At 55.4% G+C, this 57,671-nt stretch carries 38 protein-coding genes and 1 pseudogene (2 of these 39 cut by a window edge); 16 read left to right on the forward strand and 23 right to left on the reverse strand.

What is annotated here, in order from left to right; all coding sequences use genetic code 11:
- The 6 genes from N0B28_RS12535 to N0B28_RS12560 all read right to left on the reverse strand — a co-directional run.
- On the reverse strand, positions 1-1,105 hold the start of the coding sequence (locus tag N0B28_RS12535; protein WP_275731972.1) for a hypothetical protein. 2,423 nt of this gene lie to the left of the window's left edge; only the first 1,105 of its 3,528 coding nucleotides appear in the window; it begins with the start codon at positions 1,103-1,105; its stop codon lies off the left edge, out of view.
- A 72-nt stretch (positions 1,106-1,177) separates the two neighbouring features.
- Positions 1,178-1,501, reverse strand: coding sequence for a hypothetical protein (locus tag N0B28_RS12540; RefSeq protein ID WP_116053973.1), 324 nt, complete (start codon positions 1,499-1,501; stop codon positions 1,178-1,180).
- A gap of 237 nt (positions 1,502-1,738) precedes the next feature.
- Complete coding sequence (locus tag N0B28_RS12545) at positions 1,739-3,922, reverse strand: DEAD/DEAH box helicase (protein WP_275732053.1); 2,184 nt, start codon at positions 3,920-3,922, stop codon at positions 1,739-1,741.
- 43 nt (positions 3,923-3,965) lie between these two features.
- The gene (locus tag N0B28_RS12550) at positions 3,966-5,261 is read right to left on the reverse strand and encodes an ATP-binding protein (RefSeq protein WP_153338026.1); all 1,296 of its coding nucleotides are present in this window, start codon (positions 5,259-5,261) and stop codon (positions 3,966-3,968) included.
- On the reverse strand, positions 5,258-7,678 hold the full coding sequence (locus N0B28_RS12555; RefSeq protein WP_275731975.1) for a TerB N-terminal domain-containing protein: 2,421 nt from the start codon (positions 7,676-7,678) through the stop codon (positions 5,258-5,260). Before N0B28_RS12555 ends, N0B28_RS12550 begins: the two co-directional genes overlap by 4 nt.
- 332 nt (positions 7,679-8,010) lie before the next feature.
- Positions 8,011-8,163 (reverse strand): hypothetical protein, encoded by a 153-nt coding sequence (locus tag N0B28_RS12560; protein ID WP_178118195.1) that lies wholly within the window; start codon positions 8,161-8,163, stop codon positions 8,011-8,013.
- A 102-nt stretch (positions 8,164-8,265) separates the two neighbouring features.
- On the opposite strand from N0B28_RS12560, the gene N0B28_RS12565 reads away from it, so the two are divergent.
- The gene (locus N0B28_RS12565; protein WP_153338028.1) at positions 8,266-8,607 is read left to right on the forward strand and encodes a hypothetical protein; all 342 of its coding nucleotides are present in this window, start codon (positions 8,266-8,268) and stop codon (positions 8,605-8,607) included.
- 22 nt (positions 8,608-8,629) lie between these two features.
- Here the strand turns inward: N0B28_RS12565 and N0B28_RS12570 are convergent, their stop codons facing one another.
- The 4 genes from N0B28_RS12570 to N0B28_RS12585 all read right to left on the reverse strand — a co-directional run bounded on the left by N0B28_RS12570 (position 8,630) and on the right by N0B28_RS12585 (position 16,267).
- Positions 8,630-9,031, reverse strand: a complete 402-nt coding sequence (locus N0B28_RS12570) for a helix-turn-helix transcriptional regulator (RefSeq protein WP_275731977.1) — start codon at positions 9,029-9,031, stop codon at positions 8,630-8,632.
- A gap of 729 nt (positions 9,032-9,760) precedes the next feature.
- Positions 9,761-12,127, reverse strand: coding sequence for an RNaseH domain-containing protein (locus N0B28_RS12575; RefSeq protein ID WP_275731979.1), 2,367 nt, complete (start codon positions 12,125-12,127; stop codon positions 9,761-9,763).
- Complete coding sequence (locus N0B28_RS12580; RefSeq protein ID WP_275731980.1) at positions 12,105-15,245, reverse strand: hypothetical protein; 3,141 nt, start codon at positions 15,243-15,245, stop codon at positions 12,105-12,107. Before N0B28_RS12580 ends, N0B28_RS12575 begins: the two co-directional genes overlap by 23 nt.
- A complete protein-coding gene (locus N0B28_RS12585) occupies positions 15,233-16,267 on the reverse strand; it encodes a hypothetical protein (protein WP_152897795.1) in 1,035 nt (344 codons plus the stop codon). The genes N0B28_RS12580 and N0B28_RS12585 overlap by 13 nt, the downstream gene beginning before the upstream one ends.
- A 352-nt stretch (positions 16,268-16,619) precedes the next feature.
- Between N0B28_RS12585 and N0B28_RS12590 the strand changes: the two genes are divergently transcribed.
- Positions 16,620-18,353 carry an RNA-directed DNA polymerase gene (locus N0B28_RS12590; protein ID WP_275731983.1) on the forward strand — a complete coding sequence of 578 codons (1,734 nt, stop codon included), beginning with the start codon at positions 16,620-16,622 and terminating at the stop codon, positions 18,351-18,353.
- A 407-nt stretch (positions 18,354-18,760) separates the two neighbouring features.
- Here the strand turns inward: N0B28_RS12590 and N0B28_RS12595 are convergent, their stop codons facing one another.
- Complete coding sequence (locus N0B28_RS12595) at positions 18,761-19,129, reverse strand: histone-like nucleoid-structuring protein, MvaT/MvaU family (protein WP_152897793.1); 369 nt, start codon at positions 19,127-19,129, stop codon at positions 18,761-18,763.
- A gap of 594 nt (positions 19,130-19,723) precedes the next feature.
- On the opposite strand from N0B28_RS12595, the gene N0B28_RS12600 reads away from it, so the two are divergent.
- Genes N0B28_RS12600 through N0B28_RS12615 form a run of 4 tightly spaced genes read left to right on the forward strand, consistent with a single transcriptional unit; the run spans position 19,724 to position 23,259 of the window.
- Complete coding sequence (locus N0B28_RS12600) at positions 19,724-20,974, forward strand: hypothetical protein (RefSeq protein WP_275731984.1); 1,251 nt, start codon at positions 19,724-19,726, stop codon at positions 20,972-20,974.
- A 59-nt stretch (positions 20,975-21,033) separates the two neighbouring features.
- Positions 21,034-21,351, forward strand: coding sequence for a transposase (locus N0B28_RS12605; protein ID WP_123449890.1), 318 nt, complete (start codon positions 21,034-21,036; stop codon positions 21,349-21,351).
- Positions 21,348-21,683: an IS66 family insertion sequence element accessory protein TnpB gene (gene tnpB / locus N0B28_RS12610; protein WP_169840082.1), complete on the forward strand. Its 336-nt coding sequence runs from the start codon at positions 21,348-21,350 to the stop codon at positions 21,681-21,683. Before N0B28_RS12605 ends, tnpB begins: the two co-directional genes overlap by 4 nt.
- Positions 21,684-21,732: 49 nt before the next feature.
- Positions 21,733-23,259, forward strand: a complete 1,527-nt coding sequence (locus N0B28_RS12615) for an IS66 family transposase (protein WP_275732055.1) — start codon at positions 21,733-21,735, stop codon at positions 23,257-23,259.
- Between the two features lie 314 nt (positions 23,260-23,573).
- Here the strand turns inward: N0B28_RS12615 and N0B28_RS12620 are convergent, their stop codons facing one another.
- From N0B28_RS12620 to N0B28_RS12630, 3 genes are read right to left on the reverse strand one after another with little or no spacing between them, the layout of a single operon-like run.
- Positions 23,574-26,588 carry an AAA family ATPase gene (locus tag N0B28_RS12620; protein ID WP_275731989.1) on the reverse strand — a complete coding sequence of 1,005 codons (3,015 nt, stop codon included), beginning with the start codon at positions 26,586-26,588 and terminating at the stop codon, positions 23,574-23,576.
- The gene (locus N0B28_RS12625; RefSeq protein WP_152897790.1) at positions 26,585-27,172 is read right to left on the reverse strand and encodes an ABC-three component system middle component 1; all 588 of its coding nucleotides are present in this window, start codon (positions 27,170-27,172) and stop codon (positions 26,585-26,587) included. Before N0B28_RS12625 ends, N0B28_RS12620 begins: the two co-directional genes overlap by 4 nt.
- Positions 27,173-27,174: 2 nt before the next feature.
- Positions 27,175-29,181, reverse strand: coding sequence for an ABC-three component system protein (locus tag N0B28_RS12630; protein WP_152897789.1), 2,007 nt, complete (start codon positions 29,179-29,181; stop codon positions 27,175-27,177).
- Between the two features lie 251 nt (positions 29,182-29,432).
- Here N0B28_RS12630 and N0B28_RS12635 point away from each other — a divergent pair, with 251 nt between their 5' ends.
- Positions 29,433-29,651, forward strand: a complete 219-nt coding sequence (locus N0B28_RS12635; protein ID WP_152897788.1) for an MbcA/ParS/Xre antitoxin family protein — start codon at positions 29,433-29,435, stop codon at positions 29,649-29,651.
- Positions 29,652-29,846: 195 nt separating this feature from the next.
- The gene (locus N0B28_RS12640; RefSeq protein ID WP_153338032.1) at positions 29,847-30,788 is read left to right on the forward strand and encodes a hypothetical protein; all 942 of its coding nucleotides are present in this window, start codon (positions 29,847-29,849) and stop codon (positions 30,786-30,788) included.
- 170 nt (positions 30,789-30,958) lie between these two features.
- On the opposite strand, the pseudogene N0B28_RS12645 reads toward N0B28_RS12640, so the two are convergent.
- Positions 30,959-31,193, reverse strand: a pseudogene (locus tag N0B28_RS12645) (transposase); the annotation flags it as partial.
- Positions 31,194-31,355: 162 nt separating this feature from the next.
- Here N0B28_RS12645 and N0B28_RS12650 point away from each other — a divergent pair.
- Together N0B28_RS12650 and N0B28_RS12655 are read left to right on the forward strand one after the other, a co-directional pair.
- Entirely contained in the window at positions 31,356-34,163 is a 2,808-nt protein-coding gene (locus tag N0B28_RS12650) for a UvrD-helicase domain-containing protein (RefSeq protein ID WP_218584371.1), read from the forward strand.
- A 442-nt stretch (positions 34,164-34,605) separates the two neighbouring features.
- Complete coding sequence (locus N0B28_RS12655; RefSeq protein WP_275731993.1) at positions 34,606-38,553, forward strand: hypothetical protein; 3,948 nt, start codon at positions 34,606-34,608, stop codon at positions 38,551-38,553.
- 578 nt (positions 38,554-39,131) lie between these two features.
- Here the strand turns inward: N0B28_RS12655 and N0B28_RS12660 are convergent.
- The gene (locus tag N0B28_RS12660) at positions 39,132-39,407 is read right to left on the reverse strand and encodes a hypothetical protein (protein ID WP_153338034.1); all 276 of its coding nucleotides are present in this window, start codon (positions 39,405-39,407) and stop codon (positions 39,132-39,134) included.
- 178 nt (positions 39,408-39,585) lie between these two features.
- Between N0B28_RS12660 and N0B28_RS12665 the strand changes: the two genes are divergently transcribed.
- The gene (locus tag N0B28_RS12665) at positions 39,586-40,728 is read left to right on the forward strand and encodes a hypothetical protein (RefSeq protein ID WP_153338035.1); all 1,143 of its coding nucleotides are present in this window, start codon (positions 39,586-39,588) and stop codon (positions 40,726-40,728) included.
- 331 nt (positions 40,729-41,059) lie between these two features.
- Positions 41,060-41,278, forward strand: coding sequence for an antitoxin Xre/MbcA/ParS toxin-binding domain-containing protein (locus N0B28_RS12670; RefSeq protein WP_153338036.1), 219 nt, complete (start codon positions 41,060-41,062; stop codon positions 41,276-41,278).
- A 167-nt stretch (positions 41,279-41,445) separates the two neighbouring features.
- On the opposite strand, the gene N0B28_RS12675 is transcribed toward N0B28_RS12670, so the two are convergent.
- Together N0B28_RS12675 and N0B28_RS12680 are read right to left on the reverse strand one after the other, a co-directional pair.
- On the reverse strand, positions 41,446-41,847 hold the full coding sequence (locus tag N0B28_RS12675) for a helix-turn-helix transcriptional regulator (protein ID WP_153338037.1): 402 nt from the start codon (positions 41,845-41,847) through the stop codon (positions 41,446-41,448).
- A 222-nt stretch (positions 41,848-42,069) separates the two neighbouring features.
- Positions 42,070-46,548 (reverse strand): DUF3883 domain-containing protein, encoded by a 4,479-nt coding sequence (locus N0B28_RS12680; protein WP_153338038.1) that lies wholly within the window; start codon positions 46,546-46,548, stop codon positions 42,070-42,072.
- 538 nt (positions 46,549-47,086) lie between these two features.
- Between N0B28_RS12680 and N0B28_RS12685 the strand changes: the two genes are divergently transcribed.
- Complete coding sequence (locus N0B28_RS12685; RefSeq protein ID WP_275731994.1) at positions 47,087-47,434, forward strand: hypothetical protein; 348 nt, start codon at positions 47,087-47,089, stop codon at positions 47,432-47,434.
- Between the two features lie 658 nt (positions 47,435-48,092).
- On the forward strand, positions 48,093-48,590 hold the full coding sequence (locus N0B28_RS12690) for a hypothetical protein (RefSeq protein ID WP_275731995.1): 498 nt from the start codon (positions 48,093-48,095) through the stop codon (positions 48,588-48,590).
- Between the two features lie 110 nt (positions 48,591-48,700).
- Here the strand turns inward: N0B28_RS12690 and N0B28_RS12695 are convergent, their stop codons facing one another.
- Both N0B28_RS12695 and N0B28_RS12700 read right to left on the reverse strand, forming a co-directional pair.
- Positions 48,701-49,129 carry a hypothetical protein gene (locus tag N0B28_RS12695; protein WP_275731996.1) on the reverse strand — a complete coding sequence of 143 codons (429 nt, stop codon included), beginning with the start codon at positions 49,127-49,129 and terminating at the stop codon, positions 48,701-48,703.
- 1,941 nt (positions 49,130-51,070) lie between these two features.
- Positions 51,071-52,747, reverse strand: a complete 1,677-nt coding sequence (locus N0B28_RS12700; RefSeq protein ID WP_153338043.1) for a hypothetical protein — start codon at positions 52,745-52,747, stop codon at positions 51,071-51,073.
- A 440-nt stretch (positions 52,748-53,187) separates the two neighbouring features.
- On the opposite strand from N0B28_RS12700, the gene N0B28_RS12705 reads away from it, so the two are divergent.
- Together N0B28_RS12705 and N0B28_RS12710 are read left to right on the forward strand one after the other, a co-directional pair.
- Positions 53,188-53,619, forward strand: coding sequence for an N-acetyltransferase (locus tag N0B28_RS12705; protein WP_213607526.1), 432 nt, complete (start codon positions 53,188-53,190; stop codon positions 53,617-53,619).
- A 53-nt stretch (positions 53,620-53,672) separates the two neighbouring features.
- Positions 53,673-54,173, forward strand: a complete 501-nt coding sequence (locus N0B28_RS12710) for a DUF4019 domain-containing protein (RefSeq protein WP_275731997.1) — start codon at positions 53,673-53,675, stop codon at positions 54,171-54,173.
- Between the two features lie 174 nt (positions 54,174-54,347).
- Here N0B28_RS12710 and N0B28_RS12715 read toward each other — a convergent pair whose 3' ends face one another.
- From N0B28_RS12715 to N0B28_RS12725, 3 genes are all read right to left on the reverse strand, one after another.
- The gene (locus tag N0B28_RS12715) at positions 54,348-54,752 is read right to left on the reverse strand and encodes a DUF2251 domain-containing protein (protein WP_123752687.1); all 405 of its coding nucleotides are present in this window, start codon (positions 54,750-54,752) and stop codon (positions 54,348-54,350) included.
- 78 nt (positions 54,753-54,830) lie between these two features.
- Positions 54,831-55,550 (reverse strand): TraX family protein, encoded by a 720-nt coding sequence (locus N0B28_RS12720; protein ID WP_275731998.1) that lies wholly within the window; start codon positions 55,548-55,550, stop codon positions 54,831-54,833.
- Between the two features lie 37 nt (positions 55,551-55,587).
- A protein-coding gene (locus tag N0B28_RS12725) for an FAD-binding and (Fe-S)-binding domain-containing protein (RefSeq protein WP_275732000.1) crosses the window boundary here: on the reverse strand, positions 55,588-57,671 show its 3' portion. The gene runs 955 nt beyond the window's last position; the window shows 2,084 of its 3,039 coding nt (coding positions 956-3,039); its start codon lies off the right edge, out of view; it ends in the stop codon at positions 55,588-55,590.

Raw genomic sequence — 57,671 nt, forward strand, 5'->3', positions numbered from 1 at the left:
GTTGACGATCGGGCAGGTCCCCCTCGGCAGGGCATGAGAATGTCTCCAGTCTTGCGAGTTGGCTTCCAGCGGCCGAGCGGTAATACAGCTCGCTGCCTGCCTTGAAGGTGATGTCGATGAGCGAGGTCGGCCACGGGGCCCCCGGGATGCATTGGTTGAACACATCACCGATCGACAGTGCCTTGTCGACTTTTATGCTGGCCACCTGGGGTTTGCCGTTGTGCAGGTAGATGTACCCGGTCAGCTGGGCTGAGCCGACTCTGACCGTACCCTGGACCTGGAATGTTCGTTGATCATCGTTGTCGCCATAGCGAGCGAATATCCCGAACACCAGGCGCTGGAAGGTAATGCCACGCATCTGGTCGCCGAAGAGCCTGGTAACGCTTTGATCGGGTTCGGCACTTTTCAAGCAGGCTGAGAAGGTTCTGTTGACCTCGTCCGAGTTCAGTACCCCTTCGAACAGATACTGCTTCTCATCAAAAAGGGACACACGCAGCTTGCCTTTGACATTGAGCTGTCTGGCTTCCTTGAAGCGATATCGAACCTCGACCTCTTCAAAGCCGAACAGCTTGAACAAGCGGATGTTCGGCAAGCTGGCCAAGTAGATCGCGTCACTCACCGCCTTGCCGGCGACAGTCCCTCTAGCCAGCACCGCGGAGAGTGAAAGTTTGTCACCGTCGCCAGAGGGCGAGGCGTACCCTATTTCAATCAGGCTGCCGAACAGCTTGATATCGTCGAGGCTTACCGTCAGCCAAAACCCCGCTGTATTGGTCATCGGCTCGGTGGCCCTGGAGACACTGAGTGGAACCGGCGATTGCGGGAAAATCTTGTCCAAAGAGGTGTTCGGGGGGACCGCCCCGTTGCCGAAATGACTGAATGTGAAGAACCCGGCATCCATCACCCTCAGATATTCGGCCGGAAGCTCGATATCGAAGGCTTTGTTGAGTTCAGCGAGAACATTCCACCCCTGTGCATCCTCTGTTCCCAGGTCTGCATAGATCAGGCTGTACTGGCGTGACAGGTCCAGCTGGCACTTGCTTCGGGCGGCGATCTTGCGACCAAAAATCTCCGACCAGGCAAAGTGCGCCGTAACGCGGATATCCATGGGCGAGGGGCCCTCCCGCAGGCAGGTACATCAATGCGGTGGGGCATAGTGACATGCCCCACCGTGGAGGAGTCAGGCCTTGACTTCGAATTTCCCGTCTTTGTATTTGCCTTCGGAGACTTCAACGTTGAGCGCCTGGACGACCTTGGCGTCACCACCAATGGCGTCGGAGATCAGGTCCATGGGGGGTGCAACTGCAACGTATACCTGGTCGGTGGCGCCGACGGCGACTTCGAGAAGTGTCTGCGGTACCGCGTCTGCGGCTTCGCCTTTGGAGGTGACAGTGAAGATGAACGGCTTATCGGCAGTCGGTGCGGAGTTGGGGATGTTGAGCGAAGCTTTGTAGGTCTTGTTGTCGATCAAAAACTCAGCATTTACTTTGGCACTGATACCCATTCTGAGAGCTCCTTGCTGCATGGACTGGGGGGGGGGAGGTGGCCACCTTCCTGGTGACGCGACGGTGGCGCTTGGAAAAGTAGTAGGCACTCGACGATATAGCAAATGGCCACGATCTTTTTTTGCCTCGCTGCAGGTGCGTTGCGGGCGCGGCATTCCTTCGCTCGTGGGCTACCGGGGGCGGCCACGAAGCAAAGAAGGTGTCTATAAAATCCGGGGCGATTCATGGTGCAATCGCTATTCCTCTCTCGGCGACTCCAGTGTAAGGAGTCGAGCTGTGGTGACCGCGGCTTGGAGATCAAGATGGCTTGAGGCGAACGACTTCATGAGGAGCGGGCGGGGAAGGGCCCAATCCCATTTCTCTCGGATCATGTTTTCGACATTTTCCAAGATCGGCTCTACGTTCGAGATGTCCATTTGAGCGACCATCCGCAACGCTCGCAATGTGTCCTCCGCGCCGAATGCAACTTCCAGGAAAAGCCCGGTGTTTTCACACTGAATGCCCACATGCCTGAGCAACAAGGCCAGCGCATCGTTGGTGTAATCCCCTCGCCAGGTTGCCACATGGCTTACGCTGGCAGAGCCAATAATCGCCGCGCCACCCAACCCGAGAGCGCGGAAGTTACTCCGAGCCTCGTCTAGGAGCGCTTGAGCGTGTTTGTCCAGGAAGGGGCAGGATGTGGTTTCCATCAACACGTTTCGCATTTCAAGCCTGACACGATCATCGACCTGGGCACCAAGCCCATCAAACTGAGGGGGCTCGCCGCCCCGCGCCGGTGTGACCACGATCACCTTTGCTTCGAGGTCGACATCCTGAACCTGCCAACGCCTTCCGCCGAAGATGATGCGCTGTCCCTTGGTCAGGGGTTTGCTGACGGGCAGCGAGCCAAGTGGCTTCCCATCCCGGAGCAAACGAAACTCTTCATCGCTTGTGAAGGCGGTGTAGAACTCATAGTGGTTGATCAACCGCTCCCCGAGTTCGCCTGGTAGCAGAAGTCCTGAGCTGTCCTGGACGATCAATTCCTTCTCACCCATACCCTTGAGCAAAGCCAGGAAATCAGGCTGGGTGACGCTCGCAAAACTGCCGCTTGCGATGAGATTTCCCCATAATTGCGCCGCAGAAGCACCGCCGAGCTGAGCAATTGAGGATAGACACTGTTGCACCAGCGTCGAGGCGTGTAGGCCTCCCGATCGAGGCGGCTCAAACCATCCACTGATTAGCAATCTGATCATGGCGACCGTTTGGACAAGGCCCTCACGTAACTGATCGGAGAGATCCGACTTATCTGTTATAGGGCGCTCCCGGCAGTACGTCCTGAGCATCGCAGGCTCACCGGCGCGGCGACCCGAGCGGCCAAGCCTTTGCCTTAGACTTGCCACAGAGGGTGGACAGCCGATCTGTGCGACCGTCCTGATGCTACCGATGTCTATACCCAGTTCCAGGGTGGTAGTGCATACGGCAGAAGCTGGAGGATCTCCCGCTTTCAACGCCCGCTCGGCATCCTGGCGTAGCTCCTTGGACAAGCTACCGTGATGCGGCCAGAACTCGTTCGGAACACCATCGTTCTCGCACAGTGAGCGCAGACGGTCGGCAAACCATTCAACCTCTTGGCGCCTGTTGGGGAAGATCAGGTTGTTATGCCCCCTCAGCACCTTGTACAGGTGACCTGCGATAGCCACTTTGGTACCTGAGGTGTCTTCCTTCTCTGCGCCTTCATCTGTTGACGCATTCCCCGGGTGTTCCACCACCAGCTGTTGCATGGGCTGCTCAATGTAGCCCCGCACCTGTACCTGGAGCTCTTGGCCAGAGGACTTTGACTCAATAACCGTGATGCCATCCGGGCACGCTGGCCTCAGGAACTTGCGGGCCAGCGACATCTCCCCAAGTGTCGCCGAAAGCCCTACACGGGGCAGCGTTCTACCCACGACGATTTCAACCCGTTGCATGAGCGATTGCAGCTGCTTTCCACGCTCACTTCCGATGAAGGCATGAAGCTCATCGACGACGATGTAGCGAAGGTTCTGAAAAGCCCCAGGTAAGCCTGAGCCTCTGTTTACGAACAGGGCTTCTAGGGACTCCGGAGTGATCAGCAAGATGCCCTCAGGCGTTTTCAAAAACCGTTGTTTCTTGCTTGCTGCCACATCGCCATGCCAAGCAACGACGGGCAGTTCGAGCCTCTCACATAGCCGGCTAAGCCTGTCCCACTGATCGTTGATCAACGCCTTGAGCGGGCTGATATACAGCACCGCGCCGGCTGGCTCACTGTTGTTGAGCAGGTTGGTCAGGATCGGCAGGAATGCGGCCTCTGTTTTACCTGCGGCAGTGGACGCTGCAATGATCACATCGCGATCGGCGCCCACCAATGCCGGTACCGCCCACTCCTGCGCATCACGCAGAGACGTCCACCCCTGTGACCAGATCCATTGCTGAACCTCCGGGTGTAAACGCTCGAACGAAGAAGAGTCAGAGCTTGAAGCTGGCGAGCTCATCGTCGGCCTCAACTTCAAGATCTTGCTGCCCGGCCTCATCTTTGGTCAGCTCCACGGCGCCCAGCAAAGTTCGCCAATCGGCGGTAGGGTTCTGCTCGATCACCGCGAGCAAGTTGATGAAAGCCGTAATGGTCGTGCGCGGCGTCCGGAAATATGCCTCGCCCAAGCGCTGGTTGCAGTGCGCCATGAAAGCGGGGACGGCTTCATCTGGCAGCAAAAACTTCTCAGGCTCACCGTAGGCGTAGACACTACGCAGCTTCTGCAGAAGCACGTAGAAGTCTTCAGGTGTCAGGCTGCTGAGTCGAATGACAGGCCCAGAAAGGTCGACCAGGCCAGACTTAGCAAAGCTGTTTTCAGCGAGGCGGGATTGCAGGGCAGGGTAGCTGTAGAGCCCCCGACGAGTGTCCATCAGAAACTCTGGTGTGCCGCCCAATACAAAACCCAGGCCTTCAGCGGAACCCTGCAACGAATCGTTGAGGATGCGCAGAATCTGTTCGTAATTGGCGTTACGGGCCTGGGTGTTTGCCAGTTTGTACAGGTTGACCAGTTCATCCAGGCAGACCATCAAGCCGCCGAAACCAGCCAGGCGTACGAATCGTGACAACAATTTCAGCTGGTCGTAGACAGAAACATCATCGACGATCGTCCGCACGCCCAGCGCAGCGCGGGCGTCAGTCTTGGTGGAGAATTCCCCCCGTAGCCAACGAATGGCGTCAGCCTTGAGCTGCTCGTTACCTTCCTCGAAGCCGCGGCAGTAGGCGGCAATGACGTCGGCAAAATCATACCCATTGACCATCTCGGTGAGCTCTGCCAGGTACTCACGAATGACCGCCTCACTCTCGACACCTTTGGTCTTGGCTTCCGTCTTAGCCTGGGAGATGAACTTCTCAACGATACCCTGCAGAGCGCCGCCTTCTGGCTTGGTGCGGGTGGCCATGTTTTTAGCCAGCTCCGAGTAAAGCGAGCGCGCTTGGCCACCTGAAGCGTGAAGGCGGCGGTCTGGATTCAAATCGGCGTGCATGGTGACAAGCTTGCGCTCCATGGCGATGCCGCGCACCAGGTTTAGGAAGAAGGTTTTGCCCGCGCCGTACTCGCCAACGACGACGCGAAAAGCCGAGCCGCCATCCGCAAGACGATCCACATCTTTGAGCAGCGAATCGAGTTCACCCGCTCGACCTACCTGGATGAGATGCTGCCCAACACGGGGCACTACGCCCGCACGCAGCGATTGAATGACCGCGTCGCGATCCTTGGCTCGTATCTTACTCATAGGGCTAGCTCATCCAGAATGTCGGGGTTGATTTCGATGGGATCATCACCTTCGGTCACGGACATGTCGAACAGCTCAAACGCTGTGTCGTTGATCCGCTCCAAGGCGCCATCCAGCATCAGTTCCATATCACTGGCTGCGTCTTCCAGCTCGGCACGGCTCCACTCAGACCGTGACACCAGAAGTCGAAGGAACGCTGAATGCTCGACGTCCAAGCCATGTACGGTAGCAAGCTGTTCGGCGCTACTTTCTTCCTGCCGTTGGGGCGCCTCGGGCTCCAGGGCGCTAGGCGTCTCAGTCAGCGATTCTTCATTGAAGACGCTGGCCAGGAGCGCCGACACTTCCGCCGTTTCTTGTTGCAAGCGAGCGACCTTGTCCATGTCCAGTGCAAAGCCAGAGCCAGTGCTTTCTGATGTCTGTGTCGCAGTGGCCAGCGCGGCATTCGCAGTCAGTGCCTCCACTCCATGGGAGGGCCGAACAGCTGCACTGTGGAGGTCGCTGTAGACGAACTGCGGATCGAGGGCGAGCGACTTGTATACGCGCTCAAGGAGCTTAACTTCCTGTGGCGTCACCTCGCCATCCGCTTGTGCCAGGTGGGCCAGGAAGCTTGCAATTTTCCGCTTGGCCTCGATCGTCAGCGGCTCAAGCTTCTTCTTGAGGCTTGCCAATGTCGGCGGTTGCTTCAGTTGAATCTGGAGGTGCGCCTTCAAGCGTTTTCGATGCGCGACGCAGAGGTGATCCCATGAGTCAATGTGGCCGGACAGCAGACTCACCTCTTCTAGCGAGGTGTCACCGTCTGCCGCAGCCACTGCACTGGCCAGGTCTAAAGTCACTGCTGCAGCGCTGTAAGCATCGGTCGAACGAAGAGTGCCTTCATCAGAGTCCGCTGCGAACAACGCGATAGTGTCTTCTGCCTTGGGCGTACGGCTGCCAGAAAGCACATCGGGCTCTAATCCGATCCGCTTGCTTTCCAAAGCCCGGGCGAGTGCCACGACTTTGTCGCGGGAAAGCGCGCCGGCGGATTTGAAACGACCTGCCAGCTCAGCGAAACTCATGCAGATGGTTTCGCCGCCGACGCGTTGTTCCAACTGTTCGAGCTCTGCTTTCGCTTCAGCAGGCCAGAGCTCTGTTGGCAACTGCAGGATGGCTTCCAGGCTATCTCCAGCGTCTGGGTTACGCCCCAGATACCGACTGTAAGCGTCTAGAACGGTGGTGCAATCCTCCACTATAACCTGCAGCTTGTTACGCGTTCCTGAGGTTGCGGCGACATCCGGGAGGTCGCCCACGGCTGCTGCCGGGATGTTCAATCCGGAAGAAGCAGGGCGATAGGCAATCTTCAGCTTGGTCTTGTTCTGAGGCAGCACAATGCCGTTGGGATAACGTTTTGCGAATTCGTTTTTGAAGAGTGCTGCGAATTGCTCAGGACAACGGGTCACAGGTGTACGCCTGGAAATGTTGGGCTCTGCGAGCGCCCAGGCCAATGCCCAGCTCGGATTGAGAGGGTATTTATCCACGGCCATCTGACCGAGCGCGACTCTCAGTGACATGGGCAGCTCGTACCCATCTGCGGCACTGGCGGTGGGTTCACTCATATAGCTTTGAGGTTGAACAGAACCCGCGTCGATATGGGCGAGAAAGCGGGTAGCGTAGCCGCGGAAAGAATGGTTGTCCCCGTAGAGACCAAGCAAGCGTTCGACCTCGGCCTTGATGGCAGGGATCTCTGCCTTCGCCTGAGGATCGCTCGGTGCATCGATCAGCGCGCGGCGTTCAAGCCCGTAAAAAAACAGGAATACGTATCCCGCATCCGCAGGCTGGCGGCGACCTCTTGCCAACCATTGCAGATACGCTCGCCGCGCCTCAGGCGTGATGCTTCGGTAACTTGGCCAATAAGGCATCTGCCGCTCTGTAAGGCTCATGGGTGAGCGTGCGACTCGAAGCGTTGCATCAATCAGGGACGGTTCAGTCTGACCGAACTGGGTTGCCCGCTCGGTGATGTAGAGCATTCCACCCGGGATAGCCAATCCGGCCACGGTGATGGACTCACCTTCTGCAAGCCAGCGAACGCCCATGGGCTTTGCACTTGGCTTTGGGATGGCGTAGTTCTGACTATCGCTGGACGAACCGACTTGGACAGTATGGAAGTCTCGCTCGCGGGTACTGGTGCCAAACTGGACGGTGAGACTGGGGGAGGTTGCCTGTCGAGATTCAGCGGCGATCTCCGCAACAATGTCATCTTCAGGCGCGTAACGCTTTGCCTGGGTGGCGCGTCTGACGGCCCATACCAACGCACTTACGCCCAAGATAACTCCAAGGGTGATCCACGCTTGCTTTGGAACTTGCGCCACAAGGGCAACAACGAATAACAAGGCGTACAGAGCGATCGGCCCGCCGCCGCTCCCTTTGCGCTTCCGTGGCATATGAGTATTCCGTACAGTTGGTAATGGCCAGATGACATTCTTACGGATTTCACGAGGCGGGCCAAGCGGAACAGACGAAGGGAGCGCTGGGGCGAGATTACTTAAACGGATCCCCAACAAAGCCATCTGCTTACAAGGCTATGTCAGGGCTGTGTTGCGGAGGTGAATGGATCGTGGCGCTGCTCTTCATACGCCTGATTCTCAGTGAGACCATAATCTTGGTAGCGTCTCGCGATGGGTGAGAAAACCCAAGAGTACACATGTACTCCTTTGCACCTTAGGCGCCTCAACTGGTCTATTGAGGCAGCTTTCGACAACATCTCTCCTGCACTTCAAATAGCCTCTTCCAACGCAGCGATTAGCGCCTCCAAAGCTTCAGCCAGGCGGGCGTCTTCACGGGCATCTCCGCTTTCAGGAACAAACTCTTGGCAGTGTCGTAGCAGTGCGTCGCGGTCGTTACGGTTCAGATCAAGTTGAATGTGCATGTTCGAAAATCCCTAGATGGTTGAACTGCAGCCCGCCCCCTGGCGCTCAAGCACGCTTTGGTCGAATATTGCGCGCCGATTGGAAGCGAGGAGGACAGGGCATTGAAGGTTGAGCAGGAAGCGCAGGTGTGGTTGTACGCCGCTGAGCACTATCGTGATTCTCTCATGGCGATAGTGGGTGATGCAGTCGCCAGCTACCGCCGTAAACCGGGCCTGGACAGTTTCACTCGCATCTACAAGCAAGACGTTGGCGCCGTAGCGTTTGCAGTGCTTGAGCGCGTCCTGCCCAGCGCGGATTTGCCGCGCACCGACAGCAGCTACATCCCTGTCCGGGAACAGTTACGGTCACATCTGATTTATCAGGTGCTAAAACGCCTTGTAGAAGAGGAGGCCGTTCCAGTTGAGCTAAGGGATATCCTGTTTTCGATTGACCTTGGACTCTGACACTCGGCGATCTCAACCTCTGCTACTCGGCAAAGCACAGTTCAGCTTGAGATGACGGGTAAATAGCCTTGTGCCGGCGTGCCGACGAGGGCTTTGTTATGCAGATAGGAGTCGCTGATGAGACTACTAGGCCGCTGAGCGCGCCATTGGCCTGCAGATCTGCAACGTCAGCTTTCAACCGCTGTACCAGGGTATCAATCGGTTGACCGCTCTCCACACTCAACGTCAGTGTGAAAAGCGTCAAAGGGCTGAGCCCCATCGCATCACCTATCGCAGTCAGCTTCTCTACCGTAGGGCTTGATCGGCCGTGTTCCAGCTTCAGCATGTAGCCACGGCTGCTCGCTACTGCCATATCCTTATGCGTCAACCCGCGGCTAATGCGCATGGTTTTCAGTACAGTGGCGAAAGCTGCTTTCAGCGACATAGATGCTCCTGGCCAATGTCAGGCGAGAAAAGCCCGCAACCATTTTCAGCGGAAGTACCCGACGTAGAGCATCTGACAGTACCACAGAGACCTTCCCGCCAGTCTTAACGAAGAACCTTTTCAGGCCAGCATCGGGATAGGCCTGCAGCTTTCCCGGCGCGGACTGCCCGTGCCCATCGCTCACCGTGATCTAGTTGTTTTCACTGATTAACCTCATATAATCAGTGACTTTCTCTGTATTTAAAGTATTTTCCTGCATGCACCCTTGAAATTTTTTTCGCGAGACGGAGTTCTATATTTGAGGACAAGAAAAAAGCGAGTGGTGTGCAGTCGCAGGTGATCTGCAAGGTTCACACACGGTTTTGCCGGTTCGGTTTTTGCTTTTGACGGTTTCCAGATTTGGTCTCTGTTGCCAGGCTCGCATCTGCATTGCCCCGCAGGGGCTGAGGGGAAATCGTCTTCTTCGCAGCCTTTGGCTGCGCTTATGCTTTGAATACAAACAACCATCCCCAATTTTGAAAAAATATTCTCACGTAGTTTCGTTGGGGATGTCGCTGCGAGTCGGCACGCAACGCCGATGAAAGTGTAGGTTGGCCAAGGTAGCTGGTAGTTCGCATGGGCTTAGAGGACTTGCCGAGCGTGCGGTCGGAGGAGTTTGACGACGAGGGCGTTTTGGTTAGCCAAGATAGCTAAGACCAAGTCTCAACACAGTCAATCAAAGCGGCGCCTTCAAAACCGGCCTTTCCTTAGTTTTTCGGCGACCGGATGATCCTCCGCGATCTGCCGAGCTGCATGAAGCGGGGAGGGAAGCCGCAGGAACCCGTCCCACGACGGCGCATTCTTGCACCAGTATCCGGCCTGCAGCGCCAGCTGATCTTTGTTTGCAAAATCGCCTTCCTGGATCATCACAAACTCGGTCACCCCGAGCTGCAGCCACGAATCCTTGAGCTGTGACTGCGTGACGTCGTAGCGGGTGTGCTTGCGGTGAGAGCGCACTTTGTTAAAGGTCTTGGAATAGGACGTGAAGTAATACACCCGTTCTTGGTGCTCAGCTTGGTGTACACCAATGCGATTGCCTATGAACATGGGCACCAGAGGCGAAAGGGAATGGACACCGGTCATCTGAGCCGCTTGATGATCAGACCGCGTGCGGATCAACCAGGCGTTCTTTGGCACGGGTGGCAAGCCATGGCCCGCGCCATCATTCATGCCAGGATACAGGCGCTTGGCGCTGGCGTTGATATAGACAATCAGCGGGCTGTCGGCCACCGTGGTAGGCGCCAGGAGTGGCTGTCTGATCAGCAGCTTCGCTGCCTCTCCATCCAGCAGTTTCGGGCTCGCATGAATGGCGCAGAGGCCTTCGCTGTAACTTCTCCACTGGCCCGGTTGACCGCCGGCCCCATCCACGTAGACCTGCATCTCGCGCGTGTTGACCACAGCGCGTGTGATGACGGGCAAGTACACACTCAGCTTGCTGAGGTAATCGACATAGATCGAAACCACGGTCGTTTCGGCCGGGATGCCTGCTGTGCGCTCCAGGGGGATCGGCACATAGCCGGTACCGCGGATGGCATCGATCACGCTGTTGATGCCTGGGTAATCTTCTGGCTCGTCGGACTCCTCAGCGTTCGCCTTGGCTTTACGCAATCGGCTTTTGAGCCCAGCGGCCATACCTCTGGAGGTGACAGCCCCTTCCGCTTGCGGCGGGAGGTGGAAGATGAACTGCGTGGAGATGCCATGTTTAGCGCAGAGCGCTCGCAGGACATGCTTCGGATCGCTATCGTCCTTCGTGGCCACATCGGGAGTGGTCTCGATGATCGCAGCATCCGGCGCCCAGGTGCTCAGCCGCGGCAGCAATTCATGGGTAAACCAGCTTTGGATGTCGGCTGAACTCGTCTTGGTGGTCAGTACGCGCTGCGCGTCCTTGCACTGGATCTGCTGGAGCAGGACTTGAGGCTTAGGCTTGTCCCTGAATACGTGGGAGACTGCTTCCAAATTGGTGTACGCCGTGTTAATGCGCATCATGATGTCTGTATGCGCAGTTACCACCGCGATGCGGATAGGCCGAGTTGGAGCATGGGAGTCGCTGTCTCGCAGGGCGATGAGCCGACCGACATAGCGGGTCAGCATGGGCTTGGCGGAGGCTACAGTTTTCTGGACATGGAAGCTTGCTTGGTCGAGGATAACCGTTCCGACGCCACTGCCAATGGGTGAGCCAATCGGCGTGTGGGTGTGAATAGGTCTGAGGGGCCCCGCTAGAGAGACTTCATTGCCACCCAATGCCGGCAGGCTACCTTCCCCCATGTGCTGGATGAGTTCCGCGGCGGGGCTTGAGTAGACCGTCTGATATTGACCCTCGCCAATACGTATCGTGTGGATCTGAAACTTGGAAATCCCGTGGTCAGTCTTGAGCCAAGTCGAGTGTGTGGTATGGCGCCACTCAGGCAGAATGTGGCTCAAATGAACCGTCACGGATGCGTACTGACTCGGCACCTTGTGCAACAACAAGAGGTTCGTCGAAATCGAGTGCATGGCCACGGCCTTGCGATCGCCTCGGGCGTAGAGCAACGGGCTATCCCAGGCGACCAATGAACCGTCGCTGCAGACCGTGAGGTTCAACGGGACAGAAGAGTCCATCGGCTTGGTCGATAACTGATGGGCAATCATCCAGGGGACGACTTTGTAGGCCAAGTTCGACTGTCGTGGGTCGCGCATGATGTCGGACGCACGAAGCGGCATGGCGTGATCGGGTACCAGCGCATGAACGAAATCCTGTTGGCCAGGCGGTGCGTTGCGCAGGATGTGCTGAGCCCATACGTTGATTGCCCGGTTCAGTTTGCCGGAGTCGAGCGCCTTCAGGGACGCGATGGCTGGCGCGTCATTGCTTTTGAGCAGTTGCGCGTTGACCCAGACCGGGCCGCCTGACAAGTAGCTGAGGATCTCTTCAAGTGAATCGGTGGGCAGATATGGCTTGCCGAAGTGGTCGGTGAGTAGCGCCCACGCATTCACGAATTCCCGCGAAGCATGGTACTGCGTGATGGGAGGAAGCTCGTCCGGGTCAAACCGGAATAGGTTAGTCCTCAGGGAAATCGTCATCAGGTAGCCCCTCAGTCTCTTGGGGGCCTGCAGGCGATTGCGGGCCCGACGTCTCGATGTACAGCGTCATAGCTTCCACCAGCCCCGCGTGGTGCGTGGAAAATTCACTCCAGTGGCCATCCTGCTTGAGCTTATAAATGGTGCGTTCCAACAGCATCGCCCAAGTGTAGCGACTGTCGAAGAACGCCGCGTCGGCCAGGTAGCAGGTAACGGGAGTGCCTCCACGCCTGGCTCGCCCAACCAGCTGGGTAAGCGTGACCAGGACGTTCATGATGGTGAAGAACCGGATAGCTTTGGGTTGGCTGTAAAAGTAGGGCGGTGCCAGCCGGATACCGTTGAGAATGCGGTTTGCCATGGCACGCTCTGCCAGCAGCGCAAGGCCTGGATTGGCTGACGCCATCACACCTTCGCCAACGCTGTAGCAAAGGTGCGCTAGGTTGTTGCCGGGCTGGTCTGAGGAAGGCAACGGTCGCACACAAACCACCACGCCCCCCAATGCCGACTTGCCGTCGGCGGTCACGATGTTGTGACCCCGCGCCATCGGATAGATCGAGCTGACCATGAGTTGCACATCTGCATTGGGGCCGTCGGCGAATTCGACGAGATCGTCGTAGGTGAGCCGGTTCGCGAGCGGTAAGCGCTCCTGTCGATCGGCTTTCTTGCCGCCCCTAATCCATGCGACCTTGCGCTGCCCTGCAGAAATTTCATGGAGGGTTGATGCGAGCTGTTCTGCCTCGGCGTCACTCCCTGTGACTAATAGCAATCGTGCTCTATGGCAGGTGTTGGCGTCTTGCTCCAGGGCCGCCAAGTGGCTGGTGAGCCACGGCCAGAGCTCATAGCCCAGATCCCTTACGTTGAGCAGGCGAGAATCCAGCGGGGAGCCTGACACATGCACGGAGACATTCACATTTTCAAAACGGATATTCCCCTTGGCGTCCGGCACGTCGATTAGCGTCTTCGCGTTCAAATCGAAGCAGCTGGCGCCAGGGAAGAACGCGGTGGCACTGAAGCCAATGAACGTGCGATTCACACCTGCGTGGATCTTGGACGTCAGGTTCGGCAGATACTGAAGTGTCCGATGCGGATCCCCGGACATAGCCACGACCTGAAGCGACCAGGTGTCCCGCCCCTCCAACTTACGCTTGAAACCGTAGACAACGCGTTGCAGCGGCCCAAGTGGCGTCGGGCTGAAGGGCGCCGAGCCCGAAAGATCCTGCTGCACCCTCAACGCCGCGGCCACCTTCGCACGCGCGAGCATGGGGACATCTGAATAGAGGGTACGAAGGCTGGTCTCAATAAAGTGCAAACCCGTCCTGATAACCAATGACGACTTGAGCTTTTCGAGTTTATCGTCGTTCAGCTTCCTCCCTAGCTGTTTACGTGCCGCCAAGTTGCGAAGCAGATCCCCAATGTTGACGATCACCTCCATTGGGCTCGGCAACGCGTCATTGTGTGAGAAGGCTTGCAGAAGTTCCTGCAGCGGCGCCAGGTGGGGAGGAATGCTCTGATCGCCGTAGCCGCAGACACCATCGAGCACCGAAGGGTCGACGCCCAGGTAATCCGCGATCATCTGATCTTCCGCTCGCTCCCACACGGTTTCGCGATCTGGCCATTTCAGGTGTTTCAACGCCAACTGGAGCAGCCGTGTCGTATGGAGGATTACCGCGTTGCAGCCCCGCTGCGCACGATACAGGGTCGGGGCATCGACATCTGGAATGCTGTCTCGCCCGAAGATCTCCATGTGCAGCTCGGCCAGGCTGCTGTGCTCGATGTGGTTGCTCAACGGCAGCTCAAACACGCTCGTGTCGATGGCGCTCAGTAGAAGCCCATCGATCTCATCGACCATGAACAGTGAGGCCGTCCTGAGAAGCAGCTCCAAGAGGCTTCTTGACTCTCCACCGCCACCTCCGAGAGCGATACGGGTGGTACCGGAAATCAGAGCATGGTGATTAACGACGACGATGTCCGCTGCCAAAGCCTGTTCGAGCAACGTGCGCTTGCCACACTGGTTCAAAAACGGACAGCTATGAATACGCTTGTACGTCTCACGCCCTCGGCGCTCACCCGGGATCTGCAGATTAAAGCAGGGCTCTTCATCCCGTGGGCTCACGCTCTCGTCTGTTGCGCAGGCATCGAGTAGGCATCGGTAGTCGTAGGGGTGATCCTCTCGGCCACGCGCCAGGTAAAAATCTCCCGCTTTGGCAATCCGACGCTGGGAGTGCAGCGGGGCAATCTTCAGGTGGGGAGCTACGACACGCACCGAACGTTTCAGGGTCTCAACCATATTGCGCACGTCAGTCAGGTTGGGAACCGCAATAACGACCCGATGCCCTTGCAAGGCGGAGTGGATGCCCATCAACCCCATGACAACAGTTTTCCCTGTTCCTGTCGGCGCATTGACCCGATAGAAATTTCCCGCATTTGCCTCTACGCGCCCTTCATTTCGTACGATTGAGTTCAAGGAGCTTCGATGGCTCTGATGCAGATGGTTGATGGGGTCACGTCCCGCTTGATCGAGCGCGCTGGCCAACTCATGCAGCGAAGCCTTCTCCCAAGCAAACTTCGGCACGTCCGCGGCTTCAACCAGGGGAAGAGGGGTGTCATTTAGCGCCAGTCGAGAGCGCTGGGCTTCGGGAATGACAAACGTGCGATACCCATCGGACTGCGTTTCTCGAAGAATAATCTGTCCGTCCACGGGCCATTTCGTAGATGACGCGGCAGTTGGCTCCACCTTGATAGCGCAGAGTTTCTCCTCGATTAGGCCGTCCAGGTCAAAGCCTTCCTGGAAGCAGTAAACGTCGGTTTCGGTCAGGGGGGGCGGGGCTTCTTGGCTAACTAAGAGATCAGCACCCGCTGCCCGAAACGGCGAACCAGCACCGAAAATAATCCTCCGCGCCTCATCAAGAAATCGCCCGGTCTGGTTCAGGTCGACAGGGCGGTACTTGATGAGCGTAATTATTTGCTCGCGCGCCACCTCAGAAGCGCTTTCCCAGCCGATCCACAGATGAGGGCGTCCTACCAGAAAGACTTCAGCGTCAGCGAGGGTCGGCTCCTTGCTGATGTGCTTGATGGCCAGCCCAAGCGCTAGGGCGGTTGCATTTTCAGTTAACGTTGACATAGCTCTTTCACCCACCGCAGGCACTGAGATTCAGACTTGATCTGCTTAGGGCTGCACTGCTCACTTAACGAATCGACGTGCTGCCGTTGGTAGTCCGGAATGATGTAGATAGCCCCAGTGGATGGGGTATCAACCAGGTGAAGTCCCAGATTTCGAGGCGAATTCCAAACCTTGGCATCCAGCGAATAGGTTCGATCATTGGCCGTGAAGCTCAGGTCAGCCTGGTCGACGTCAGGCCACAGCTCTGCAGTAATCCCTAGCCGAGCAATACCATCGCGCAGGCGCATCTCCAGCAGTCCCGGAATCAAGGTAAATGCCCATAATGCGGGGACTAGCCGGTACTTGTTCTTAGCAGTGACGGGGTGGATGAGCTTAGAGGTTCTGACACTCACCAGCTCGTCACCCATCCACTGGAAAATCCCGACGGTTTGTTCACACCACTGCGCGCCGCAGGACACTGCCCGGTGGTGAATCTCCATCGGCCACCCACAACCCGGACATAGGTAGATATAACCCGAGCGGATTAGATGCTGAGGAATCGGCTCGTACAGCGAGTTGAAGCTGACTTGAAGCGGAATCAAGAAGTCCAGGCTACTGTCAGCGTCTACGACTCCATGCTCGATCAAAAACATCCGGAACAGCCGGTATTCATCATCGCCATGGGGTCGCGTCCGGCAGAGGTCGCGAACTTTTTTCACGATTTGCTGGACACGCTCCCAGCCCAAGCGAGGGTTTGTCTCCAGCGCGATCGCGCTGCACAGCATAGTGGGTTCATCAGCAAACTGCAGAGCGCCCTCGTAGCCTTGCCTAAGACGACTGTCCAGCCATTGCTCAAGCGGCAGGCTGAGGCAGGAGAGCAGATTTGCGATCGTGCGGGGAGGGGAACCAGGCTCCAGCCACCAAAGTAGGGCGCTGGCTTGGCGCAAGAGGTCGTGCCGTTCGGCACACTCGCGGGCATCAAGCTGCGCTGCCCTCACGATCAGCCCGAGCAAGCGCTGGGCGTCGCTATCCACTGAGTCCATAAGCCCCCCCTATATTGGAAGCATGTCTCTGCGGAGCATCGTGCTCTGCAAGTCTTACCACCGGATCAAGCAGGCTGGTTCAATATATCAATTATCGCAAGCCAACCGGTGGATCGCGCTGTGCTCGCTGGCGCCGGCGCTCCGGTGGAATGCCCATACGACCTGCTTGCTGCATTGTTTCGCCTTCGTTTACGTAGAGCCGTGTTCCGATAAATGGCAGGACGCACGAAGGTAAGGCATTGCAGCGAGTAGCCTTGGTCAGATTTTCGTGGCATATAGCTATCAAATCATGATCGTAGATGTGTCAGCACTACTAGGGCTTTCACTCACTACCCGAGCGCCAGGGACAGCCATGCAACTTCAGGACTTGCTTTCCAGAGGGTATTTTCCTATCCAACTCCCGGTTGGATTCAGCACCAAGCAATTGGCAGAACACATAGGGGCAGTCGAAGCGAACTGGGATGAAGCCCTGGACGGGAGAAGGCGCATACTCTCCCAGTCCGAACGATTTTCGGTGGCGAGGTCGTCATATAGCAGACGGACTACCTCAATACCCAATCCCGTCAATTTTTATGGCCTGGCCAAAGACATCTGCCAGTACTGGCCCCAAATCCAAGAACATTTCAACAAGAGCGAGATCTCTCGAAGCATCCCTGGAGAAGGAGGATCGCTGAGAGCGATTGAACTGACGAAATTCACCGACTTGTACGAGGAGCGTGTGCGCCGCTCGGCAGGCGCGCGCTACGCGCTGGTCACCGATATTTCGAGCTATTTTCCCACCATCTACACTCATACCATCCCGTGGGCGTTGCATTCAAAAGCTGTAGCCAAGGCGAGACGGGACAGAGTCCCCGATTTTTTTGGCAACATCCTAGACCAACGCTGCATGGGCACGCAGGATGGACAGACCATAGGGTTGCCCATTGGCCCGGATACTTCGCACATCATTGCAGAGATGATCGGCGTCGCGATTGACGACTCCATTCGAATTGCCCTGGATGGTTGGCCCAAAGGTTTCCGCTATGTTGATGACTTCACCTTTTTCTTCAACACGCGAGAAGAGGCCGAACGCGCGCTGGCTGTCATCATCAAGTGCGTAAGCGCGTTTGAGCTGCAGATCAATGCATCGAAAACTAAGATTGTCGAGGTACGCGAGCTCGTTCAGGAGTCTTGGAAATACGCCCTCAAGAAGCTAAGAGTCTCAGCAAAGCGGCGCCAGCAAAAAGACGACATCCACCACTATTTTGAAGTGCTGTTCTCGCTGGAGGCGCGGTTCAAGGATGAAAGCTTGGTGAAATATGGCCTGAAGCAGCTTTCGTCCACCATCATCAAAAAATCCAATTGGCCCATCGCGGAAGCATACCTTCTCAAATGCGGTTATGGATTTCCCAACACGCTCCAGGTGATCACCCAGATCCTTGTGACCTACCATCGCCACCAGTATCAATTGAACAGGGAGGCATTGGGCGACTTTTGCAACAACCTCCTGGGCTCAGCATCGGCCGCGAACCATCACAGTGAAACGGCCTGGTTGTTATGGCTATGTAAGGAGCTTGAGATTCACCTAGACGCCGCGTTGGTGCAGCAAGTGCTGCACATGGAGAGCTCGGTTTGCTCACTTATAGCTTTGGATCTCAAACATTCAGGCTTTGTGAACGGTGATCTCAACCTTACCGACCTTGGGCCTTTGGCGACGCGTCAGGCGCTTGTGGGCAACAATTGGATGTTGGCTTATGAAGGGGGGCGTCGTCGCTGGCTTGCCAACGAGAACCTTGACTTCATCCAGGGAGATGCTTGCTTCGCCGCGCTCCTGGAGGCTGGCGTAGGCTTTTATAGTGAGGCGGCTCAGCTTCCCCCCATCTTCCAGCTTAAGCAGTCAGCGCCTATGGACATCGATTTCGACTCCGACGATGAAATCGAAAATGACTTTGACTTCGATGATATGGATGAAGAGTACTTTGACTCCACCGACCAGGGCGAAGATGAGGATGACGGCGAGCCAGGAGCAGCGCAGCCAGTCGCTGTCCCAGGCCATTTCGCTGGTGACGACGTCGATCTGGACGCAGTGTGGTTGAGGGACGAGTAGGGCATAACTGGCGGAGGGTAGGTGGGCTCAACGATAATGTCGCTGGGTCGCCCTCTCACTCAAAGAGGGCCACTGTGCTGTCGCACTGCGTTCACTCTCCATCCGCGACCCAAGAAAAGGTCAGTGCCTCCCGAATTGCGGCTACTAGCCATAACGTACACCACTCCACGCTCTACGAATGCGGTAGTCGACCAGCCAGATGCCTTGTCACGTGGGAAACGAACCCACCATGCGGGCTGCGTTTCTCCATCCAGCGATCTACGCTCTTGGGTTTGGGTCGGTAATCTGACGTCGTGATCTTGAACGCGCAGTATGCAGGGGTTGTAGGGTCGTCTAGAGAGGCATCCACTGCTTTGGAGTAAATAAAAAAGGGGTCTCACGAGGCCCCTTATTTTGTCCCTAAAGAGTTACTTATCTAACCAGCTTTCGACTTCGTCAGCACCGTACTGGCTTTTCCACTCCTTCAGGGTTTTGTGGTTGCCTCCTTTCGTTTCCACGAGCTCACCTGAATGGGGATTCTTGTAAACCTTAGTCTGGCGGGGCTTGCGACTACTTTTTTCAGCGACTACGGCTGGTGCGCGTCTAGTAGCAGATTGTGGGTCAAGGATGGCCACAATATTACGCAAGCTGTATCCGTACTCAGAAAGAAGGTCGCGGAGCTTTTTTTCAAACTCGATTTCGCGCTTCAAGCCATCATCGTTTTTGAGGGACTCAAGTTCGGCGAGCTGAGCAGCTAATTGTTGCTCAAGGGCACGGAATTCTGCGAGCCTAGACATTTGACACTCCTGTATGTAGTGCATCGAGTATAGGCGCTGGGTCAAATGCCTTCAATGTGCCGATTCAAGCTGGAGCTTTAGGCCGATAGAGCAACGACGCCAAGCGCTAAACTGTGGAGAACGGTTGCATACCATCCCGGCATGGCAAATACCGCCAGCGCGAGGAGGACGAATGGATTCGATGCCAGGCAACGATAGCAGCGAAGCATCAGCGAACACTTCCACTACAACTGGTAGACAAAATGGAGAAGGGAAAAGAGACCATGCGCCTTCGAAGCCTCGATGATACCTAAGTAGCTGGAGCGGACGGTGCCGCTGAAATCGGTATACGGTCAAGGCTTCGTCATGGTGGGGAAGGGCACGTGTCGCCTCGATTGCCCTACTCAGAACGCTCGTCACAACGTCGCTCTATTACGTCGACCTCAGGTAACCCGGATATCCGCTCAGAAAGAGGAACCTCGTGGCGTAAAGCGTCGCGGTTCGCTCCACCTCAATGGCTACTGACCACGGATGCTATCCGCTGGAGGGACAGCCCGAAAACGGCTACCGTTCGCGGCTCACTTTATGACCCTCCCACCAAGGAACGGACAACGAATGAACCACAATATGCTACTTCTGTGTGCCACCTGTGGAGTAGAAGTTCACTGTCGCATAGGTATGTCGAACCGAGACGTGCAACCACTTTCGTTTCTCTGCCCAAGCTGTAGCAGTGACATCAGCATTGTCTTGGGAGGAGGTCATCCAATTGAGCTGACTAATGCTACAGAAGGGCCGCTGGATCGCGAGAAAGCCTTTGCAGGCGGCTACCTCTTTCAGGATTTGCATTTGGATTTTCCAGTCTGGAGCAAAGAATATGTGGCAGGCAACACGCCATTCATGACAGCCATGGGAATGGTGGATCGGGACAAACTCATGACAAGCGGTGCTCATGCAGGCGCGCTATTTAGAGACCGTCTGGATGTCCTCAATCACTATGGCAAGCGCTTCGAGGAGGTGAAACAGCTGCTGAAACTGTATCCGCGGGCCAACAAGGACTTGTTCCGTCGCAGGGCATCCGAGTTCCTCGGAGGAGAACACAGTCCGTCTCTCAGGCCGGAAGACCTGAACGTACTCCTCTACAAAGTGTTATCCACGGTAACGGCAGCTTTTCTGGAGGACGATACGGTGCTCCAAGTCGTGCGGGGCTATCCCGAGATCATCATGGGGCTTGCTCAGAAGGATTGGGCCGCTTACACAAGTTTTCACCGCGAAATTTGCGACTCGAGGTTCCTGTACAACCTGCAAAAAGATTGCTTGGGTCTGTACGGCAAAATCTTCGAGCTTGAGCTATACATCCGTCCAGCCATTTTTCTGGATTTTTGCACGGGCCAGGAACATCTTAAGACCTCGGCAAAGATCTCACGTCTGGGTTTTGAAAACTGTAAGGACATCTATAAGGATCTGGCAGAGGTGTTTGGTCGACAGCTTTCACTGGTCGCCGGTATCAATAACCTGATGCACCGAGGTGGCCATAATGCGTTTTTGGCGAAGGACGGGGGCGCCCTCTCTAGTCTTGCCAAATTCACTGACAAAAACCTCTCAGACAAGCTCAAGTACCTGGACGACTGCTGGTACAAGATCGATTCAAGCGTATTGAACGCCGGCGTACGTAATGCAATCGCCCATTACTCATTCGAATATGACGAAACCACCCAAATCATCACGTGCTACCCCAATAAAGAAGGACTAAAGCGTGAGGAGGGCGTCGAGCTCTCCTTCTTAGCCTTTATGCGGATGATCTTGGTGCTATTCCGAGAGATGCATTGTAAGCGGCCAGCGAACACACCTTCAGAAATCCGGAATTAAGGGCGATGGTGTCCGCCTATTTTTAAGCGGACGCGATCACCCTTATCACCAGGATTTCCATGCGCCAACGAAGCTCCTATCCCAAACCCTTCAAGGCCCAGGTCGTGCAGGAATGCCTGAAACCCGGTGCCTCAGTTTCCAGCGTCGCGATCAGCCACGGCATCAATGCCAACGTGATTCGCAAGTGGCTGCCGATTTACCGTGATAAACCCGTCGCGCCACTTCCCGCATTTGTACCGCTGCAACCGATGCCTAAACGGCACGCTGACGAAGCCGTGGTCATCGCACTGCCGCTGGGCGACAAATCCATCACGGTCAAATGGCCCATCTCCGACCCGGACGGCTGCGCACGTTTTATCCGCAGCCTCTCGCAATGATACGCATCGACGCCATCTGGCTAGCCACCGAGCCCATGGACATGCGCGCCGGCACCGAAACTGCGTTGGCCCGCGTGGTCGCTGTGTTCGGTGCGGCGAAGCCGCACTGCGCTTATCTGTTCGCCAACCGCCGGGCCAACCGGATGAAGGTGCTGGTGCACGATGGCGTGGGCATCTGGCTTGCCGCGAGGCGTTTGAACCAAGGCAAGTTTCACTGGCCTGGCACTCATCGCGGCTTGGAAGTCGGGCTCGACGCTGAACAACTTCAAGCGCTGGTGCTCGGTTTGCCATGGCAGCGAGTTGGCGCTAACGGCGCAATCACAGTGATTTAGCCTTGCTTTTCAGCTGTGGCAGGTGGATCGCTTTGGTAAAATCCACGGCATGACTTCCTCGCCCAATCTCGACCAAATGACACCCGAACAACTGCGCGCACTCGCTGCGCAGTTGCTGTCGAAGGTCGACACCATGGGCCGAAAAATCCATCGTGACGAGACGATCATCGGGCAGCTCTCTCACGAGATTGCCATCCTCAAACGCCACAAATTCGCCAAGCGCAGCGAGCAGATCAGCCCAGCGCAAGGCAGCTTGCTGGATGACTTGCTCAACACCGACCTTGAGGCTATCGAGGCAGAACTGAACGCGCTTCGTCCCGCCCCAACGTCGGACGAAACCCGCCAAAAGCCCAAGCGCGCGCCGCTGCCGCCGCAGTTCCCACGTACCGTCATTCGTCACGAGCCAGAGAACACCCAGTGTGTCTGCGGGTGCCAGCTTCAGCGCATCGGCGAAGACGTCAGCGAGAAGCTGGATTACACACCTGGCGTGTTTACCGTTGAGCAGCATGTACGTGGAAAGTGGGCCTGCCGCCAGTGCGAAACACTGATCCAAGCACCGGTGCCGGCCCAAGTGATCGACAAGGGCATCCCGACCGCAGGCCTACTGGCGCATGTGATGGTAGCCAAATTCGCTGATCATCTGCCGCTGTACCGGCAAGAAAAGATCTTTGGCCGTGCAGGCCTGGCGATCCCGCGTTCAACGCTGGCTCAGTGGGTGGGCCAAACTGGCGTACAGCTACAACCGCTAGTGGATGCACTGCGCGAGGCGGTGCTGGCTCAGCGAGTCGTGCATGCCGATGAAACGCCGGTGCAGATGCTGGCGCCCGGAGAGAAGAAAACGCATCGAGCCTATGTCTGGGCTTATTGCACGACGCCGTACTCGGCCCTCAAGGCGGTGGTCTACGACTTCAGCCCCAGCCGCGCCGGCGAACATGCGCGCAACTTCCTGGGCACCTGGAACGGCAAGCTGGTCTGTGATGACTTCGCGGGTTACAAGGCCAGCTTCGACCTGGGCATCACCGAAATCGGCTGCATGGCGCATGCCCGCCGTAAGTTCTTCGACCTGCATGTAGCGAACAAAAGCCAGTTGGCCGAACAAGCGCTGCACTCAATCGGCGGGCTGTACGAAGTCGAACGGCAGGCCAAAGACATGAGCGATGAAGAACGATGGCGATTACGCCAAGAAATAGCGGCGCCCATTGCACAAAAGTTACATGAATGGATGCTGGCTCAGCGCGACCTCGTGCCCGAGGGCTCGGCCACGGCCAAGGCTCTGGATTACAGCTTGAAACGCTGGGTAGCGCTGACGCGCTACCTGGATGATGGTGCCGTACCCATCGACAACAACCCGGTGGAGAACACGATCAGGCCATGGGCGCTTGGGCGCTCCAATTGGTTGTTCGCCGGGTCTCTGCGCAGTGGCAAACGAGCGGCAGCGATCATGAGTTTGATCCAGTCGGCACGCATGAACGGGCATGATCCGTACGCGTATCTCAAGGATGTACTGACGCGATTGCCGACGCAGAAAGCTAGTGAGATCGAGCATCTACTGCCGCATCAGTGGATGCCTGGCTGATCTACGCAAGGCGTATTCCCCGTACGCTTACGATGCATTATCTGCATCACCTCATCAAGTCCATTTACTACTTCGAGTACCTCATCGTTGCAAAAAAACAAACGTAGACTCGAACGGCAGGCGGCGAGAAGGTGAGTTACTAGCTATCCATGCAATAGCCGTCCACTCGCATGTGACCGGAGCGGGGCGACAATGTCTTTTCCGACTGGCTGGGCAGTGGGCTTTACCAACGATAAACGCAATCAATGACGCTCTCGTGGTTAGTCCGCAACCAGGCCAAATTTCTCGACCTGGTTTAGACCAGCTGGCGCAAGCTAACCCGCAGTAAATGGAGCCACACCCACTGACTGCCTGCGCTGTCCCTCCTCAGCAATCACGCCGTTGTCCGTAGGCACAAGCGACCATATCTTTGCTTCGATCCCGTCGTTCTGAAGCTTGCGCAGGAAGTACCGAGCTTGCAAAGCGTCGTGGGTCGCAATGACGACTTGGAAACCGTGGTCAACAATATAATCACGCAATAGGTCAAAGACTGCGGACGCATGCACCAAATCGTGGTGCTGTGTAGGGTCATCGAGCAATAGTGCTTTCCATGGCGACCATTGGTGACTCATGGCCATTGAGAGCAGGAACGTCAGCTGGAGATCAGTAAGCTGAGCTTCGCTTGCAATGTTGGGTACTGGCGCCGAGATCTTACCCAATGGCACCGATACGCCAGCTCGATCTCGGTTATAGGTGTTGACGAATTTCAGGCTCGCGTCATGGAATCTGGACTCACGAACGACACGCTTTAGCAGGGCCCGCCATCTTGGTTCGACTTTCCTGACATGTTTTTGCACATTGGCGATCTCTTTTTTCAGAGACCCATCAAGGGTATCCATGGCATCTGCGAGCTTGGACAACCGGTTGAAGGCTCCCCGAGCGTTTTCGATAGCCCCTTTGAGATAGGCCTCGTATGCCTCCTCCGTGCGATCCAGGCGTAGGCCATCGATAAAACGCTGCGCCATCTGCGAGTCATTTAATTTGGCCCATGATGCTATTTCAACACCGACGATTTCCAGCTCGGCGATGTGACCGTAAAGCTCACTCATTGCGGATCGTAATCTGTTCCCCCTAGCTTGAGCGGCCTCAACCAGAGGATCGCCTTCAAGTGCCAGCGCATGCCAGCTGGCGCGCACGGACGTGATCTGACTCTGGACTTGCCGTATGGCTTCCTCATTCAGTCGAACTACGCTACTTAATTCAATCAACTGGCTTTGCTGGGTGTCGAGTATTGATTGAAGTGTACCCACTTTGCCGTTGAGATCGCTAACACGGAGATCTAGCTGGTTCTTTTCAATGGTGAGTTCCTCTAGCGTACGAGCGAGAGGAGCACCTGCTGTCAAATTGGAAAGCGTGGAGACTGCCTGATCGCGTCGGGTCAAAGCGTCGCTATACTCGATGCGTGCCTCATCAAGCGCATGGACTGAACCTTCGAATTCGGCGCGAGCCTGGTCAAATTCCTCTTGCGGGATCAAAAGCGCAAGGTCAGCGCGGCGCTCTAGGAGGCTAAGTCGACTCGCAGAAACACCTTCCAACTGCACCCTCAGAGACTCTTTGGCCAAGGGAACCGAATCGCTGGCCAGAATTGGATCAATACGGAACGCTTGAATTTCCCTCTCAAACTCTTGGCGGCTTTCTCCCAAGTGGGCAAGTGCAGTTTGACAGGCCTGAAATGCCTCAAGCGCAGTTGTTACTACGGATTCGTTGGAATTTACATCCTGCGCGGCGGCCCGTAACTTCTGTTCTGCGACCTTCAGACTAGGATCGATAGCCTTCAACGCCTTGGCAACCTGATCTTGCAGCTTCACGGCCCCATGATGTTCCAAGCAAAGCGGACAATCTTCTAGGTCGGGAGGCAGATGCTGGGCAATCGAGGCCACTGCCTGACGAATCGTGTCGGCAGAAGAACTCAAGGCTTGATACTCCGCCCTGGCGGTCATCTCGACTACCTTGAACCCTTCCAGCGCAGCACGTTGCTCAGCCAACTCCGCCCGCAGACGCTCCAAGTCTTCTTCCAGTTGGTCTGCCTCGTTGCGATTTGCCCTCAAACGCTGTTCCGACAGCTCCCACTGGACAACCAGTCGTTCACCGTCACGGAGGCGTAGTTCTGCCTGATCGAGCGATACAAGCTGGTTATCGAATTGGCTATGTTGGTTGCGAACCATTTGGTTGCTTTCGTGGCGTTCGCGCAATGTCCGACATTGCTGTTCCGCCGCAGTTACGGCAGTACCGGCCTGGGTCAACGCTCCATTGCGATGCTGTACCTGTTGGCGTGCGCTTGCTTCATTGACCAGGCCCTCCAGAGCTTGGTCAATTTTGATTCGCTCCTGTTGCGTAACCAGCATGCTAGCCTGATGCTCTTGGAGAAGAGTGGCATTATCAGAGCGAACTTTAGAGTGTGCCTCCAAGGTCAGATCGGAGGATTTGAGCTCTTCATTGAGTGCTGCCAAGCGAGCCTGCATCAAGCCAAAGCTTTCGACCAGGTTACCAGTCTCTGCTAAGCCGGCGATTTGTCCTTGCGTACGCTCTACCTTTTGACGCAGAACCTCGATGAGCGCAGAGTGAGCGACTGTCAGATTATCCTGATTCGCCGGCAGGACGAGTAAACCTGAAGGGAGCTGATCATGACTTTCAGTCTTTTCCGCCACTTGAGAAATGGCTCTAGCCAGGTCATCGCGAGGTCGTAAGGCGCCCACTGCACCAACGGTGGCGACATCACGCTCCTGGATAACTCCATTCCACTCGATCAGCTTTTGTTCAAACAGCCGCAGGTTATCCTCTTCACGGTTTTTCTGCTCTGTCAGCGACCGTCGCACCGCCGGAAGCGAGGTGCGAGCTAGTGCCCCGTCCCGACCGAGTGGCAGGCGAGCCAGCTGCGAGCCTGCTTCCTTCTCTTCGGCCTGCACAATCCAACCGTTTTCTCGCTGGTCTAGCAGGTGAGTAAGCCGGAGGAGAAAAGGGATATCGGTCGGCGGAATGTTTGGAAATAGCGCGCTGAGATCACCATCTTGGCTGACCTGACCCGACTCATTAATGCGAGAACTCACCGTCAGCCCAGCGAAATTCAAGCTCACATCGGCACACGATTCGTTATCACGAACGGCATGGAGAATATTTTCTCCCAGTCGAGAGATGTTACCGGTCAGCCCCAATTCTATAGCTTCGAATACGGTAGTTTTCCCGGTGCCATTGGGAGCGAGCAAAATGGTCGCTCCAGGACTCAGTTCGATGGTGACGTTGGAACCAAATTTGCGAAGATTCGTTAGGGTGATGGATTCAAGCTTGCTCATTGCTGGTTCTCGCTGCTGATCACCGAATCACTCAAGATTTGCACCACATCTCCTCCGTTGGCTGTAGACAGCAGCTCTGTCTTCCAAACAGCCATGTGCCGACCTGTCCAAGGGTGAGATTTGACCATCGCCTTAAATGCTGAAATTAGAGGATCACTCAAGGTTTCTACGTTACCAGGAGGATCTAGCGCAGCCAGGAAGGTGCGATCAAGGAAATCCAGGGCGTCCTCCAACTGACGCGCCACTACCTTGCGACAAAAACGGTCATCGGTCTCGATACGAGCCGCCTCGTTATCAGAAATGTCGCCAATCAACATGAACATATAAAGATCGGATGTTTCAGGCTCCGGTAAAACATCCCGGATATCAGCAGACCATTGATAGGCCGCTTGCAGAGAGCTTGACGGCACCTCAATCAACAATACAGTGCGCCAACCTGCATTCGTATTGCGTTGGCGTTTGAGCCGTAAAATGGTCGAAGGATGGTCTACATCCGGCAGCTCGATTGCTTCAGCAGCCTGCACTTGGTATCGGTTCTCAGCGCGCTGGCTTATCGCCGTCGTCAAATCTTCAAGCGTCATCATGATCACTGCCCCTTTCCACAAGCGTTAATGGCCGCGTCGCGCTCAATAAGCCATTCATTCCATTGTTTTTTGAAATATTCTTGCAACGACGTCAGCGTGCCTCTTTGCAGTTGGCTGTAGACCTGGAAACGCGTAATCAACAGGCGGGGCTGGCGCTCGGCGGCCATGCTATGTTCCGCTGCTCTATCGTCAGCCATTCCTGAATCACGTAAACATGTGGCAGAGGCCTCCACTCCTGACAGAACGACCACAGGGGCCGGCGACTGACCTAGCACAACCCGCAAGCTGTCCTCACTTATTAGTCTCGGGCCACCACGGTCTGTAGCGCCGCCAGACCAATGGCGCAAAGCGATGCTAAGAATGTCTCCTATTGGTGGAATTGCGCGCCAGTGCGCATCAGCGCCACCAAGCCCCACGCATGTCAACATCAGCATCAGGATTGCGACTTCAAGGAGCTCCAGCGTACGAGGGCCGATGCGCAATGCATGCTTCGCATCCAACCCCTCTGTTTGTGGATACATCAACTGTTCGAAAAGGGATTGCCGAGCCGTTTGGTCTGCTGATAGCTCAGGCTTCCACTCCCGCCACATGGCTTCCATGGCAGTGAGTAAATCCAGGTCAGTGATCTTGGCCATTTTTTGCTCGACCCGGTTCTGCAACTGCTGCCATACCACTTCGTTCATCGCGTCATGGAGCGCAGCTGACTCTCGGCGATTGTCTAGCTGCGATGTAATTGGGCGACCAAGCCCGCAGGACAGTGACTCAGTATTCTGGATCCACGGGAGGTCATCAAGGTCAGCCTCCCCGATTCCGAGGGTGCTGCCTAGCTCTTGATCTACGCCTTGACGCCATACGGGCTCGCCGAGCAGTAGGCCGTGGCTCCCGGCTTTTAGGTGCAGAGCCAACCGGAGAATGGCGGAGGGTAGGGCGGTGACCCCGGGGGAGGGAGAGCGGTACCCGGCGTGTAGCCGAAGCTGCCTGTTGAATGCACCCTCCTTCCAATGATGACTCACTACCTGGCTGGCAGGATTTACAGAGCCTCCTGTGTCAGGGCCGTCGAGGTCGTGCGTGCCCGTGACTGTCCAATCTTGACCTAGAGGGTTAAGTAGGTATTGAGTCCAGGTTTGAAAACTGGGACGGAGCATGTTCTGTAGCTGCTTTGCAGCTGAGTAGCAGCTGATTACGTTGGTGTCAGTGGTGTTATCAGAGATGTAGTCGATAAGAAGGCTTAGGGTCGTGCGCGAATTTAGAAAATGTCTGTCAAGAGAAGCAAGCGCGGCCGTTTCCAGCTCGGTCTCATCCCCCAGAGATTCGATGCTGAGCATCTGCATTTTTTCAACGACGTGCGACCAGTCCCTGAATCCGCACCAGGTCGTAAGCCATGTGTAGACCCTCTGGGTTGGATTGTCATCACGCTGGGATAAATCACCGACGCTAAGCCCGTCCTTGTTGCATGAGTCCCAAAACTCACGCAGATGATTAATGGTAGTGATATGTGCCTTGCTATGCCCTTTGATCGCTACGTCAAGGCCGGGGAGGTGCAGCGTGAAGGTACGTTTCGAAGGTTTTGCGCCGCTCGCTGGTGCCTGCCAGGACGCCAAGCTCTTCATTACTTTTTCGAGCTCCGAATCGAATTGGTCGTCAGCAGGATCCTTGGCTGCGTCGGTATCGACTGCCACATCGGCATCATCGACTGGATCAGACGGCTTGGAGCCTTCACCAGCCTTATCGCCCTTTGCCTTTTTTTCGCGGGACTGCAGGAAGGCTTCTTTGTCGACGTGTTTGTCGCTGAAGCAAGTGGTCTGCCGCTTGATTTGTAGGTGTTCCCAATGCTCCTCGGTATGCTGAACGACTACGTCGTCCCACTGAGGGATTCCACCCTGTTCGGCACCTATGAACATAGGGGCAGGACGCCCGTCCAGGTACTTGTCCAGCATATCGGATAGACGCCGAGCAATTACCAGCTTTTCGTAGCGGCCTTTTTGCTCAAGCCGGAACCTTTTTATCATAGAGAATCCCTTCAAGCGGCAGGTGCATCGGGCACAACTGGCAGTATGCCATATAGTAGCGAGACGGCTTCGCTCAAGGAACTGTGGTTTTATATAAATTGATGCCTTAGCGCATTGATTTCACCGGGGTACTAGGCACGCCTGAAGGTTAAGGTTTGAAGCCGGGATCCCAACAATAGCTTGCCCGGCGGGGCCCGTCGCGGGCTAGTAAATGCTAACCTGAGCCACAGTGACCGAAGGAAAACGGACACATGAGCAATTGGCCCCCTGATCAACACACCCGCTATTCGGAGGTGCTCAACGCAGCAAAGAGTCTGTTCGACGGGGATCTTGATGCCGCCATGCACTTGATGTCACGTCCACTGAAAACGTTTGGCGGCGACGCTCCTGCTGCCATGGTCGCAACCAGGGTGGAAACGGATGCGGTCATCGAGTTGATCAGGCGCCTGGAGTATGGGTTTGTGGCCTGAAGAAGCTTTGACCTTGCAATGGGCTGGTCGCGTCCGCCCACATCGTCTAACCATCAAGCCTCCACCAGAAGGCCATCTGTCACAATTCTCGCTCCAGATTCGATGTGCGCAATATCTCTCGGCGCACAGTCAAGCTGATGCGATCTATTCAAGTTTTTCGAACCACTACTCAAAGCAGATCAGGTAATAATCTTCATGGCATCCTCACTGACCCAAACCTTGGTTGAGCACATGGAACATGCGGCCTTAGCAACCGAAGCAAGGTGGGATCATCATGTCTACTGCTATTTAAACTTCCAAACCTCAGTAAAGACAGTTGTGGAGCATGGTGATTCCTTTAGCGCGCTACCCGGAGCTTTCAGCTCTGAAAATGAGCTTTATGATTGGGCGGGAACTGAATGCTTAACGATCTGGCCCATTACAACTGATGCGATTATCACAGTCAGTCAGACGTTCTCCTCGGAAAAGATGGTAGGCGCCTCCTTCCTTTGGGTTAAGGCTACTTCACCTTACAGGGAGCTTATGGTTTGGTGGCTGAATTACCTTCGGCGAGATAGAGGGCTTGCGAGCGTGCTGGACGCTGCCGCGACAGTTTACGAAGATGTAGCCCAGTCCTTGGAGCGAGAGCTGATTCGCAAGAAAATGCTCCCAGCGCGCCGAGCCAAGCAAGTCAGTGAATTCAGAGCCTTGGCCGCAGACTGTCTGGCAGCGTCCTCATCGGCTGGTGCAACCACATGGGAAAATGCAGGGGAGCAAGAGTGGCGCCTGCTTAAGACTTTTGACTCAACCCTCGATGCGGATCATGTCATTAACAAGCAATCGCTAAAGATGATGCCGGACGCGTGGGTCATGCTCGCCCCTGTCATCGCTAGCTCGAATAGGAATTTTGGTCGTGTGGTAGAGAAGCACGCCGTACCTTTTTCTCCGAGAGTCGGTTCGATCAATCTGGATGCGGCGACGGCGTTCAAGCTGTATGCATCCACGCTCCCTTCAGCCATCTCAACATTGGAGGTTCTGGTAAAACTCTTCAGCGATTCATTTGTAGGGAAAGGGCCTGGGCTTGAGGCAGAGCTGCAGACGGTAGCGAGCACGTTGGGCGGATTTTTAGACAAGACCAGTACCAAATTTGTGCGTTGAGGTCGGTTATATCCCAGCCTCATCCATGGCCTGATCGAGCACGACTCTCCGACGTAGTTTAGTGGCACCTTAGCCACTGCTCGGAATGCCGAAAAAAGTCCATCATCCAGATAGCGCGACAGCGCCATCCGGCGTTTCAGGCTGTAACCCAGCTCGGACACGCCGAGTTAGAAGCTGGCCTTGTAGCCCCCAAAATCATCGCAGACCAGCCTGTCCCTTCAGTCTTGCAGAAAGTTGCGAGTATGCTCTCCGGCGGCGACTGGAATTGAAGTCAAAAACCACTGCTGTCCTGTCCGAGAACTGGCTGGTGGCGTAGGCCCACACATAGGAACGGTGGGTTTTATTTGTGCCCGGCGCTAGCATGTGCCCCGGTGTTTCATCAGCGTGGACGACCTGCTGCCCCAGGCGCATGATCACAAGTCTGAAGATTAGTCATTGGTCGCAGTATTCGACAGCGCGATACGACTGGGATGGTAATAAACCAGAGAGCTGCCCCTATCAACGCGCGCGTCCGAAACCTCTGAAGATTGGGATAGAATCGCGCCTATTTGGCTGTAGGAATCGTGTATGTTTTTGGAATGGGCGCCATCCAGGCTAGGGCGCTTGCTGACTAGATCAGCCAACTGGCGTCTTCTCGTCGAGAGCGATCGTCTTGTTGTGGCCGTCGGTGGAGAGCAATACCACATAACGCCTGAAACGCTCCCAAGCTTTGAAATCAAAAGCCGCATGCTCTGGTCGGAACTGGTGTGGCCTGCAGGCACCGGCGTGCGCTTTGGTGGACTGTCGAACCTACGCGCTCCAGCTCTGCACCGTGCGGTGGGCGATCTACTCAAACGATCCCGCTGCCAACGCTTCGATTCCTACTATGCCAAGCTGTCCGAGTGGCTCGCAGAAGTTGATCATACCCTAGCAACCGCTGATCAAAAGCACCGCTGGCTCACCCATGAAAACCAGCAAGCATTAATGCGTAGCAAACCAACCCTGGAGTTGAGCGTTGCGGCGCTGAAAGAGCTGCTTGAAACCCCAGAGGTGAGGGCTCATCTGAATGATGGGTATACCCAAGCTGAGCTCGACATCGAACGGTGGATGTCCGATTGGGCGAGCACATGGGAAGAGCGCAACAAGCTGCACACGAAGCGAGAGCTTAGTGACTGCCGGGAGCTTTTCGACAAGGTAGAAAGTAAGCCTTTAACTGACGAGCAGGCGGCGGCAGTGGTGTGCTTTGACAATCGGGTTCAGGTTGTCGCATCGGCTGGCTCTGGCAAGACCTCCACCATGGTCGCCAAGGCTATCTATGCCATGCACCGGGGGATTGTCAGCCCCACATCGATCGTCATGCTGGCTTACAACAAGGATGCTGCTGCAGAGCTGCAAGCTCGGGCCAATGCCTCTCTTGAGCGCCTTGGCCAGCCTAGCGTCGAGATCGCAGCCATGACATTCCATTCGTTAGGGCTGAAGATCATAGGTTCGGCTACCGGCAGCACACCTCATGTACCCGCCTGGGCGCGTAAAGAGCATCTCGCGTTGGCCAAGCTGGGCGAAATCGTTGATGACCTCAAAGACAAGTCTCCAGCATTCCGTACGCGTTGGGACATTTTCCGTTTAGTGTTTGGCCGGCACCTGCCTCTTTCGCGTAAAGACAAGCTGTTTGATACGACAAACTCGGACGGCGAGGGAAAACTGGTCACCCTAAAAGGCGAGGAGGTGGCCAGCCAGGAAGAGTGCATCATCGCCAACTGGCTTTTTTACAACGGTGTTGACTACCAGTACGAGCGTGAGTACGAGCACCCGACTGCGACGTCAGAACATCGTCAGTACTTCCCGGATTTCTTCTACCCAGGTCTAAATCTCTACCATGAGCATTTTGCTCTGGACGAAGATGGCCAGCCGCCTGAGCAGTTCAAGAAATACTTGGACGGGGTGGCGTGGAAGCGCCAGATCCACAAGCAGAAGGGAACACGTCTGATCGAAACGCTTTCGCATCAAGTCCGCACTGGGCAAGCGTTCACCCACCTTGCAAAAGAGCTCACCGACAGGGGCATCGAGCTCGATCCAAACCCTGATCGACCGATCCCTTCCAATGGTCTGGAACCCATCAAGCATGCCGACATGCTCGGGCTGATCCGGACGTTCATCACCCACTTCAAAAGCAACTGCTACACGGAACAGGATTTGATGGCTCGCTTGGCCGAAATGGACAGTGGGGCCTTCAAGTACCGGTTCGAGATGTTCGTTGACCTGTTGATTCCTGTAGTCAAGAAATGGAACGGAGCCTTGGCCGCAGAGAACGGAATCGACTTCGAAGACATGATTAACAAGGCTGCAGGGTATTTGGAAGCAGGGCACCGGTCGCCGTACGACCTGGTTATGGCCGATGAGTATCAGGACGCATCGCGAGCACGAGCCCGACTTTGCAAGGCTCTCGTTCGGCAGCCTAATCGGTTTCTGTTCGCCGTTGGGGACGACTGGCAATCGATCAATCGCTTCGCGGGCGCTGACGTTTCCGTCATGACAGGTTTTAAACCCTGGTATGGCCATGGCCAGGTTCTCCGGCTTGAAACGACGTTCAGATGCCCGCAGGCCATTTGTGACGTCTCAAGCCGATTCGTATCGAAGAACCCTGCGCAGTTCCAGAAGAACGTGAACTCTGTGACGGAGGCCATCGGGCCCGCTTTCCAGGCTATACAGGTCGGACACCGAAACAAGGTAGCCCAAGCGGTTGATATGTATGTCGAGCGTCTCTACCAGCAGATCTGCGAGGGGAGAGTGCCTTTGGGGCGAGGCGGTAAAGTGAACGTCTTCGTATTGGGGCGCTACAAGCTGGACGCCAAATTCCTGAGTGACGATTGGCAGCAACGGTTTGGGGATCGCATGGCATTCAGGTTCAAGACCGTGCACACCTCAAAGGGTGACGAGGCTGACTATGTGATTCTGCCCGGCATGGTCATGCGCGGGTTTCCAAACGTTAAAGTTGACGACCCGCTGTTCTCCCTGGTTATGCCGCAGGGCGACACATTTCCCTCCAGCGAGGAACGCCGGCTTTTCTACGTCGCACTGACGAGGGCAAGGCGCAGCGTTGCGATGTTCACAGTCGCAGGACGCCGCTCATCTTTCCTGCAAGAGTTGATCGATGAAGGTTTCGTAGCCCCCTGTGATGACAACGGACGAGCGATAACACAGCCGGCGTCCTCTGAACTCAAGTCCGATAGGGCCTCTGCCGGGGTGGCTGCGCAAGCTCCCGCCAAGGCCAAAGGGCCTGTCTGTCCAGGCTGTAAGGTAGGGGAGCTGATATGGCGACGAGGGCCGTACGGAGAATTCCAATCCTGCTCAACCTATCCCAGGTGCAAATACAAGCCGCAGAGGAAACGCATGTAGGGACGTCAGTCGTGAGCTTCCACCATGAGCTTGGATATTTTGCAGGCGAGGGTATGCGCGGGCAACAAGTCATTCACCGCGCATGCTTATGGGAATCTTCTGTTGACGACTAGCTGCTCACCGACACTCCATATGCACACGACGTCCAAGCTCCCAAGATTCTCGATCCGGCAGCACCGGCTAGGCCAGCCCAAATAACGTTCTTCTCAGCCTAATTAATCCTTTCCCGGCCTGGTCATGCGTGCGGATAGTGCAGAGGTAAACTAGCGCCTAGCTCTTGCCTGGTGAACAAAGGGTTCGCAGGCGAAGATGGCCGTGAGCTATCATCCCAATCCTCGTATCAGGCTCACCGGAAGTTCACCTTCCCGCTCAGACCCAAGATCGATCATTCAGTCTTCGGCAGATGAATGCTTGGTAGCCGCCAGCCTGCTTGGAGACACGGATGTTCATTCGCTTGCGCGCCATTTATCACCGGGCAGTACATGCCTATATCGTCTGGAACAACGAGACTCGCCGCAAGCTGGCCGCCCTGAAGCGATACCCTTGCGCGGTCGTCGCTGCTTATAAGGCCGCATATGCGTTCTTGGCCACACCTACTCATGAAAATCTGTTCCAGCCGCTAACCCCAGTGCTCATTGAGCCTGGCAAGATAGAGCGGTATGAGCGGGAGTTATTGAACGGTCTGAGGAACGATCAAGTCAGGAACATCGCTATTACGGGGGAGTACGGGGCAGGGAAGAGCAGCGTGCTTCGCACCTTCGTCCACCGCCACCCAGAGTTTGTCTACGCGTTTGTTTCGTTGGCTACCTTCGGCAAGGATAACGAAATCTCCGGGGCGTCTGAGCTTGTTAGCGATACCGACGTGGCCTCGGATTCTCCGCGGCCCTCCGAATCCTCCACCAAGGCAGGGCCGGAATCTAAATCCGAGGCAAACAAGGCTGAGTCCGATCTCGTTGCTCGGATCGAGGAGACGATCGTCCAGCAGCTCCTGTACGCCGTCCCAGCAAAGACGCTTCCCAAGACCCGCCTTAAGAGGATCGATCAGGCTTCCGGCCTGAAGATCTGGTGGAAAACGCTCTGCTATGGCGCCCTCATTTTGGCAGCGCTGAGACTTTACGTTCCTGTGGCAGAAAAGCTGCCGAAGATCGAACCGACTTGGCTCATGGAATGGCTGCTGTTGATCCCGAGCCCGCTGGCCGTCGGGATCGGCTTGTTAGGGTGCATATTCCTGCTACACACGTGTCTGAGGTTGTGTTCGCTTTTCAGTATCGATGGGTTGACGCTCAAAGGCGGGAAATTGGAGACCACCCACCATGGCTCCGTCCTGCACAAAAATATCGATGAGATCATTTACTGCTTTGAACGCAGCAGCATTGACGTAGTGATCATTGAGGATCTCGATCGGTTCGGCATCCATGACGTCTTCACCCGATTGCGAGAAATCAATTTCATTATCAAGCAATCACCTCAGGTGAAACGCCCCGTCTATTTCGTCTACGCGCTGCGCGATGAAATGTTCGTCGTCGGCGAGAAAACCAAGTTTTTTGACCTCATCATCCCAGTGATCCCCGTGATCAACTCGGAAAACTCCCAAGAAAAGATGATGGAGCTGCTGAACCATCGAACCTTCAAATCGAAACCCTTGGGCGAACATCTTGACCGTCGATTGGTGGAGACGGTCTGCTACTACATCGATGACCTCCGGCTGGTGAAAAATATCGTCAATGAATTCGATATGTTCTCAAATATCCTTGCCAGCGGCCTACGCCTAGAGCCAGACAAGCTGTTTGCGATTGTCGCCGTTCGAAATCTGCATCCCGGAGCGTACGCCGACCTGGTCAAACGCCGAGGGGCGGTTTATGGCGTCATCAAGGGACTGGCTGCCTGGAAAACCCAGGAGAACAGCGCCAATGCCAAGCGGCTTGATGACTTGCGGCGTGAGCGAGATGACCGGATCTTCGAACTGGCCAACAATGTTACTGAGCTGAGGGCCTACGTTTGGTTTGCGCTTCTTCGATTAGCCGAGATCGACATGGCAACCCATGTCTTAATCGCTGGTACTCGGTACACGCCTCAGCAGTTCGTGACCGACGAGGTGTTCGACGTATTAATGAATCAAGCCGGGCCCCTCTCAATGGTTGTCGTGGATGACTATGGTCGGTCAATCAGAAACCCATCTCGGAATGTCCCAAAGGATGAGCTACTCAACGCTACATCCTATGAAAAGCGCCATGCTTTGCTTGGCCGGCGACTTAGCACCATCGCGGAGGAAATCGCAGCGGTGGAGAGGCAATCGGATCAGGTCATCAGGATGTCGTTCAAGACCGCGGTCAGCAAAGGTTATGGAAACGTCGTAAGGAACAATCTCCTGGGCTTGGACGTCGTGAGCTATCTGATGCTGCATGGTTTCCTCGACGCCGACTACACGGACTACCTTGGTTATTTCTATCAAGGTTCGCTGACACCTGGTGACAAAGATCTGATCCTTTCGCTTAGACGTGGCGTGCTGCCTGAGGTATCCACGCCTGTCGATAGCCCGAGTACAGTGCTGGAGAAGCTTAAGAGCGACGAGCTAGACGAGGGCAGGGGGATCATCGTCGACTTGATCGCCTGTCTCAGCGCCCGACCAACCTCGTTCGCAACTAACTCAGCAGATTCCCAGCTAAGCCACATACTTAAGAGCGGCCTAAACGAACACCCCCAACGAATGGCCGTCGCTGTACGCGATCTTTTGAACCGAACAGAAGGGGCTGAATTTATCCGCGCCGTGTACCGCCTAGAACCCAAACTGTTTCAGAGCCTTTTCGACGCCAGGCACACGGGGGACGCTGGCGGGGTGTTTGAAGGAAGCGAGGCTCGTCAGTCCCTCGTCAAAGTCATCGCCGACAACCTGTCAGAATCCGACTTCAAGACCCTTGCCGATGGCGCTTCAACGGATCTGGTTCCTACGATCGATTGGCTGGAAGATGTATCACGACTGATGCCAGGATTAGAGAGCAATGTGGGAGCTTGGGCGTGGCTCAGGGCTTACCCAGTCCAGTTTGCCTCACTGGGCCATATGATGAGTCTCGCAGACCTCGAAAGGCTGATCGACTGGCGCTGCATCAAGATCAACCTGCCAATGCTATCGCTGATCTGCGCGAAGTCGGAAGCTGGACAGCATTCCACAGACGCCAAATCCGAACCTGCAGATGTGGGCATCGTGTCTCTGCGTAGACTGCAGGCTTTGGGCATCAATGGGCTCGGTGATTATCTGCTATCACACGCCGATGAGCTCGGTAGCGCATTGCTAGGTCAGTCCGCTGTCCTGGATGAATCAAGCGATTCCTTGGCCAGTTTACTAGCAGAACTGGATACAGATGACGACCTGACAAATCGACTCTTCGATCACACGACCTGTGACCTGCACACACTCAATGACGCCCCGAGACATCTTTGGGCAAAGGCACTTGAAAGTGATCGCCTGGTGGCCAAGGCCGACGCTGTGTGGATCTTTTTTGAGAAGCTCATTGCGCCAGACCGCCACGTTTCGGGCGAGGAAGTCGGATCGGAACCCACAACGGTGTTCACCGCCTTCATCGCTCGGAATGCATCGGCTCTCAAGGAAACGCTGTGGCAGTCAACGAGCACAGACTGGGCGCTGCAACAGTATCTTCTGAGCTCACCCAGCATCAGTAATGACGTGCTCAAGGTACTGCTCGATGGAGTCGTGCTCCAAGATCTATCAATGATCAAAGCGGTCTTACCTGCGGGGCGCTGGGTCATGCTGGTGGCCTCATCATTCCTTCCATACAGCTCGGAGGTCAGGGACATCGTATTGAATACTTGCCCACACCTCGAAGGCCAGTACCTGGTTGAACGGTGGGATCTAGCAAAAGCTGAGATCGATATCGGCTCGCTCCAACTCAACTCGATGCTCACGCTGAGCAGAAGCAAAGCGTTGCCACTCACACTGAAAATTCAGATGTGGTCAGGGCTTAGCCTGGAGACGATTGAAAGCAAACCCGAAGCGGTTCCTGAGCTCGGCCGTGTATCTGCGCTAGCCAACCAAGCTGGCGAAAGGTTTGCTGATTCGCTGACGCCTGTGCTGCGACATCTGGTTCGCAACGCAAGCCTCATCCCGGAGCATCGCTCTGAAATGCTGACACAATGTCTTCCAGGGATGAAGTGGCCGGACGTTGCTGCAGCTCTAGGGTTGCTCGACGATGAGGACTTCAAAACCGTAAGCGCGAAGGTCAAGAAGATCAAGGTAAGAAACACCGATTCAAACCGGAGGTTGGTCAACGCTATGAAATCTGAGGGGTACTTGGCAACGGTGACCTCAGAGGACGGCGTCATCATCGCGACCACAAGGCCTTCATCCATGACATCTGAGAACGGATGGCTCTAGCCTGACCGTTGAAGGTAGCAGCTTAGCAACCACCATACAGCGTCGCCTGGGTTCACGATTTCTAAGCCGCTCGTCCAGGCGTTCATTGAAATGTCTGGAGAGTGAGCGAGGATCGTTTGCGAGGCTTATGCCTTTAGACCCTGAGTTCCAGCTACGGTCGTGTGGGGCTAACCGGCGCGATTGATGAAGGCGCGCGCCGCCAGCTAGCGACCGGGAATGAGCGTCCGCAACGGGTTGATACCTGCCGGTCAAGGCGTACCCGTGCGCTGTTCAAGCCCGATGCAAATGGCTGGTCAAGTCGAATGCAGCCAGGTGGTCAAGTAGGATGAAAACGCTTGGTCAAGTCAGGTGCAATTTCCCAGGTGGCCTGCCTAGTGTTGAATGTGATCGTGCGTGCAGGCTTTCCGTGACTGCTATCAGATCATTTCGAACCGGTGGGATCACCTGGATCGAGCACGTCCCCGGTCATGAGCTTGCTCGACCGAGGCTTGAGCGCTCAGGAGAGTAGGGGGCTCGGATTTTTCAAAGTGCCTTGTCAGTGACAGGTGACCGAGCAAGCGATCTACAGTGCGTCGCCTTCAAGCCCAGGCGATCCAACGCTCCATCTTCCCTTCAAACCCATCCGCGCAAAACTCCAGATTTGGCCAATAGTTCTGGTACACCTCATAGTCGAGCGCCGTTGCGATCCCGCGGTTCTCGGCGTTCAAAACGCTCCATGCTCGATACATCCGGTGCTGCCAGTCGGTCTCTGTCACCAACCGGTGCGATGTGTTCGATGACCAGCCGTCCTTCATAAGCGTTGTAACGAAGAATTCCGCAGCCGCATTTGCACAGCCGGCGTCGTGGGCAATCATCCCGTCCAGGATCGAATAGGAATACCAATCGCCTGGAAGATCGATACCACTTGGCTGTCCAGCTTGTCGCTACATTGGGGAGCTTTCGAGGCAAGAGTCTGCTGCGGAATGAAGGCGAATACGGTGGCGATGCTGAGCTAAGATTCTTCAATCTTATGACCAAGTGCAGCGAGGGGCTATGGCAGTTGTGTTCTTTCTACCGTGGGTATCTGCTACCAAAGAGGTGCGAATAGCAGATCTTCGTTTGATCCCTTACGAGCGAGGTCGACTTCCGGGTGAGTTGCTGGGCATACCGCAGGAAGCTTTCGACGGCGTACTAGGCAACTACGGCGATCGAGGGTTCGGCTCTCAGCCTTCACAGCCAATCCAGCAAGCCGCGGTCATCATTTGGGACGAAGACACACCGGGCCTTGAAGCCTCGGATGCCCAGATCCAGCAGCGACTGGTTCAGTGTTCGTATCTCGCATTCTCTGCCTTGGTAGGTCGGTCGCTGTGCTCCACTTTCGACTACTGCAACGCCGACACACTCCAGGTCGTTGCGCAGCGGTTTGATGTCGCGTCACAAGCTCATTCCTGTGTGACCACGCGCCGGCGTGACGGTGGAACACAAAACATGCTGGCGGGCAGGGGAGGGCTCAAGTTCATTCGCCCCTACCACGTCGACAACAGCTCGCGAATTACGCTCGACATCCCACTGCTTGAAGCACTACTCAAGCTACCTGTTGGGGAGCTTAAGGAACGTATCGACGAAGCGGTCGTTTCCTTCCTCAGAGCCAATACCGATGCGTCATCCATAGATGAACGATCCGAACTGATTCTGATGCGGGTCGCCATAGACACACTGCTTGACGTTCCGCATGACAAAGCTGCCTTCCGCAGAGCTATCAACGAACACTTCGATGAGCTACCGAACCCGCCCATCTGGCATAAAGGGAGCCTGGACGAACAGTGGTGGTGCAAGCACTGGGACAAGCACGTAAATCGCGCGCTCGACGCCTGGGTTCACGATTTCTGTGCCGCTCGTAACGCCGCAGCTCACGGCCCCGTAAATGGTGAGAAGGGAAGCATCTGGCCTCGCCATAACCACCTCATTTTCTCCGCCTGGTTGCTGCCGCTGATCGTCAAAAAACTACTCGCCCAAGCCGGACTTTACGAGTTCAGCGCCGAGGACAAGGTCGCGAGGGCGGGCTTTGAGGTCTTTCTGGCGCACGATCTACTGGCCTTCACCGACAAGGATGAGAACAAGGTTTGGTGGCAAGTAGCCGAATCTGAGCTTTATCTGCCTCTGTTTGCTGAGCAATTCCAGCGAGCATGCGAATGACAAAACCATGGTGTTTTGGACTTGAGTCAAGGCGTGCTGATACGTAGTGGGGTACGGGGAGGGAATCCTGGAGAGAAGTGAATATCTAGCTTGAAACCGGCCTCGACCCCGTGTGTAAACCAATTTTTTGATGTGTAAACCACCGCGCTTTACACGTCAAAAAACTGGTTTACACATTTTCTGAGACGCCAGCCTCAGGCCAACGTAACCACCTGCAGGGATCGTAGTAACAGGCACGCCTGAAACTGGCACCAGGCTCGCCTATAAGGGAGAGGCAGTGAGCGGATGGCGATGGTGTAGTCTAGGATCAGACCGTAGAAGGAGCGTACTCATGAGCACTTTGCCCCCCGATCAACAGGCCCGTTATTTGGAAGTGCTCGACGCCGCGAAGCGCTTGTATGGCGGTGATATCGACGCAGCCATGCACTGGATGTCACGTCCGATAAAAGCATTCGGCGGCAAAGCCCCTGCCTGCATGGTCACCAGCAGTGTGGAGACTGAGACCGCTGTCGAGTATGCCAGGCGTTTGGAGCATGGATTCGTTGCCTGATCGACCTCGGTTGAAATATTCAAGCATCCATCTAGCCAATGGGCCGGGACGACCACCACTGTATCGCACGCTCCGATGCTCACGCTGAAGCCTGAGCTTGCCGACAACCGGGGACACCTTTTCTCGATTGGTCTTGGACTTTGACCCCGAAGCAATCTCAGCACTAGCTACTCGGCGAAGCACAGCTCAGCTTGAGGGGAAGGGCGAGCAACCTCCAGCCGCCGGGACTGAGCGGCCTTTTGCACATTGATACTTGGGAGTGAAGAGACCCCCAGATGTTTGAGGGCGTCATGGGCCTCAAGGTCTGCCACGTCAGCCTTGAGTCGCTGCACCAGGCTATCAATGGGCTGTCCGCTCTCCACACTCAATGTCAGAGTAAAAAGTGTCAGAGGGCTCAGCCCCAGCGTGTCACTGATGGCAGTTAGTTTGTCGACGGTAGGGCTTGATAGCCCCTGTTCCAATTTCGACATGTAGCCACGGCTGCTGGCCTCGGCCATTTGCTTGTGCGTTAGGCCTCGGCTGATCCGCAAAGTTTTCAGTACGTTGGCAAAGCCTATTTTGAGCGACATGTGAACACCTGACCAGGGTGAGCCGAGCAGGAATCCCACACGCCTGCAGCTGCGGAAAGACCCTACGTAGAGCATCTGAGCGTATCACAGACGCCCTAGCACCAGCTTGGCTGGAGGAACGGGCTTACTCGGCATTCTTGGAGCTGCAGAGAATCAGCTCGCAAGCATTCCGGTGCGGCCGGATGCCCGAGCTGATTGAACAGATCAGCTAACTTAGCTTGGTTAGTCCATCGTTTCCCTAAGCACCAAGGCAGCTCCTTTAGCCAGTCCACCTATGGATACTTGACCCTTGGGCGTCCAGGGAAGGTTTTTGGTAGGATTGATATAAATACGCAGCTCAGTCTCGAATCCCTCCTCCAACCCAGATACGATCACTAGGTAGAAATTGGCTTTGCTTGCTTCTGCGCGACGGAACTCGGTTTCAGTCAGAGTGATCTCTGAAGGAGCTGCGCGGGCGAACGACTTCATCTCGATGAAGGTGCTCTGATCCAGAGCCCCGTCAGCGCCGATTCCTCTGTAGGACTGTAAATCCACAAGCACAGCATCATCCCGCTGCATCGAAGCTTCCAAATAAGCCCAAGCCTTGGTCTGCAATTCTGCTGATGAGTACTGTTTGTAAGCGGTTTCTGGAGCCGAGGGTGGAGATGGCCTTTTGGGTGTAGGAGATGGATTCAGCAGCGGGCTGGTTTTGCGCGGCTGCGGCCCTTTGTGTGCGAGATCGCTTCCATCAACGGCTTCGACGGTGAATTGGAATTCGTGAGGCAGGGCCTTGAGCTTACGGGTTTGAATAGGGCGCTCAGCACTGTCCGTAGTAGCCATCGTACCAGCATCCCGCTTGATTACCCGCTTACGATTATTGCCACTCAACCTTTCCTGTTCCGCGATCAACGTATCAAGACTGGTCTCCACAGCATCAGTCGCTAGGCTGATGTCGGGAATGTATTCACTGTCTTCACTGGCAGCCCAGGCAGACACCCAGGCAAGCGCAATCTCACGCATGCACGTTCCATCTCCCAGACCCGCGATCGCGATGCCGCCATGCTCGCTCCTCCCGATGAATTTTTCGTCGTCGAAATGCACCGCGAGGCCGGAATAATCGGAATAGGCGTGAAGCTGAACTGGAATTTGCCGCGCCCCCTTTGGGGCGGCGTTAACGATGAGTTGACCTGGTAGGTGCATCTTGAGTCGGGCGTTGTCGAAACGACTCCAGGGCTCCATCGCCTTGTAGGAGCGTTCATCTTCTCTCGCAAGGTCAGCCTTGAGCATGCGAAGCGCAGCTTGGAAACGAAACTCGAGCACGTCAGGGGTCGCGTTCGTTATCGCAGGGGCGGCTGCAGCGAATGGGAGCCTCTCCAGCCCTGCGGCGTTTACGAATCGAGAAATGGTGTCAGCCGCACAAGGTGGCGTCCACAAGGCGATCCTGTCGGATTTGAGGTTTGAGTAGTGTGAGAAATACAGTGGGCGCTTTGTTGTCCAGGTATCGCCCGATCGTAATGGCAGGAGGCTCAGGCTTCGTCTATCTGCGGCAGTCGCTTTATCCAGCTGCCTGTCCATGTGCCGATAGATGTCGAGCAACAATGCGTCCTGCTTGGGGTCGTAGGCGGTCTTGGCCAAGGATTCCAGCTCTCTGATACAGCTTTTCAAGTCCGGGTGAATGATGCCCAGTGCGTTCCATAATGGAGTGAGGCTGCGGTCATACAGAACGAAAGGTTGTCTGCCATGAAAGATGTCTTTGCCGGCAAAAACCGCTCGCATGCTGAACCACTCCTTGCTGTGCCTAGCGGTTGTGACGCACGGGGCAATGAGCCCTTTATGTGAACGCTGAATGCCGAACTTCCCACGCAGACTCCCGGCCTGCATGTCGCCTATCATCGCCTCATGCGCGACGGTGGAGGCGCCCTGTGGGCAATGGCCAGCCAGGGCCTTGTATAACCTCATCAGGCTGACTTCGTCAGATGAAGATGTGTTTCTGGCACGCTCAAGAGCCGCCACCAGCTGTGAAACGGGCGGATTGACGCGCATCCCCAGCGCACGCGCAAATTCGCTATTCGCGTCAGCTTCGGTCAAGCCACTGGCAAAATCCGTGTGATGCTCATACATCGCGAGCGTGACCTTCGTCTCAACAATGAGGGTGGTTGGTCTACACGGTGTCCCTGCATAGTTGGGATACCAGGCATTATCAATCAATCTCGCGAGCCAAGTAGTGGGCACTGGTGAGCTATCACTCCTTCCGCTTTCTCGGTAGGCAAAGGTTCTGCTGTACGGCTCGAAGGTGATCCAGTTGCTGTCGATACAGCGAAAAAGTGCTATCGCTCTCTCAACGGCCGTGGGGGCGGACGCTTGCGCCGACTCACGGGATTTCCGTCCTCTCCGTGATACCGGCTGGATTGGGCTCTGGCGAATGTTACGGATGACGGCATCAAGATCGGGCGAGACGAAATCGCGCGCGAGTCCACCACGCGCCCGGCCCAGGAAGCGGCGAGCGGCACTCTGAGAGGCAAGCACGATGTGTGCGGAGTCCGTGGCGACCTCAACGAGGCGAGGAGAAACCTCGGCGCCAAGCAATGACAGAAATCGCTTCACGCCTCGCTTCCGAGTTGTGGTGACTGACTCGCCTTGGATGCCCCTTTGTTCTGCTCTGCTGATTTTGAACACCTCGGCGTAGCTGGCAGACGCCCACAGCAGCTCAGGAGTGGTGCCCGCGGCCTTCGACCATGTGTCCTGCGAATCAGCGATGGATGCTGGCAGATACACGCTAGTCGGGGAGGCGAGCACCTTCGTAACGGTTGATCGACCATCCTCGAGTGCAACATGACTGAACGCGTCGATTAGCAGTGCCGCGCCCACCTCCTGGCCCAACTGACTGTTCTTCGTGTCGACGTGCTCGAACAGGTCTCGCAGATCGAGGAGGTCTTGCTTATCGGCTGCAATCGGGTCTTGCGAGAAGCGCCTGGCAAACGCTTCAAGCACGTCCTGGGCGACTACGTCTGCCTTGTAATTCGCGCTCTCTGATAGCCATGCGACAAGGGGCGCATATGGCGTGGAGAGAAGAAGAGGGTGAACCACATTTGTCAGATGATGGCGGGCTGCAAATCCAATCGCGGGTGGCTGCCCTGTTAGCCAGGAGTCGGCCTCGTCTTCGGCCTTGGCTTGTGTACGTTGCCCGCTTGCAAGTGGTACCCATTGAGAATCGAGCAGCAGGTAGTCCTCGTCCAGTTCAAGGCATTTTAAAGCCATGTCCAAAAACCATGACGGAGACTTTTGCTCGAATCGCTCACAGTGTTCGAACACATCCTCGAGTTCCAGCGAGTGTGAAACGGAGAGGGCTTCTAGGACGACCCGCCAACGCCCGTCACTGTCCCGCATCCACTCGGGCAGCATTGGCCATCCGCTCACCGCGAGGTGGTCAGCTTCTGTCAGCATCCCGTCGATCGACTCATCGCAATAAGAAATCTGACTCAGCGCATAGCGGCCATCGATGAGAGTCGGACAAGCTTTGAAGGCCTCTATCACTTTGCTCCATTGTTCATGGAACAATTTGTTGAGCCAGTCCGAACTGCTGTCTGTCTTCGCCCCGACAGGAACGGCTAACCAAGCAAGGGTATTGCGTTGCTGCGCCAGATAAATGGCCAGCTCACCTAGAAACTGGCCGGATGCTTCGGTCAGCCACTGATTCCACGCGCCATGAATCATGTCTTCCCGAGAGGTTGAAGGGTCAAACTGTGCGTCGAGAGAGAATGCAGCATTGGTGTGGATCTTGGTGGGCAGCGCTACATGGATCCGTCCTCGAGCACTCCCGTTCACCGGCATCGCCACACCAATGGGTGTGGAATCGCCGGTTGCCTTGGCAGCGCGTGCCTTTCCAGCGGGAACCCTCACTTCACAAACGAAGCGCTCCCAAAGACCGTCGTCCACCGAGAAGGTTGAGTGGATGACACTGCTCTGGTGCTTGCCGAGTAACAGTTTGAAGTGGCGGTCGGTTTGAGTCTGCTGGATCGCTAGATGCTTTAACGAGATACCCTCATCCAGGTCAAGCAAGGTGATAGCGCGAACGTTATCCAGGAAGATCAAGTCACTGGGGGCCCAGTCATCAAACCAGGCTTCCAGAGAGGCGAGGTCGTAGTCTGGATAGAGATCGACGCTGACCATCGTGTGGTCGGCGAGGGGATCATAAAAGTCCCTGATAGGCTCGGCCTCTTCCACCATGGCCACGTGGTCATCGCGTGAGCCGAAATGGAAGGGCGCGCTGTGGACTGTCAGATTATCGCCAAGCTGCGTTAGGGTTTTCAGGCCGATGCCGAACCGACCTTTGAGATCCGCTGATTGCTGCTTGGTGGAGTAGAACGGGTAGATCATTGGTAGCACGTGGGGCAGTTCCACGGGCAAACCGTTATGGACGATGACCAGCCGCTTACTGCCGTTGAAAGTCTGTACACCAAATTGCACAGATGTAGCATTCAGATCATCAGCATTCTGGATAACCTCACGAAGCCCTTGATAAGGGTCGGTGTTCAGCCGTTTGGCCCCTTGATTTCCCCCCTTGAGCAGGGTGGTCAGGATTTCTGGCTGCTCACGTTGAAGCTTTACAAACTCGGTGAGTGCGGCATTCGCATACGCTTTGCTGCGCAGCGTTGGCTCCTTGAAAGTGGAGGCTGAGTTAAAGCAGGCTGAAGCGTGCAAGCGTCCGAGTTGCTCGTCCATGATGGACTACTCCATAAAGGCACTTTGAGATCAGCCGATCATAGACTCGCTTCGATGCGAGTTCCATGGTGGTTATGGTTTGTAGTGCACGACGCACTAACGCGCCGCTGCTCGAGAGCTCAGTGCAGACCAAGGAGCTTGAGTACGGTAGGTTTGAGGATTGTTGGGCGGCGGGGCATGCAGCCTCGCTTGGATACCAGTTGAGTTCCGCAAGGGGCGGATACGTCACGCCTTAGATGGAGGTGGAAATTGGTGCTGGTGGTGGTGCTAGCTGCAGGCCTTGCCCTCTTGCCGACAACAACTGCGCTGCTGCCGTCTACAAGTAGGTTCACGGCTCTCTGGCCTGTAGCCGAGTCACATGTGGCGCTACAGCGGTCTCGTTGAGAAGGGTACCCCCCCATTGCGACGGCGCTCTGGGTGACGAAGTGGCTTGAGGAGTACATCCGTACTCCGCCCCGCGTCCGCAACAGCAGTGGTTGCGAAGGTTAACGGTCGCTCGATAAGATTGGCCTTTGATCATAAAAAGGATTTTGGCATCATGTATCCACCACGTCAGCATTTCGCGGTACTGAACCCCATCACTGATCGCCAATGGGATGAGTTTCCTTCCCACCTTGCCAGCCTTTTTAACAAAGCTGATCTGGTAAAGGCCGGTTTAATGGCGGAACACGAAGAGCTTGAGTTTGCGACCAGCGCTATTCAACGGGATGGCGGATTATGGGCTTTTTTCACTGTTGCAGTCTCAGGTTGCGCCCCCACTGAGAGTTTGTTGACCACCTTGGTATCTGGTTTCGAGCGCAGCGCTAGCGGTGGCTATACGATTGGCAAACCAGGCAGCGGATATGGCCCGCAACCCGGTGGGACAGTACTACCCGAGTGGGCATGAAAATATCGGCTTACGATGGGCTCGGCCGCGCTGGGGCTGCGAGCTGAAAGGAATCCATCGTGCTACAAGGCGGCCAAACGCTTTAGGCATATCCGAGTATCGTGCGCCAATATTATATTTTCGAGTTGGTATAGCATATTACCGCTGCCAGTCAGAACGGGCAGGAGTTGTCCGAAGGCGATTGATCGGGTAAGCATCGCTGATGCCTCAAAGTCCCTCGAAAAGCCATTTCGCACCTTGCAAGCTGGTATATAAATACGTCCTGCGATCACGATATTTATCAGGCAGAGTAGAGGGCGCACCACCTCGCATGCATCGCATAATTACGTCAAAAATAAAAGTGGAGCTGAGCACCAAAATGGAGACTTACTCTTCAAGATCCGACTGACATCAAGCTGTTGACGACACTGTCAATAGTGCTTTAGGCAAATGCTACCCCAGAGATTGGAAAGATGAAGATTATCTTACGAGATCACTGCTGTTTGCATTAAAAAACGAGCACTCGAACGTAACGATTGAACAAGGCGAACCTGGAAACAATGCCAAGTGCCATTGGGATGTCTATAAAAATACAAAAGAGCAGGGTATTGAGCAAAAGCACGGCGACATTGGTATTCTAGTCCAGCTGCGATTTGGTGAGGATAAAATACTGGAAGGGGTGGCATTTCTTGAGGCCAAACGAATTTATCACAACCAAGCTGATGATTCGAAATCAAGATTTACTGCATTAGACATGGAGCAGCTGAAAAGGTATTGCAATAACTCATCATTTCACCGAACTGTTTTTTATGACTGCGTGAGCAGTGAAAGTGGAAATTCCGCATTTTCTGCGACCATTCTGACTCGCCACCTGATTACTATTAACAGTGATGATAGAGCAATATATTCACATTGTGAGTATTTGTCGTACTGCCTTACAGACAGATATCTTCAAGGCTACGAGCTTGACTTTAACCCTGATCTGGTCGCATCGGTCAAAGGTTTTCTTGATGCAAACGGAGGGGTTAAGTATTTAATAGTCGCCCAATCCATTTTGAGCCCTGATATTGACCTAAATCCCAACCTCATAAATATCAACAAAGCAATTTATAAAGCGCTAGAGGCGCCTGCTCCGGGTAGCAAGCCTAGAAGTAACCTTGGTGGCCCAACTAGGTAGTCTACAAGCAGATTCTGAATAGCTCGCCAGGGCGGCCTTCCGCCAACCTGGTAATTAATCGTCAAGGCACAAACACTCGGGAGAGTAGTGTGCTCGTGTTAAGTAGAGTGCTACTGCTTCAAAACCTCAGAGATCCAACGCTCCATCTCCGCTTCAAACCCATCCGCGCAAAAGTCCAGGTTTGGCCAATAGTTCTGGTACACCTCGTAATCGAGCGCTGCTGCGTTCGCACGGTTCTCGGCATTCAGGACATTCCAGGCCCGGTACATCCGGCGCTTCCAGTCGGTCTCCATCACAAGCTGATGCGAGGTGTTCCATGACCAACCGTCTTTCATGAGCGTCGTCATGAAGAAATCCGCAGCCGCATTAGCACAGCTGGCGTTGTGGGCAATCATCCTGTCCAGGATCGAATAGGAAATGCCAATGGCCTGAAAAATGGACTCCCCTTGACTGTCCAGCTTGTCACCGAGTTGTGGAGAATCCGTGGTTTGAGGCGCCTGTGGGATGAAGACAAAAATTTCAGCGGTTGGGGAGGTCATAGGTCTGCCTTTATTGTTGTTGTTTGATTTCATGATGCCTATGGAGCAACCGTCGCTGCAATGCATCAGATGATGTCTGCTCCGCATTCATGAGGTCAGGAGATGAGGCAAGCGGAGCGCGCAGGCCTTTGGCTGTAGGCACGAGGATGGGAGGCTGCAGGGCCAAGACCCCGACTCAGTCGGGGCTTGGTTCACGACAGCCTTGCCGCAGGCCGTGCCCAGCTAGGTGTTCCTGCGGGTGGTGTACGTTGACCATCCTGGATCACCTCACGGTATGTCGCCAGGTGTGTGCATGCTTCTTTTAGAAGCCCTCTGGATTCAGCACACAATCAAATGGTCTAAAAACTGCTAGGTAAAATCACATTTGACGAGGGGCAGGGGGCAGAGAAATTTCGCTCAAATAGTACACTTAGTAGATTACTACCCTCCGAATCCCCACCACCACAACCCAATGAAATTATTGCGGTTTTTGCTCAAGCCTTGAATATTATACTTAGTGGACTTTTTGCACACCACCTCTGGCGGCGAGCAACAGAACTCGCAATAATTAAATAAATGCTCATTTCGTCTCGCACAATCTCTGATCGTAACAGGTTGCGCACACCACCATCCCCTTGACAGCCTGGATTTACGCTCTACCCTCAAGCTCGAATTATTAAGAACCAATCCATCATGCATAAGTATCTGCTTGCTTTGCTCATCAGGTTCTGCTCGGAATTTTTTTATGACAAGCTTGTTTGAAAAATGCCGTCGAGCGCTCTGCCGATATTTTGGCATTGGCCAAAGTAGAAATTTATTATTTCGCGATTCGGGAGATAGTCGCAGCCTATATTGGCTATGAGTCCTCGCACGTGCTTGAATAAGATCAGCGCAACTCAGATGGGCTGGGAAGGTTACATCCCAATACGGGGCGGCCAGGCGACCGAATATACCCTTGACTAACATCAGGATCGAAATCATGAAAGAAAAACTAAAACATATTCAAATTGATCATTTCAACGAAATCCCTACCCAACGAATGATTAGCCCCAGTAATGATGGGGTAGCATGATCATGGTTCAGCATGCCACCACTACCATGGCTCTCATGCGTGGTCAGTTTTGGCGCTGATTAACACGCCGCATTTCAATTATGGTACTTCCTGCAGGGCTGGATCAAATGAAAAATTCTGGAAAAGGTACGACACTGCAATCAGCGCACACCAAGCGGAGTTCTCTGGAAAATCTTGGTGACCAAGGACCTTTCTTCGAAATCAAAGTTACTAAAAATGGGGTTACGTGGCACGGGCTACGGTACTACTCAAGCGAGCTTTCAGGTCTAGTTGGTAAAATTGGAACTCTACAATTTGACGCCTCAGCACCCGGTCATATCTATTTCGTAGAAGGTGACCGTGTAGTGGAACTCGAGCGCGTCGGGTGAACTGCCTACCTCTATGCCTGAGAATTCTAGATAGCTGACTATTTCCTGACTTATAAGCGCCCTAAGATCAGTCCATTATGGCACCCGGCTGCATCCACTGTTCTCGAAAGCCATGCACACTCGCATCATTCGAGTGGCCGGCAGGTTGTTATGCGGCAGACCCGAGCAAAGACGTCCCTTGCCTGCGACCGCAAACGAAGTGCGCAGGCGTGAGGATGGAAGCCCGCCAGGGGCAAGACGCACGCTTACCGGGCGGCTTGATTCACGACAGCCGTGCTCCTAGAGCCGCGCTCATACAAGCCCTTTTTGTGCAACGAAAGCTAAGAGGAGGAGGGGAAGCGATGGTGCAATCACTCGCTCACCTAATCGTCAAAGCATGCATCGGCCGACGCACTTGGCTGAACGTCAACTGCTCGTTTTTCAGGCGGTTTCCGAGGCATTCGGAAGCACTTTATCGCCCCTAGCTGCATCAGCAATTAGCCACGTAGCCGTCGAATCATTCGCGGGAACAAATGTTTATTATCAGTGGCGCTTTGGACTTAGAAGCAAATTCGAAAGTTCATTAAACGGATTGAAATTTACAATAGACATGTCGACAAGATCTTGAAATACCGAGCTACACCATTCAACTATCCTCACACCACGCAGACGGAGTGAATCTTCAGTCAACAGAAAATTGAATGGACGCCAGCCGGCGCTAGAGCGATCAGCGCCAACGGCTGCGGGGCTGGTAAAGCACCAGTGCAGAGGAGGACTGGAGCAGAAGTGAAAAAAATCTAAAACTTCATTCTCGGTCAAATCGGCTACATGAGTTCCTTTTATAAAAACACACCAGAGCACTAGCTTTTCAAAAGCTCTGACTTTATAACGATTTACTTTGCCGTAGTCACCATTAGCGTAACGTACAAATATGATGATTGTAGATACATCACTATAGGACAATACTGTTAGGTGCTGCCTAACCCTATCCAGTAACACCTTCAGGTCTACAAGTTCTAGAAGTTGAGCACTATTCCGAAGATAAGTAAAAAGTGGAGGAGGTGGGTTGTGGGGGCGCCCCAGAGAGCAAAGAGGTTCACGTGTGGCGAAAATCCCGGCAGCGACCCCTAAAGATTTTTTTTTACGCCTATCGTGGGCTGTAACATGTGGCAATACCGAGACCAACAATACAGCAGGAGCTGATTTGTTGGCATCTGAAATAAACCTTCTAAGACATTGGCCTATGGCTTCACTCATGAAGTCGAATACAGGGAGCGACTTAAACACATTCTTAATTGCGGCGCGAGACTCAAATATTGGCTCAATTTCATTAGGGCCAGGCATCCCATTGAGTCCGCAGCAAGCCCTAAATTCTAACAATATGTTTACATATCCATCAGGCAACCCCCGAAAAACCACTTCCTCATCATTGGATAAACGCAAGTACCAGCCTTGAGGGGTCTCTGAAAATGAAGACATACTAAAATATCGAGTGCACTTAGACAGCATGGCAAATGGTACTTTCAACAGGTAGCACGTTGCAAATAAAAATATTTGTTTGTGCCTCGATGCCCTGCCAAAACGACGCCTAATTGAGAAATTCGAGTTGCCTATTAAGCATTCAAAATATCTGTCTAACAAGGCGCCGTCGCTGGAGGTTTCTTCTTGTGCAGTTGAAGCTGCCGCCAACCGATATCTAGGGACACTAATTTTTGCAGGGGCATACTGGCGGGCGTACTTATAAAATTCTCGAAGAGCGCTCGCTACGCTTACGATGCCTTCAACGCACCTCTGTTGAGGTTGTGGTAAGTAAAAAGGCCTCCAGTCGGGATTTACTGAACAGGAGATTTTTGAGCTTATAAATCGTTTGCTGTTGCGCACTGTCCGTAGGTAATCCGCAGGTGTCGCCAAGTAAAAATCATAGAATTTTGTTATGTCCTCACTTCGCATTTTTAGCAAAGATATACGGCGCACGAAAAAAGCCCAATTTAGAAGCCGCTCGAAGACTGTAGCCAATAGTGCGGCAGACCGTTGGCTCGTATGAGTAGCGCTTTTGAAAGCAATGAATCTCAGCACCAGGTCATGATTTTCTATTGCATTTAGGTCAGGATCGAGGCGCGCCAACACCTGATTTATCAGGAAGCGCTCCCTAGGATCTGAGGAAACTGCCGTATCCTTTGGATCGCGCACGTTTCCAAAAAATGGATGCATCTTATCCATAGGAGTGACTACTGCTGCGAGGCTACTGATAGGAAGAGAATGTAGCGTAACACCAGTTTTTTTCAAAAACGTGTAAGTCCTGACGATTAAATATCGAAATTTTTTGAAGAACAGAGCGCCGATTAATTTTCGACAATTAGCGGTGGGACGAAAGGCGACGGGGCGAAAAGGCCATTCTTGTCAGGGCTGCGAATGAAATGGCGTACCGCCGATTAATTCTCAACGCCGACAACTGGTAACACCCACAGCTGGTGACAACATGATCTTACCAATGCTACACATCATTTAACATAATATACATTATGCGTACTATCGTATCATCCGCTCAAGACTACGCCAGGCCAGATTTCAACCCTGAGCCCCCCGTGCTTTCCCACCACGAATCGCTTTGCGGCATACTCACAAGCTTTGTACCGCTTGCACGCACTTCAAGGGACGACATGGTAAGAACATTTGAACCGCAAGACATGGAACGCGTCCTCGACATCTGGTTGCGCGCTTCGATCAAGGCCCATGACTTTATCGACGCGTCGTATTGGCAATCCAATGTCGTGGCAATGCGCGAACTCTACATCCCTGCATCACAGACAATTGTCATCGAAGACAAATCGGCGGTTCAGGGATTTTGCTCGTTGCTGGACAACCAACTGGCGGCACTGTTCGTGGACCCTGACCAGCAAGGCCGTGGGCTGGGTCGTCAATTGCTCGAACACGTCAAATCGTTGCGCACCGAATTGAGCCTGGCGGTTTACAAGGAGAATTCACGCAGCATTGCTTTTTACCAGTCCCAGGGTTTTACAGTGATCAAGGAGCAGATCGATCCGCAGACTGGCCATGCCGAATACCTGATGAGCTACAAGAGCCACCTTTAAACGTCTGGACGCCACATTCGTCCGTTGGACCCCTCAACCTTCGAGGTTTTTGCATGAAGCAATGTTTCGCCGTTCTAAGCAGCCTGTTACTGATTGCCGGTTGCGATGTTTCATTCAACACAAACGCCAGCGGTACACAGGCGTCCGCAGTCGTAGTCTCCGATCCAGGCTCTGCGCAACAGCAACGCCTGGTGGTCGATACCGCTGTGCAGTTCCTGATGTTGCTCGATGCCGGAAGAACCGACATGACCTGGGTCACAGCGGGCTCCGCGCTCAAGGCAACCACGACCGAGTCGAATTGGGTAAAAGGCATCGGGACGTTGCGCATGGGCCTGGGCGAGCTGAAGCAACGTGATCGAGCACAGATCACCTTCACCAAACAGCTGCCTGATGCGCCGCCTGGGCATTACGCTGCAGTTCAGACCCAATCGGCCTTTTCGAACCTCACCGTCACCGAGGCTGTGCTGCTGGCTGAAGAAAACGAACAGTGGCGCGTTGTCGGCTACAACCTCAGTAAAACCGTCGAAGTTGCTGCAAAAATGCGGCTCTTCTAGTTGCGTTGGTGAGGTTGGATTCGCAGCGGATCAAGGATGCCCCTGCTCCCCGCTAAACTAGCCTTTTCTTATAACTCAACTAAAGGACTATTTAGTTGAGTTATATTGAAATGTGGAAAGCAGCTGGTCACGCCTACCTGTACCCTGCCCCCTCCTGGTCAATTTGCTGCCTCATCAGGCAAACAATTTCAGCGCATCGTCATTCCACTCATGGCCCTGCTCCGACCAGCCGTTACCCACAGGTGGTGGAAATGCCGTATGGCAATAGCCCTGCTTGCCCGTGAAATCAAACACGGCATGAGGGCGATCGTTGATCAGCAATACCGCCTTGCTATGGTCCATGGACCAGCCGACCTTCACTGTCGAAGGCTTTTGCCGATCAGTTACCTCGTCCACGTTGTAGATGTGCAACGCATCCTGAATCGGGTTATCGGTAGCGGTGGTGTCAAGTGCATAGAAGTAGCCGGTCTCCTCGTCGTCCTCGAACACCACAACAAAGGCCCCCTCCTGTGCGGGCGCCTCGACTACAGTGGCTTGGCCTACGATGAGTTCCTGCTCTGCTGCGAGGTAGATGGGCATGCGAACGGTCCTTGTCACCGAATAAAAAGAAGGCGCGAATGATGCCTAGCCTTGCGTAGTGCTCGCAAGGCCCGGCACTCACATAAGTTTGCGTATGACCTGCAGCGCGCCAAGATGCACCGGGTAGAACCAGTACGCCCAATGGCGTACCGGCCAGATGCCGGTGGTGAGAGGCATGCGTAACAGCCACAGGCCGAACAGCGGTGCAAGGAACGCGGTGCCGAGTACCGCCAGTGAGTAGGCGTCCACTTCCATCGCCCTCGCCCACAAACTGCTGCGGGTATTGACCGCCACGCTGAGCAAGGCCGGCACCAGCCATACCGGCCCCGGCCGCTTGATGGCCAACAGCAGGGCCGCCGGCAGCAGGCAGCCGAGAAATCCGTACATCAGCCGCTCGTCCAGCCAGGCGGCCGCGACAGCGGCGCCCACGGCCAAGGCAGCACTGAGCGTGTTGCGATGCTGAAAGCCCCAGGCAATCAGCAGCCCTAGGGTCAGGGTGAACATCACATTGAGGGTGCCCAGCGCACTGATGGGGCGGTAAACCCCTTCGGATATCACGCTGAACACCAGCATCCAGCCCAGGTAGTGCGTGTTGCTTTGGCTGAGCAACTGGCCAGGGCGCGAACGCGCGACGTTGGCGGCGATCGCCAGGCAGAACAGCGGGAACGCCAGCCGACCGGGTATGAACAGGGCGTGGGCGTCGGGCCACAACAGGCGCAGATGATCCAACAGCATGGTCAGCATGGCCAGCCACTTGATCAGGTCCAGCAGGATATCGCGCCGTGTCGCTACAGTCATGGCTCCTCGTTTGGGTCAATGGAAGGCCAGGCCATCATCACACTTGCCGGGCTACCCGCGCCAGCAACACCTCAAGCGGGTGCTGCAACCCCTGCCCCTCTTGGCGCTTGACCTGGCTGCGGCACGAATAACCATCGGCCAGCAGCCGGCCACCCTGTCCATGCCGGGCCACGATCGGTTGCCAGGACTGCTGGTAGATGATCGCGGAGGTGGCCACGTTGCGGGTCTCGTGACCATAGGTACCGGACATCCCGCAGCAACCGCTCGCAAGCACCTGAAGCTTGAGCCCCATGCGTTCGAACACCTTCTGCCACAGCGCGATCGCCGCCGGCTCGTTGGTCTTTTCGGTGCAGTGCGGCAGGAACTGGTAGACCTCTTCGTCGACCACCGCTGCCGATTCGGGCAGCACCGACGCCAGCCACTCCTGCGGCAAGGCCACGGTCGGGGCACCGTCGTTGCCCAGGGTCTTGCGGTATTCCTGGCGATATACCAGGGTCATCGCCGGGTCCAGGCCCACCAGGGGTACGCCCGAGGCCTGCAACAGCAGCAGCGACTTGGCGTTGAACTGCGCAGCCTTGGCGAACGCCCCCAGAAAGCCCTGCACCTGCAACGGCTTGCCATTGGGTGCAAACGGTGCCAGGTACACCTGGTAGCCGAGGCGGCTGATCAGTTCCAGCCACTGGGCTGCCAGAGGCGTTTCGAAGAAGCGGGTGAACGCGTCCTGCACCAGGATCACGCTGCGCTTGCGTTGTTCGTCGGACAACGCGGCCAGGGCGCCCACACTTGCCTGCTTGACGTTCCAGCGCTTGCACTCGGCTTCGAAGTCATGGGTGCTCAGCAGCGGGCTGTCGACCATGCCGGCCATGTGCTGCAGCGCGTAGCGCACCGGTGTGGCGGCCATGATCGCGTTGTACAGTCGCGGCAAGCGCGCCAGGTGCGGGATGCTGAACTCCAGCGAGCCGATCAGGTAGTCCTTCATCGGGCGCAGGTAACGACTGTGGTACAGCTCCAGAAAGCGCGAGCGAAACTCCGGTACGTTGACCTTGATCGGGCATTGCCCCGCGCACGACTTGCACGCCAGGCAACCGGACATCGCCTCGTACACCTCATGTGAGAAGTCCTTGCGCCCAACCAGGCGCGCCAGGGAGTTCCAGGTGCGCTGCGCTACACCGGTTACCCTGCCCGCTCCCGCCAGGTTCAGCACGTCCACCCCCGCCTCGCCCTGGCGGCGCAGCCATTCGCGAATCAGCGAGGCACGGCCCTTGGGCGAGTGGATGCGGTTGCGCGTGGCCTTCCACGACGGGCACATGGCGTCGTTGGGGTCGAAGTTGTAGCACGCGCCGTTGCCGTTGCAGTGCACGGCGCTTTCATAGTGTTGCCACACGCGCTCGTCGATGGTGCGGTCCAGGTCGCCGCGCAGGGTTACCGCGTCCACCTCGGTCAGGCGCGCCGCCGGCACGCTCGACGGGGTGGCGATCTTGCCAGGGTTGAGCTGGTTGAACGGGTCGAACGCGGCCTTGAGGTCCTGCAGCGCCGGGTACAGCTCACCGAAGAAGTCCGGCACGTACTGCGAGCGCAGGCCCTTGCCGTGCTCGCCCCACAGCAGGCCCCCGTACTTGTGCGTAAGCGCCGCGACCGCGTCGGAAATCGGCCGGATCAGCTGGGCCTGGGCCGGGTCCTTCATGTCCAGGATCGGCCGCACGTGCAGCACGCCGGCATCCACATGGCCGAACATGCCGTACTGCAGGCCGTGGCTGTCGAGCAAGGCGCGAAACTCGAAGATGTAGTCGGCAAGGTTCTCCGGCGGCACGGCGGTGTCTTCCACAAAGGGCTGCGGGCGTGCCTCGCCCTGCACGTTGCCCAGCAGACCGACCGAGCGCTTGCGCATGGTGTACACCTGGTTCACCGCCTGGGCACCCACCGCCAGGGTATGGCCCAGGCGCACCACCGAGGTGTCACGCTGCAGGTGCTGGATGAAGGCGTCGACGGTTTGTTCCAGGGCATCCAGGTCGTCGCCGCTGAACTCGATCAGGTTGATGCCCAGGGTCTGGGTGTCGGGGTGCGGCGGGAAGTACTGGGCCACGCCGTGCCACACGATGTCCTTCATCGCCAGCATCAATA

This window comes from Pseudomonas sp. SD17-1 (assembly GCF_029201585.1).
Lineage (GTDB): Bacteria > Pseudomonadota > Gammaproteobacteria > Pseudomonadales > Pseudomonadaceae > Aquipseudomonas > Aquipseudomonas palmensis.

What these genes read in the sequence shown, in the direction of transcription:
- N0B28_RS12540 (WP_116053973.1), bottom strand. Translation starts at nt 1,501, where the DNA reads ATGGGTATCAGTGCCAAAGTAAATGCTGAGTTTTTGATCGACAACAAG.
- N0B28_RS12550 (WP_153338026.1), bottom strand. Translation starts at nt 5,261, where the DNA reads ATGAGTAAGATACGAGCCAAGGATCGCGACGCGGTCATTCAATCGCTG.
- N0B28_RS12555 (WP_275731975.1), bottom strand. Translation starts at nt 7,678, where the DNA reads ATGCCACGGAAGCGCAAAGGGAGCGGCGGCGGGCCGATCGCTCTGTAC.
- N0B28_RS12560 (WP_178118195.1), bottom strand. Translation starts at nt 8,163, where the DNA reads ATGCACATTCAACTTGATCTGAACCGTAACGACCGCGACGCACTGCTA.
- N0B28_RS12570 (WP_275731977.1), bottom strand. Translation starts at nt 9,031, where the DNA reads ATGTCGCTGAAAGCAGCTTTCGCCACTGTACTGAAAACCATGCGCATT.
- N0B28_RS12575 (WP_275731979.1), bottom strand. Translation starts at nt 12,127, where the DNA reads ATGACGATTTCCCTGAGGACTAACCTATTCCGGTTTGACCCGGACGAG.
- N0B28_RS12580 (WP_275731980.1), bottom strand. Translation starts at nt 15,245, where the DNA reads ATGTCAACGTTAACTGAAAATGCAACCGCCCTAGCGCTTGGGCTGGCC.
- N0B28_RS12585 (WP_152897795.1), bottom strand. Translation starts at nt 16,267, where the DNA reads ATGGACTCAGTGGATAGCGACGCCCAGCGCTTGCTCGGGCTGATCGTG.
- N0B28_RS12590 (WP_275731983.1), top strand. Translation starts at nt 16,620, where the DNA reads ATGCAACTTCAGGACTTGCTTTCCAGAGGGTATTTTCCTATCCAACTC.
- N0B28_RS12595 (WP_152897793.1), bottom strand. Translation starts at nt 19,129, where the DNA reads ATGTCTAGGCTCGCAGAATTCCGTGCCCTTGAGCAACAATTAGCTGCT.
- N0B28_RS12600 (WP_275731984.1), top strand. Translation starts at nt 19,724, where the DNA reads ATGAACCACAATATGCTACTTCTGTGTGCCACCTGTGGAGTAGAAGTT.
- N0B28_RS12605 (WP_123449890.1), top strand. Translation starts at nt 21,034, where the DNA reads ATGCGCCAACGAAGCTCCTATCCCAAACCCTTCAAGGCCCAGGTCGTG.
- tnpB (WP_169840082.1), top strand. Translation starts at nt 21,348, where the DNA reads ATGATACGCATCGACGCCATCTGGCTAGCCACCGAGCCCATGGACATG.
- N0B28_RS12615 (WP_275732055.1), top strand. Translation starts at nt 21,733, where the DNA reads ATGACTTCCTCGCCCAATCTCGACCAAATGACACCCGAACAACTGCGC.
- N0B28_RS12620 (WP_275731989.1), bottom strand. Translation starts at nt 26,588, where the DNA reads ATGAGCAAGCTTGAATCCATCACCCTAACGAATCTTCGCAAATTTGGT.
- N0B28_RS12625 (WP_152897790.1), bottom strand. Translation starts at nt 27,172, where the DNA reads ATGATGACGCTTGAAGATTTGACGACGGCGATAAGCCAGCGCGCTGAG.
- N0B28_RS12630 (WP_152897789.1), bottom strand. Translation starts at nt 29,181, where the DNA reads ATGATAAAAAGGTTCCGGCTTGAGCAAAAAGGCCGCTACGAAAAGCTG.
- N0B28_RS12635 (WP_152897788.1), top strand. Translation starts at nt 29,433, where the DNA reads ATGAGCAATTGGCCCCCTGATCAACACACCCGCTATTCGGAGGTGCTC.
- N0B28_RS12640 (WP_153338032.1), top strand. Translation starts at nt 29,847, where the DNA reads ATGGCATCCTCACTGACCCAAACCTTGGTTGAGCACATGGAACATGCG.
- N0B28_RS12650 (WP_218584371.1), top strand. Translation starts at nt 31,356, where the DNA reads ATGTTTTTGGAATGGGCGCCATCCAGGCTAGGGCGCTTGCTGACTAGA.
- N0B28_RS12655 (WP_275731993.1), top strand. Translation starts at nt 34,606, where the DNA reads ATGTTCATTCGCTTGCGCGCCATTTATCACCGGGCAGTACATGCCTAT.
- N0B28_RS12660 (WP_153338034.1), bottom strand. Translation starts at nt 39,407, where the DNA reads ATGATTGCCCACGACGCCGGCTGTGCAAATGCGGCTGCGGAATTCTTC.
- N0B28_RS12665 (WP_153338035.1), top strand. Translation starts at nt 39,586, where the DNA reads ATGGCAGTTGTGTTCTTTCTACCGTGGGTATCTGCTACCAAAGAGGTG.
- N0B28_RS12670 (WP_153338036.1), top strand. Translation starts at nt 41,060, where the DNA reads ATGAGCACTTTGCCCCCCGATCAACAGGCCCGTTATTTGGAAGTGCTC.
- N0B28_RS12675 (WP_153338037.1), bottom strand. Translation starts at nt 41,847, where the DNA reads ATGTCGCTCAAAATAGGCTTTGCCAACGTACTGAAAACTTTGCGGATC.
- N0B28_RS12680 (WP_153338038.1), bottom strand. Translation starts at nt 46,548, where the DNA reads ATGGACGAGCAACTCGGACGCTTGCACGCTTCAGCCTGCTTTAACTCA.
- N0B28_RS12685 (WP_275731994.1), top strand. Translation starts at nt 47,087, where the DNA reads ATGTATCCACCACGTCAGCATTTCGCGGTACTGAACCCCATCACTGAT.
- N0B28_RS12695 (WP_275731996.1), bottom strand. Translation starts at nt 49,129, where the DNA reads ATGACCTCCCCAACCGCTGAAATTTTTGTCTTCATCCCACAGGCGCCT.
- N0B28_RS12700 (WP_153338043.1), bottom strand. Translation starts at nt 52,747, where the DNA reads ATGGATAAGATGCATCCATTTTTTGGAAACGTGCGCGATCCAAAGGAT.
- N0B28_RS12705 (WP_213607526.1), top strand. Translation starts at nt 53,188, where the DNA reads ATGGTAAGAACATTTGAACCGCAAGACATGGAACGCGTCCTCGACATC.
- N0B28_RS12710 (WP_275731997.1), top strand. Translation starts at nt 53,673, where the DNA reads ATGAAGCAATGTTTCGCCGTTCTAAGCAGCCTGTTACTGATTGCCGGT.
- N0B28_RS12715 (WP_123752687.1), bottom strand. Translation starts at nt 54,752, where the DNA reads ATGCCCATCTACCTCGCAGCAGAGCAGGAACTCATCGTAGGCCAAGCC.
- N0B28_RS12720 (WP_275731998.1), bottom strand. Translation starts at nt 55,550, where the DNA reads ATGACTGTAGCGACACGGCGCGATATCCTGCTGGACCTGATCAAGTGG.